Consider the following 57,321-nt stretch of genomic DNA (forward strand, 5'->3'; position numbering starts at 1 on the left):
ATGCGCGCCTGGGCTGCCAGGCGATTGATCGCCCGGTCGAGCTCATCCAGTGCAACGCTGGCTTTCGGGTCCTGTTGCTTGAGCAGGGTTTCGCTGCGTTGGCAGGCCGCTCGCAATTGTGGTACGCCGCAGTAACGCGTCGCGCCATGCAGGCGATGGACCCGTTCGATCAGGGCGTTGTGGTCATGGCTTTGCTGAGCATGGCGGATGGCTTCGCGGTCAGCCTCCAGGGACGCCAGCAGCATCGCCAGCATGTCCGCAGCCAGGTCAGCCTTGCCGGCGGCCAGTCGCAGTCCTTCCTCGTGGTCGAGCACCAACAGGTCCTGGGCGCCGCCATGCCCATCGGCGGAGCGCTCCGGGCTGTGATTGCGCAGCGCCAGGCCGGTCCACTTCAACACCACCTGCGCCAATTGCCGTTCGCTGATCGGTTTGGTCAGGTAGTCGTCCATGCCGCTTTGCAGCAGCGCGCGTTTTTCGTTGGCCATGGCGTGGGCGGTGAGGGCCACGATCGGCAGTGGCGTGCAATGCCGTTGGCTTTCCCAATGACGGATCGCCTCGGTGCTCTGGCGGCCGTCCATGCCAGGCATCTGCACGTCCATCAATACCAGGTCGAATGTCTCGTTCTGCACCGCCTTGACGGCGGCATAACCGCTGTCCACCGCGAGCACCTTGGCGCCCATGTCTTCGAGCAGTGTCTGCACCAGCATCAGGTTGGCCGGGTTGTCGTCGACGCATAGCACCTTCGGGGCACGGCTGGACACCGGTTCACCCGGCTCGCTGCGCATCGGGCGCGGGCTGACCAGGTCTGACAGGGAGCGTCGCAGCTTGCGGGTGCAGGCCGGTTTCGCCTGGAGCTGGCTGTGGGGGTTGGGCACGGAAAGATGGAACAGCGTCTGTTCCGTGGTCGGGCACAGCACCAGCACTTTGCAGCCAAGATGTTCGAGGTCCCAGATGTGCTGGTTGAGACGCTCCGGCGGCATGTCGTTGCTGGTGATGCCGAGCACGGCGAGGTCGATCGCCTGATCGGTCTGGTGGGCGGCGGTGACGCCATTGGTCAGGCTTTCCAGGGTATTGAACGACGTGGTGCTGAGGCCGCAGTCCTCCAGTTGATGTTGCAACGCCTGCCGCGCCAGCTCGTGGTTTTCCAGCACCGCCACCCGGCGCCCGAGCAAGGGCGCGGCGGGCAGGTCTTCGGCATCGTCGCGGGTTTTTGGCAGGCTCAGGCTGATCCAGAATTCCGACCCTTCCCCCGGCGTGCTGTCGACGCCGATCTCGCCGCCCATCTGTTCGATCAGGCGCTTGGAAATTACCAGGCCCAGGCCCGTGCCACCGGGTTGACGCGACAGTGAGTTGTCGGCCTGGCTGAAAGCCTGGAACAGGGCGCGCACGTCCTGGTTCGACAGACCGATGCCGGTATCCTGAATGCTGATGCGCAACTGCACGGTGTCTTCGTGCTCTTCTTCGAGCATGGCTCGGGCGATGATGGTGCCTTCGCGGGTGAACTTGATCGCGTTGCTCACCAGGTTCGTCAGGATCTGCTTGAGCCGCAAAGGGTCGCCCACCAGTGACAGCGGTGTGTCCCGGTACACCAGACTCACCAGTTCCAACTGCTTGGCATGGGCAGCCGGGGCGAGGATGGTCAAGGTGTCCTGCAGCAGGTCGCGCAGGTTGAACGGAATATGGTCAAGCACCAGCTTGCCGGCCTCGATTTTCGAGAAGTCGAGAATCTCGTTGATGATGCCCAGCAGGCTGTCGGCGGATTTTTCGATGGTATCCAGATAGTCGAGCTGGCGTGGGGTGAGTTCGCTTTTTTGCAGCAGATGGGTAAAGCCGAGAATGCCGTTGAGCGGCGTGCGGATTTCATGACTCATGTTGGCCAGGAATTCGGACTTGATCCGGCTTGCTTCCAGGGCTTCCTTGCGCGCCAGGTCCAGCTCGATGTTCTGGATCTCGATGGTTTCCAGGTTCTGGCGCACGTCTTCGGTGGCCTGGTCGATGCTGTGCTGCAATTCTTCCTGGGCGTTTTGCAGGGTGCCGGCCATGCGATTGATGCCGGAAGCCAGCTCGTCCAGCTCCTGACTGCCGAGGGGCGGCAAGCGGGTTTCCAGATGACCGTCCTTGAGTTGAGCCACGGCCTGCTTGATCTGGCTCAGTGGCTGATTGATCGTGCGACCCATGCGCAGGGCCAGCAGTGCCGCACCCACCAGTCCCGCACTGATCAACATCAGGCTGGCGAACAGGCTGCGGTAACCGCGCAACAGCATGCCGTTATGGGACAATTCAAGTTCGACCCAGCCCAGCAGGCGGTCGGCTTCCTCGGGAATCAGTTCGCCGGCCAGGTTGCGGTGTTTGCCGAATACCGGCAGCAAATAGCGGGTCGCATCGTTGCCACTGCGGCGCAGCATCTGCGTACCAGTGCCGGAGGGCAACTGATTGAGCATGGTCGGGCCGGCGTGGGCCAGCAGCGTGCGGTCGGGAGCCAGGAAGGTCACGGCCCGTACGTCGGTTTGTTCAAGGGCCTGGGTGGCGATGCGTTCGAGCAGTTCGTTGTCCTGATGACCCATCGCTGGTGCCGCCAGTGGAGCCAGCTGCTCGGCGATCATTTCGCCACGCTGCATCAGTTGGGTTTGCAGGTCAGCCTGTTGCATCCAGGTAAAATACCCCCCAGCACCAACGCCATCAGGCTGGTTGGCAACAGGGTCAGCAGCAGCACGCGGCCTTTGATTCCCAGTTTCTTGAGCACGCCTCTCTCCTGCATCCCGCTATTTATAGACCGGTACATGCATCCACCATGCACCACTTGCGCAGTGTAGCGATTTGCTCGCGGTCAATCTTCGTAAAAATGGTGCGGTCATTCGTCGGTCCGGCCGGCTCGTGGGTGATACGGGTAAACCGTGGGTTGCCCCTGGCGTGGCAATCTTGAATAATCAGCTCAACTGAGAATTGTTTGCAGATAGTCATGACTCCCATCACTGCCGGCCTCCCCCGAATCCTGTCCATCGAAGACGACCTTGTGCTCGGCGCCTACGTCCATGAGCACCTGGATCGCAGTGGCTTCCAGGTGACTTGGTGCCAGAACGGCCAGGAAGGCCTGGACATTGCCCGGCGGCAACCTTTCGACGTGGTGCTGATGGATATTCTGCTGCCGGGCATGGACGGCCTGGCGGTACTGACCCAATTGCGCCAGAGCCATTCCACCCCGGTGCTGCTGATGTCGGCCCTCGGTGCCGAGGCCGATCGCATCAGTGGCTTTCGCTTGGGCGCCGATGATTACCTGCCAAAGCCCTTCAGCATGGTGGAGTTGCGGGTACGCATCGAAGCCATTCTGCGGCGGGTGGCCCTCGACCGACGGCCTACACCCGCACCCGTAGTGCCGGCCCCTTCGATGGACAGCCTGCGTTTCGACGATGAAAGCTTCGAGGTCTTTTATGGCGAACAGGCCGGCGGCTTGACCCGAAGCGAGTATCGGTTGCTGGAGACGCTGCACCGCAGCGCCGACGAAGTACTGAGCAAAGCCTTCCTTTATCAACAGGTACTGCAGCGCGGTTACGCGGCCCATGACCGCAGCCTGGACATGCACATCAGCCAGATCCGCCGCAAGCTCAAGGCCATTGGCTACACCGAGCGTGAAGTGCGCACGGTATGGGGCAAGGGTTACGTCCTGAGCGCCGCCGATGAAATGTAACTTGCCGGGCAGGCATTCGCTGTTCTGGAAGCTTGCTTGCCTATTGGTTGCGTTCTGCTTGTTGATGATCTGGCTCAGTTGGTCCTGGGGACGCTATATGGAGGAACGCAATCAGTTCCTCTCGGATGAAGCCCGCGGCACCCTGATGGGCTATGCCGCCGAAGCCGAGCAGGCGTGGCAACAGCGCCAGAGCGCCGGTGTCGATGACTGGCTGCAAGGCATGCATCAGCGGGAAAAAGGCTGGGTCGGTGTCGTTGGCGGTGATTTGCAGTCCTTGAGCAACCGATCGCTGACGGACAAGGAAGTCGAACGCCTGACTTTTTTGCGCGGCCTCGATTGGCCGGTCCACAGGAAAGGCCGGCCGTGGATGCGCATACCCTTTCCCGGCGACCCGTCTGCCGGCAGTCTGGTGATCGAACTGCCCAAGCGCTTTGTGCCGGGGCACTACCGGGTGTTCTGGCGCGTGATCACCAATGGCGTGATTCCGGGGTTGTTCACCTTGTTGCTGTGCGTCGGCCTGTACCGCTTGCTGGTGGTGCCGCTCAACAGCCTGCGTGAACAGGCCAATGCCTGGCGTGCCGATCAGCTGAACGTACGGCTGTCGACCCGGACCACCAATCGGTCGGATGAACTGGGCGAGTTGGGCAGGGCGTTCGATCACATGTCTGAACGCCTGCAAAGCACCGTGGCCTTGCAGCAGCAACTGCTGCGCGACTTGTCTCACGAATTGCGTACGCCTTTGAGTCGCCTGCGGGTGGCCAGTGAAAGTGAGCAGGGCCTGGAGCTCTTGCGCGAACGTATCGGCCGTGAGGTCGATGGCATGCAGCGCCTGGTGGAAGACACGCTGCAGCTGGCATGGCTGGACACCGAGCGCACCCGATTGCCCGACGAGGCGATCCAGATCCAGGCCCTGTGGGAAATGCTCACGGAGAATGCCTGCTATGAAAGTGGCTGGCCCGATACTCAGCTGCAATGCACGGTGGATGCATCCTGCTGGGTGCGCGGTCATCTCAACACCCTGGCCCAGGCACTGGAAAATATTCTGCGTAATGCGATTCGGCATTCACCGGCCGGAGGCATTGTTCAATTGGGCGGACGGCGCGATGGCGATTGCTGGCACCTGTGGCTGGAGGATCACGGCGGCGGAGTGGCGGAAGCTGATCTGGAGCGGATCTTTCTGCCATTCACCCGACTTGACGGTTCGCGGCCGGGGGATGGCGGGTTTGGCTTGGGGTTGAGTATCGCCAGGAACGCGGTGCAGCGTCAGGGCGGGAAGCTTTGGGCACAGAACACCGGGAATGGGTTGCGGATGAACATGCGGTTGGTGGCGGATGATGGCGATCCCACATTGACCGTGCTCCAACCGCAAAACGCATGATCACCCCGGTATCCTGTGGGAGCGGGCTTGCCCGCGAAGAGGCCCTCACTCTCACCACAATAACCCCCTGTTTTTCACACTCCGAGTGGCACCGCGACTTGCCGCTTGCAGCTCGAAGCCTGGCGCTTATTCCCATAAACCATAAGCACCACACTTTGCGTGATATGGCCTGCGAACGTTTGCCGGTATGATAGTCGCCCCCGCAGTCTGGATTGCGAATACGCCATGACCTTGCAGTACCCAACCATCGCCGATTGCGTCGGCAACACTCCGCTGGTCCGTTTGCAGCGCCTGCCCGGCGCCACCAGCAATACCCTATTGCTCAAGCTCGAAGGGAACAACCCGGCGGGTTCGGTCAAGGACCGTCCGGCGCTGTCGATGATCACCCGCGCCGAACTGCGCGGGCAGATCCACGCTGGCGATACGCTGATCGAAGCGACCTCGGGCAACACCGGGATCGCCCTGGCCATGGCCGCCGCGATCAAGGGTTACAGGATGATCCTGATCATGCCGGACAACTCCAGTGCCGAACGCAAGGCGGCCATGACCGCTTATGGCGCCGAGCTGATTCTGGTCAGCCAGGAGCAGGGCATGGAAGGCGCCCGTGACCTCGCGCAGAAGATGGAAGCCGAAGGTCGCGGCAAGGTACTGGATCAGTTCGCCAACGGTGACAACCCCGAGGCGCACTACACCGGCACCGGCCCGGAAATCTGGCGCCAGACCCAGGGCACCATCACCCATTTCGTCAGCTCCATGGGCACCACCGGTACCATCATGGGCGTGTCGCGCTACTTGAAAGAGCAGAACGACAACGTACAGATCATCGGCCTGCAACCCATGGAAGGCTCGGCGATCCCGGGTATCCGCCGCTGGCCCCAGGAATACCTGCCGAAGATCTACCAGGCTGACCGCGTGGACCGGATCGTCGACATGGCCCAAAGCGAAGCCGAAGACGTGACCCGTCGTCTGGCCCGCGAAGAAGGCATCTTCTGTGGCGTGTCCTCGGGTGGTGCGGTGGCAGCCATGCTGCGCCTGTCCCGGGAAGTTGAAAACGCGGTGATCGTTGCGATCATCTGCGACCGCGGCGACCGCTACCTGTCGACCGGCATTTTCGACGCGCCCAACTGATGGCCAAACATGAAAGAGGCCTGCGCTTCCAGCCCACCGGCGGCAGCAAGGCCCCGCAAATCCCGACCGGCAAAAAGCAGCGCCTGACCATCGAGCGCCTGGCCAATGACGGTCGCGGTATCGCGTTTTTCGAAGGTCGCACCTGGTTCGTCATCGGCGCATTGGCTGGCGAAGAAGTCGAGGCGCGCGTACTCGGTGCCCACGGCAAAGTGGTCGAGGCGCGGACCGAGCGGGTGTTCAAGGCCAGCGAATTGCGCCGCCCGGCGCCGTGCGCCCATGCCGGTCGTTGCGGCGGTTGCAGCGTGCAGCATTTGCCTCATAACGAACAACTTGCCCTGAAACAGCGCATGCTCGCCGAGCAGTTGGCGAAGGTCGCGGGCGTCGAACCCGAAGAGTGGGCGGCGCCATTGAGCGGTGCCGAGTTCGCTTACCGACGTCGCGCCCGTGTGGCGGTGCGCTGGGACATGAAGGCGAAGAAACTCGAAGTCGGGTTCCGCGCCGCCGGCAGCCAGGACATCGTGGCCATCGATGATTGCCCGGTGCTGGTACAGCCCTTGCAACCGATCATGAGCCGTCTGCCGGAGATGCTGCGACGCTTGAGCAAACCTCAGGCACTCGGGCATGTGGAGTTGTTCAGCGGCTCGACGTTGGCGGTTTTGCTGCGGCACATGGCGCCGTTGTCCGACGCTGACCTGACGATTCTCAAGGAATTCTGTGCGTTCCACGAAGCCCAGTTGTGGCTGCATGGCGACGGTGAACCGCAGCCGGTCGAGGCCGGTCAGTCGTTGGGCTATCGCCTTGAACAGTGGGACCTGGAGCTGGCGTATCGTCCCGGGGATTTCATTCAGGTCAACGCCGGAGTCAATGAAGCCATGGTCGCCCAGGCGCTGGACTGGTTGAAGCCGACAGCGGATGAGCGCGTACTCGACCTGTTCTGCGGCCTGGGCAACTTTGCCTTGCCGCTGGCCAAGGCCGCTCGTGAAGTGGTGGCGGTGGAAGGCGTGCAGGTGATGGTCGATCGGGCAGCAGCGAATGCCGCTAGCAATAATCTGCATAACGCGAAGTTTTTTCAGGCCGATTTATCCCAGCCTTTGACGGACGCCGAATGGGCCGTCGAAGGCTTTTGTGCGGTACTCTTGGACCCACCCCGTGACGGTGCTTTCGAGGTTGTGCGCAAGCTCAAGACCCTGGGCGCCGAACGGTTGGTGTACGTGTCGTGCAACCCGGCAACGCTGGCGCGCGACACGGTTGAATTGATCAGGCAGGGCTACCGGTTAAAACGTGCCGGGATTCTCGATATGTTTCCTCAAACGGCACATGTCGAGGCCATGGCGTTATTTGAAGCGAGCTAGGATGCTCGTCTGGTCCGACTGGCCCGCCCGTGCAGCCGCACCCAGCCCGATGTGGGCGCACGGGCAACGAAGGTCAGCGATTTGACGCATTGAATCTGCGTCGTAGGGAAGGTAAGCAAGATGGTACAGGTGAGAGCACACCAGCCGATCAATACCGACGGCAGTATCAATCTCGAGGCTTGGCTCGATCACGCGGTGAGTGTCGATCTGGCACTGGATCGCGAAGCCTTGAAAGAGGCCTGCGAGTACGCTCGCGAGGCCGAACAACAAGCCAATGCGGCTCAGAATCTGTGGTCGGAAGGTAACTCGACTTTCCGTACCGGCCTTGAGATCGCCGAGATTCTCGCCGATCTCAAACTCGATCAGGACTCACTGGTCGCCGCGATCCTGTATCGAGGCGTGCGCGAAGGCCAGATCAAGTTGCCGGCGGTCAGCCAGCGCTTCGGCCCGGTGGTGGCCAAACTCATCGACGGCGTGCAGCGCATGGCCGCGATCAGTGACAGCCTGAGCCCGCGCAAATCCCTGGTGCTGGGCACCCAGGGCCAGGTGGAAAACCTGCGCAAGATGCTGGTGGCCATGGTCGACGACGTTCGTGTCGCCCTGATCAAGCTGGCCGAACGCACTTGCGCAATCCGTGCGGTGAAAACCGCCGACGACGAAAAGCGCAACCGCGTGGCCCGTGAAGTCTTCGACATCTACGCGCCATTGGCCCATCGCCTGGGTATCGGTCACATCAAGTGGGAGCTGGAGGACTTGTCCTTCCGTTACCTGGAGCCGGACCAGTACAAGCAGATCGCCAAGTTGCTGCATGAGCGGCGACTGGATCGCGAGCGCTTCATCAGCGATGTGATGAGCCAGCTGAAAAACGAATTGCACGCCACCGGCGTCGATGCCGACATCAGCGGCCGGGCCAAACACATCTACTCGATCTGGCGCAAAATGCAGCGCAAGGGTCTGGAGTTCAGCCAGATCTACGACGTGCGTGCCGTTCGCGTGCTGGTGCCGGAAATGCGCGATTGCTACACCGCGCTCGGCATCGTCCACACCCTGTGGCGACACATCCCGAAAGAGTTCGACGACTACATCGCCAACCCCAAGGAAAACGGCTATCGCTCGCTGCACACGGCGGTGATCGGGCCAGAGGGCAAGGTGCTGGAAGTGCAGATCCGCACTCACTCGATGCATGAAGAAGCCGAACTCGGCGTGTGCGCTCACTGGCGCTACAAGGGCACCGACGTCAAGTCCGGTTCCAATCACTACGAAGAGAAAATCTCCTGGCTGCGTCAGGTGCTCGAATGGCATGAAGAGCTGGGGGATATCGGTGGCCTGGCGGAACAACTGCGGGTCGATATCGAGCCGGACCGGGTCTACATCTTCACCCCGGACGGCCACGCCATCGACTTGCCGAAGGGCGCGACGCCGCTGGACTTCGCCTACCGCGTACACACCGAAATCGGTCACAACTGCCGTGGCGCCAAGATCAACGGGCGTATCGTGCCGCTCAACTACAGCCTGCAAACCGGTGAACAGGTCGAGATCATCACCAGCAAGCATGGCACCCCGAGCCGCGACTGGCTGAACCCGAACCTGGGTTACGTCACCACGTCGCGGGCACGGGCGAAGATCGTTCACTGGTTCAAGTTGCAGGCGCGTGACCAGAACGTCGCGGCTGGTAAAACGCTGCTTGAGCGCGAACTCAATCGCCTCGGTCTGCCTGCGGTGGATTTCGACAAGCTGGCCGACAAAGCCAACATGAAAACCGCCGAAGACCTGTTCGCTGCCCTCGGTGCCGGGGATTTGCGCCTGGCGCAACTGGTCAACCTGGCACAGCAACTGGTCGAGCCGGAGCGCGGCAACGAACAGCTGGAGCTGATTCCGCGCAAGGCCACCGGCTACAAGCCGGGCAAGCGCGGCGATATCCAGATCCAGGGCGTTGGCAACCTGATGACGCAGATGGCCGGTTGCTGCCAGCCATTGCCAGGCGATGCAATCGTCGGCTACATCACCCAGGGCCGTGGCGTCAGTATTCACCGCCAGGACTGCGCCTCGGTGCTGCAACTGGCCGGGCGCGAGCCCGAGCGAATCATCCAGGTCAGCTGGGGGCCGGTACCGGTGCTCACCTATCCGGTGGACATCGTCATCCGCGCCTACGACCGTTCCGGTTTGCTGCGTGACGTCTCGCAGGTGCTGCTCAACGAGCGGATCAACGTGCTGGCGGTCAACACCCGCTCGAACAAAGAGGACAACACCGCGTTGATGTCCCTGACCATCGAGATTCCGGGGCTGGATGCATTGGGGCGGTTGCTTGGGCGGATTTCCCAATTGCCGAACATCATTGAAACCCGGCGTAACCGGACACCTTGATGGCCGGCGCCGATCCAATGTGGGAGCGGGCTTGCTCGCGAAGAGGGGGTGTCAGTCGACATCCATGCTGTCTGGCACGACGCCTTCGCGAGCAAGCCCGCTCCCACAAGAGATTTGCAGTGAGAGCGATTGATGTATTCACTTGAAGACCTGCTGCACCTGATGAACCGCCTGCGCGACCCGCAGTACGGTTGCCCGTGGGACATCAAGCAAACCTGGGCCACCATCGTCCCGCACACCCTTGAAGAAGCCTACGAAGTTGCCGACGCCATCGAACGCGGCGACTTCGATCACGTGCAGGGTGAGCTGGGCGATCTGCTGTTCCAGGTGGTGTATTACAGCCAGTTGGCCCGGGAAGAGGGGCGCTTCGAGTTCGCTGGCGTGATCGACAGCATCACCCGCAAGCTGATCCGCCGTCATCCGCATGTATTCCCCACCGGTGACCTGTATGCACCGCTGGATGTCCCTCGTCTGAGCGAGGAACAGGTCAAGCAGCGCTGGGAAGAGATAAAGGCCGAGGAGCGCACGGAGAAATCTTCGGCACCCGAACAGTTGTCGCTGCTCGATGACGTCCCGGCTGCATTACCGGCGCTGTCCCGCTCGGCCAAATTGCAGAAGCGCGCAGGGCAGGTCGGCTTCGACTGGCCGGACGCCTTGCCGGTACTCGATAAAGTGCGAGAGGAGCTCGATGAAGTCCTCGAAGCCATGTCGGAAAACGATCCCGAAGCCGTGGCCGACGAAATCGGCGACCTGCTGTTTTCCGTGGTCAATCTTGCGCGGCACCTCAAGGTCGATCCGGAAACCGCACTGCGTGGCGCCAACGGCAAGTTTGAGCGACGCTTTCGTTTTATCGAACAGGCATTGCGCGAGACCCGTCGTCCCATGGAAGATTGCACCCTCGAAGAGTTGGACGCCTTGTGGGGCGAAGCCAAACGTCAGGAAAAGAATTTGCCCAGCTGCGGTTGAGCAGTGGCCTAAGTGAGTAATAAGCACCATGAGCATTTCCCTTCGCGACCAGTTGCTCAAAGCAGGGCTGGTCAACCAGAAGCAGGCCAAGCAGGTCAGCAAAGACAAGCAGAAGCAACAACGCCTGGCCCACAAAGGCCAGATCGAGCTGGATGACTCCCAGCAGCGCGCGGCACAGGAAGCCATGGCCGAGAAGGTCAAGCGCGATCAGGAACTCAACCGCCAGCAGCAGGAAAAGGCTGAGGCCAAGGCCCGTGTCGCGCAGATCAAGCAATTGATCGAAGCCACGCGCCTGCCGAAGTTGACGACCGAGGACTACTACAACTTTGTCGACGACAAGAAGGTCAAGCGTCTCTCGGTCAACACGCTGATGCGCAACAAGCTCAGCAACGGTTCCCTGGCCATCGTGCATCACGCTGGCGGCTACGAAGTGATCCCGCGCGAAGCGGCGCTGAAGATCCAGGAGCGCGACCCGCAGCGCATCGTGCAGATGAACGTGAAGACCGAAGAGGTCAGCACCGAGGACGATCCGTACGCGGCCTACCAGATTCCTGATGATCTGATGTGGTAGCCCGTTAGCCGCTGCAACAACGACAAACCCCGCTCATGGCGGGGTTTGTCGTTTTCAATGCGGTAGTTATGCAGAACGCGCTTCGCGTTGCTGCTCCAGTGTTTCCAGTTCGGCCTTGTATTTGTGGGCTTCGGTCTCGGAGTGGAACATCCCGACCAGCAGGTCTTGTTGATGCACGTCCCAGATGCGGATACCGGCGGCTACACCTTCATGGGATTTATGTGAATCGTCGCGTTCAGTTACTTTTACAGTCATCTGCTAGCTCCAATCTCTGTTATCTGCAGCAAGGCGTGTGCAGGCCTTTGTTATATATTTTGATAGCTTGCTAAGTAAATGACTGAAATTGGAAAGGGTTTCTTGCAAAAATGGAAACAGTCCTGCAGCCCGCGAAATCCGCGACATTCAATCGCAGGGCCTTAAGTTTCATGACAAAAGCTTCATCTTGATCGCAGTACCTGTGGGAGCGAGCCTGCTCGCGAAAAGTGTGTCAGGCACCATCTATACCGATTGACACGCCGCTTTCGCGAGCAGGCTCGCTCCCACAGGTTTTGCATCTGCCTTGAGCTTTTCTCGAGGCAAAAAAAACGCCCCGAACCAGTCGGGGCGTTTTCATGTGAGGCTCAGCAGCGGGAAATTACTTGCCTTCCCAGCGCTTCAGTACCAGCGTGGCGTTGGTGCCACCGAAACCGAAGCTGTTGCTCATCACGGTGTTGATGGTGGCGTTTTCGCGGGTCTTGGTCAGCACCGGTAGATCGGCCACTTCAGGGTCCAGCTCGTCGATGTTGGCGGAGCCGGCAATGAAGTTGCCTTCCATCATCAGCATGCAGTAGATCGCTTCGTGAACGCCGGCGGCGCCCAGGGAGTGACCCGACAGGCTCTTGGTGGAGCTGATGGCTGGGGCCTTGTCGCCGAACACTTCACGCACACCTTTCATTTCCGCGACGTCGCCGACCGGGGTCGAAGTGCCGTGGGTGTTCAGGTAGTCGATCGGGGTATCGACGGTGGACAGCGCCTGCTGCATGCAGCGAATCGCGCCTTCGCCGCTCGGGGCAACCATGTCGTAGCCGTCGGAGGTCGCACCGTAGCCAACGATTTCCGCGTAGATTTTCGCGCCGCGGGCCAGGGCGTGTTCCAACTCTTCAACCACGACCATGCCGCCACCGCCGGCGATGACGAAACCGTCACGATCGGCGTCGTAGGCACGGGAGGCCTTTTCCGGAGTGTCGTTGCGCTTGCTGGACAAGGCGCCCATGGCGTCGAACAGGAACGACTGGCTCCAGTGCTCTTCTTCACCGCCACCGGCGAAGACGATGTCCTGCTTGCCCATCTGGATCTGTTCCATGGCGGTACCGATGCAGTGAGCACTGGTGGCGCAGGCAGAAGCGATGGAGTAGTTCAGGCCCTTGATCTTGAACGGAGTGGCCAGGCAAGCGGAAACGGTGCTGCTCATGGTCCGCGTTACGCGGTATGGGCCGACGCGCTTGACGCCTTTCTCGCGCAGGATGTCCAGCGCTTCCATCTGGTTCAGGGTCGATGCGCCACCGGAACCGGCGATCAGGCCGGTACGCGGGTTGGACACCTGCTCTTCGGTCAGGCCCGAGTCGGCGATGGCGTCTTTCATGGCCAGGTAGGCATAAGCTGCCGCGTGGCCGACGAAGCGATAGATCTTGCGATCGATCAGCTCTTCAAGGTTGAGGTCAATGGAGCCGGAAACCTGGCTACGCAGACCCATTTCGGCATATTCCGGGTTGAACCGGATGCCAGGGCGGCTTGCACGCAGGTTAGCGGAGACGGTCTCTTTGTCATTGCCCAGGCAAGAAACGATGCCCAGACCAGTGATAACGACGCGGCGCATGCGGATAACCCTTAGAAGTTGTCAGTGGAGGTGAACACGCCGACCCGGAGGCCTTCGGCGGTGTAGATTTCGCGACCGTCGACAGTGACCGAACCGTCGGCGATGGCCAGGTTCAGCTTGCCCTTGAGGACGCGCTTGATATGAATGTTATAGGTGACTTTCTTGGCGGTCGGCAGGACCTGGCCGAAGAATTTCACTTCGCCCGAACCCAGCGCACGGCCACGGCCCGGCAGGCCTTGCCAGCCCAGGAAGAAGCCGACCAGTTGCCACATGGCGTCGAGGCCCAGGCAGCCCGGCATCACCGGATCGCCTTCGAAGTGGCAGGCAAAGAACCACAGGTCCGGAGTGATATCCAGCTCGGCGACCAATTCACCTTTGCCGTACTTGCCACCTTCTTCGCTGATCAGGGTGATGCGGTCAACCATCAGCATGTTCGGGGCGGGCAGTTGCGCGTTACCCGGGCCGAACAGCTCACCGCGACTGCAGCGCAGCAGGTCTTCCCGGGTAAAGGCGTTTTGTTTGGTCATGCGAGCTCCTCAATAGTCCCATGCGGCAGGTGGGGCAAATCTTCCCGGCCGATCGAAGCGTTCATGCCTCGAACCGGCAGCCTACTCATAGACTATTGCGTTGTGGTGAAAGTCACAGCAACAAGGACATGAATGTACACTTGTGCACTGAAATTATTATTCAAGCCCCTTTTCGGGCCTGTCGAGGTGCCTAAGACTGCCGCACTTTCGCCTTTCACGCCAGTCGCAGATGGTCGAAAGGCCTGTACTACTGCACCCAATGTTGCAGAATTTGCTGCAGATCAGCCCGTTTGAAGGGCTTGGCCAGGTAATCGTTCATCCCCGCCGACAGGCAGGCTTCGCGATCGCCCTGCAAGGCGTTGGCGGTCAGGGCAATGATCGGCAGGTCGGTGCAACCGGGCAACTGGCGGATCTGCCGGGTGGCTTCATAGCCATCGATGATCGGCAAGCGGCAATCCATCAGGATCGCTTCGAAAATCAGGCTCTCGGCACTGCGTACCGCCTGCGCGCCGTCGGTCGCGACACTGACCTTGAAGCCCAGGCTGCGCAACATGCCTTCGATGACCGTCTGGTTGACCGGGTTGTCTTCGACCAGCAGCACATTGCGCCCTTCGCCGTCGCTGTTGCGGGTTTGCGCGCGTGGGACCAACGGCGGCTGTGTCTGCTGGTGCAGTGCCAGGGGAATTTCCAGGGTGAACACCGAACCGCGGCCTTCCTCACTCTGCGCGCGCAAGGTGCCGCCCATGCGTTCGGCGAGCGTGCGGGCTATCGGCAGGCCCAGTCCGGTGCCGCCGTAGCGCCTTGAAATGGAGCTGTCGGCCTGCTGGAAAGCGTTGAACATCAACTCCAGGCTTTGCGCCGGGATGCCGATGCCGCTGTCGCGCACGGTGCAGGTGAACCACAGCAACTCGTGGTCCAGCGACTGCCACTGAGCTTCGATGGTAACGCGGCCCTGCTCGGTGAACTTCAGCGCATTGCCGACCAGGTTGACCAGTATCTGCCGGATACGCGTCGGGTCGCCCTTGACCTGCAAGCCGCGCATGTCGTCGGGGATCATCAGTTGCAAGTCGAGACCGCGCTGCGCGGCGCTGTGCTGAAACGACTGGGCGCAACTGCCGATCAGGTCGACGAGGTTGAACGGAATGTGCTCCAGTTCCAGTTCCGAACGTTCGATCCGCGAAAAATCCAGGATGTCGTTGATGACCTTGAGCAAGTGCTCGGTAGATTCCGAGGCCAGCGCCGCGTACTCCACCTGTTCTTCGGTCATGTCGGTGGTTTCCAGCAACTGCAGCATGCCCAGTACGCCATTCATTGGCGTGCGCAGTTCATGGCTCATCATGGCGAGAAAGTCGGATTTGGCGTTGTTGGCCTTTTCCGCCTCTTCGCGGGTCTGGATCAACTGCGCCATGGCCTGGTGTTGTTCGCGGCTGGCCTGCTCGAGACCGCTGGCGAGGTTGTTGATGTGTTGCGACAGCGCCCCCAGTTCGGTGTCGTCGACAATGGGCAGCGGTTTTTTGTAGTCGCCGTCCTGGATTGCCTTGACCGCATTGCCGATGTCGCGGATCGGTCGCGACAGGCTGCCCGCCAGACGCCGGGCCACGAGGAAGGTAAACAGCAGGGCAAACAGCGCCAGGATGGCGGCCTTGAGCACGATTTCCTGCTGGCGCCGGCTGAAGGCATCGTTGGACAGCCCGACGATCACCCGGCCGAGATAGTCTTCGGTGGGGGCCGCGCTGGCGGTTTTGCTGCTCTGGAAAAAGTCATTGTGCAAGGCGATTCGCTGGAGCCGTATCGGTGCCTGGAACACTTCGAGCTGTTGCGCGCGATTGTGGTGTTCGCTCGGTTGTTCGATGTACACCAGAACCCGGTTTGCACTGTCCTGGATTTCCAAAAAGCTCACGTTGGGCGTGGCCAGCGTCGCCTTGAGCAAGGTCTCAAGCACTTCGATGTTGCCCGAAATCACGCCGTACTCGGTGGCCGGGGCCAGTTGATTGGCGATCAACTGACCGGTGTGGGTGATTTCCTGACGCAAATCCTGGATGCGCACGAAGGTGAAGAAACTGATCAGCAACAAGGTCAACAGCAGGGCAGGGCCGAGGCTGATGAGCTGGGTGCGAGTGTTGATGTCCCAGCGGCGGCGCAAGCTCATGGACGGCGTTCTCCTTCAGCCAGCAACGTGGCGACAGACGCTTCGTTTATCTGTTCGATCCCCAGCGAACGCGCCACCTGCGGATTGCTCGCGACCTTGAATTGATGGGGGTAGTGCGTGCGCGGCCAGGTGGCCGGTGGCCGGTCGAGCAATTCGTTGAGGATCGCCAGCCAATCGCTCTGATCGCTATAGGTGCTGGCCAGGCTCCCGGCCTTGACGAATCCGACATTGGGTCCGATCAGCGCCACTTGCTGCGAGTAGCTGCTCAGCAGCAGGTTCTTTGCGGTTTGCGGGTTGTACAGGTCGGCGTCGTCCAGGCCCAGCAACACATCGCTGTTTTTCAGCAAGGCCTGTAACGGGCGACTGTCGTGAATGTCATGCCAGCGCTGGGTGACCACCTCAAGACCCAAGGGGAGGGCGGCCTGACGCAACTCATTCAACAGGAATTCACTGTGGTTGTCGTAGAGCACGCCGATGCGTTTGGCTTGCGGCAACAGGGTGCGGGTCAAGCGCAACTGGCGGTCCAGCGGTGGATCGCTCCAAAGCAGGGAAAGGCGCGCAGGCAGCGTGTTGTTCAAGCGTTGCCGGGCTTGCAGGCGACTGATGCGCAACACCAGTGTCGCCGGGCCTCGGGTGTCCTGCAGGCGCCAGTCGAGGCTGGGCAGGTCGAGTAGTATCAAGCGGATGTTTTCCGGCAGCCTGTCAGGAACCGGCAAACTGGCCAGTGTCTGGAATCGTACGTTATCGCTCGGCCGTAATTCGCTCAGAGCCTGAGTAAACGCCCGCACACCGGGGCTGTCTTCGGCCCCCGTGAGCAAGATGTCGGCCGCGTTACTCGCCAGGCTGCCCAGCAGGCCGCTTGTCAGCAGGCAAAGCATGGCCAGCAGCCGACCCAGGGTCAGCGCTCTCCACGCCGGACGACACGGCATCTTAAAGCTCCAGCTCCGCGCTGAAATACATCACGTGGCGCTGCTCATAATTGTTGTCGATGAAGGTAGTAGGCTGATTGTCCAGCCGTTGCTGGAGCGCTCCGGCCAGCTCCAGGCTGGCTTTGCCCAAGGCGATACGTTTGGCGATGCGCACATCGACCCGTTCAAAGCGGTAGCCGTTGAGGGCGTCATCGCCATAGTAGAAAAGAGCACTGTTCCAACCCCGGCCCCAATCCCGCAGCCATCCGGCTGAACCACTGTTGCTTGCAGTCTGTCTGGCATCCAGCGGGTTGCTGGTGTCGGCATCGACGTAGGCATAGGTCAGTCGCAGGCGATCGAGGCTGCCGACACGCCAGTCGAGCTGGGTTTCGGCGCCGCTAAATCGCGCCTCGTTGGCATTGCTGGCGATGTACTGATTGTTGCGCAGCGGTTCACTGATCATGCCGGTGATTTCGTCGTGGAACAACTTCACGTCGATCGCCAGCCCCGGTTCGGGAAAGTAGCCGTTGTAGCCCAGTTCCCGGGAGCGCATGTGCTCTTGATCGAGGTCGCCGGGGCCACGGGTCTTGACGAAATAGCGGGCGCTGGACTGGCCAAAGGCACCGGGGTTGAGGTTGGTGACCTGATAACTCCAGTTGACGTTGTTCTCGAACATGTCCGGCGAACGGACGGCCTCGGAGTACACTGCACGCAAGCCGTGACGCGGGTTGATCAGGTAGTTGACCGCCATGCGAGGTGTCAGCGAGCTGCCGATCAACCGGGTGTCCTCGAACATGGCACCGCCCTGCAGCAGCCAGTGTTCGCTGGCACGCCACTCGAACTGGCCGAACGCCCGCCAGATCCTGTCATCGAGTGTGCCATTGAAGTAGGTTTCGGAATCCGCCCGGTCGTAACGATAGTTTATTCCGCTGACCAGCCGCAGGTTATCGGCAAGGCTCAGAGTGTCCTGCAGTTCGAGGTCGTAGCGCGACTCCCGGGTGCTCTGGTCGATGTCGCCGCAAACGGTCTGGCTCGCGCCGTTGCGCCATTGATCGAGTACCTGGTTGGCCAGCGCCTGTTCGGCGGGTGTACTGGCTGGTGCACCAGGACCGATGAAGCGCGTGATGTTGCGGGCCAGGCGTTCGGTGTAGTTCGGGTCCAATTGCCAGAGCTCGGTCAGTTGCGGGCTGAACGAAACTTCTGCGTCGCAGGCGCGCCAGGTTTGCTGGCGATCCCAGTGTTGGGCCGAACCTTGGATATAAAGGCTGTGGTCGGGATTGACGTCCAGATTCCAGCGCAATGACCCGGCATAGTCCTTGGCGGTGACGTCGGAGTCGTCGCCCACGCGGGTAATCCCCGGGAACACCGGCCGGTAGGTATAGGGCCGCTGGTTGGTGCCGTCCTTGGCATTCAATTGCCAATCGAGGCTTTGCCGTTCGTCGAGGCTCTGGCTGACGGCGAGGTTGAAGCGATTGAGGCGACGACTGTCACGGTAGTCGGCCCCGGTTCGGTCGGTGTCGAAGCCGTCGTCTTGTTGGCCTGACAGGGACAGGCGCAAGTCACCACCCTCCCAGCCCATGCCCTGGCTGGCGTAAAAGTCGTTGATGCCGCGCTGGCCCTGGGTGACCTTCATGCGCGTACCGTGACTGTCGGCGGGCCGCCGGGTAATGATGTTGACCACCGCCATCAGGGCATTGGCGCCGTAGCTGACGGTATTCGGCCCGCGAAAGACTTCGATGCGCTCGATGTCTTCCATGGCCACCGGAATGTCACTCCAGTCCACGGTGGCCAGGCCGGCGCGATACACCGAGCGCCCGTCGATCAGCACTTGCATGCGCCGCGCTTGCGTCGCGTTGGTGCCGTGGTAATTCACCGCCGCCTGATTGCCATTGATGTTGCCGACCATCATCCCCGGCACCAGACGCAGCAGTTCGCTGATGTCGCGGGCGCCACTGGCATGGATCAGGGCACTGTCGATGACTGTCATGCTTCCCGGAACGGCCGCCGGCGACTGCTTCAGGCGCGTGGCCGTGAGCACTTGCGGCAGCGGTTCGCTGTCCAGGAACAAGTCGTCGGCCAGCAATGGCGAGCTGAAAATCAGCGCCAATACCAGTGGCGAACGCGGTGAAGGAGTACCCGGAGACACAACCTATCCCTGTCAGTGATTGAAGGCGCGCATGTTAACCGAGCCGAATGACTTTTCCATTCACGATGTCTGCATTTTCCTCGGTTTTGTTGGTCTTCTTCCTGCGGGCGCCTGTATTTGATGTCGGGGCTGGCCGCCGATGGGCTGCCCCGTATAATGCCGACATCGCCACTGGTATGGATTAACGGATTGCATATGACTGAACAGCGCCCGATTGCGGTCCTGGGAGGCGGAAGTTTTGGAACCGCCGTGGCTAATCTGTTGGCCGAGAATGGGCATCAGGTCCTTCAGTGGATGCGTGACCCCGAACAGGCCGAGGCCATTCGGGTCAATCGCGAAAACCCGCGTTACCTCAAGGGCATCAAGATTTTGCCGGGTGTGACTGCAGTCACCGACCTGCAAGCCACCCTGGACGCCTGTGACCTGTGTTTTGTCGCACTGCCCTCCAGCGCGCTGCGCTCGGTGCTGGTGCCGTACGCGGAACGATTGACTGGCAAACTGCTGGTGAGTCTGACCAAAGGCATCGAAGCCCACACGTTCAAGTTGATGAGCGAGATCCTTGAAGAGATCGCCCCGCAAGCGCGCATCGGTGTCTTGTCCGGGCCGAACCTGGCCCGTGAAATCGCCGAACATGCACTGACCGCCACGGTGGTCGCCAGTGAAGACGAAGAACTGTGCCAGCAGGTTCAGGCCGCGCTGCACGGGCGCACCTTTCGTGTCTACGCCAGCGCCGACCGTTTCGGCGTGGAACTGGGCGGGGCGTTGAAAAATGTCTACGCGATCATCGCCGGCATGGCGGTGGCAATGGGCATGGGGGAAAATACCAAGAGCATGCTGATCACCCGGGCTCTGGCGGAAATGACCCGTTTCGCGGTGAATCAGGGCGCCAACCCGATGACTTTCCTGGGGCTGGCGGGCGTGGGCGATCTGATCGTGACCTGTTCGTCGCCCAAGAGCCGCAACTATCAGGTCGGCTTCGCCCTCGGCCAGGGCCTGAGCCTGGACGAGGCCGTCACGCGCCTGGGCGAAGTCGCCGAAGGGGTCAACACCCTTAAAGTGCTCAAGGCCAAGGCCCAGGAGGTTGGCGTGTACATGCCGCTGGTCGCCGGGCTGCACGCGATCCTGTTCGAAGGACGCACGCTGGAGCAGGTCATCGGTCTGTTGATGCGTGGCGAGCCGAAAACCGACGTCGACTTTATTTCCACCAGCGGTTTCAACTAATCACGCTTGCCAGAAAAGCAGGGAGTTGCACATGAACGATCCAAAAGTAGAAGCCAGTTACGAATCCATCCTGCTGCGCGTGTTGTGGATGATCGTCTTCGTGTTGGTGTGGCAAGTGGCGCAGTTCATCCTCGGCGCCGTCGTGCTGGTGCAGTTGATCTATCGTTTGTTCTATGGCGCCCCGAGCGCCAGCCTGATGAATTTCGGCGACAGCCTGAGCCAGTTTCTGGCGCAGATCGGTCGTTTCGGCAGCTTTCACAGCGACCAGAAGCCCTGGCCGTTCGCCGATTGGCCGACGCCGCGTACGCCGGAAGGTGAAGCGCCGCATGTCGTGGCACCGGCACCGCATCCGGCTCGAGATGAGGAACCCAAGCTATGAAACTCTGGGTATTGCGTCATGGTGAAGCAGAACCACACGGTTCCAAACCCCATGATTCGGAGCGGGAACTGACTGCCAACGGTCGTGAAGAAGTGCTGCGCGCCGCCGCCAACCTGGTGGGGCAGCCGCTTACAGCGATCTATGCCAGCCCATACATGCGAGCACAGCAGACGGCGCAACTGGTGCGCGAAACACTGGGATTCGAACCTGAAATCCGCATCGTCGAATGGCTGACCCCGGACACCGACCCGGACAAGGTCGCCGAGCAACTGGTTTCCGTCAGTGAAGCCCTGCTGGTCAGTCATAATCCGCTGGTGGGTAACTTGCTGAGCTACCTGCAACATGGCGCAGGATATCCCCCGGAGAGAGTCAGCACCGCCGGGCTGGCCGAACTCAAGGGCGATGAACTGCTGGTCGGTTCGATGACGCTCGACAGCATCAAGCACCCTTGAATCGCATTTCTGCGGGATGTCATCACCTGAGAAAATTTGTATGAAATAGTCAACCAAGCACTTGCTTGGTTGACTACGCTTGCTCCAGACCAAAAAAACAGGAGCGAGTCATGTCTGCTGCGTTTCGTTTGCCACTGGACGTTTTCTACGAGCGTGAGGCCCGTCATCCCCGCCAGCGGTTTCTGGTCCAGCCTGTCGGAGGCGGCCAGGTCGAGACGTTGACCTGGGCGGACGTCGGTCACCAGGCCCGTTGTGCGGCTCATTGGTTGCGAGCGCGAGAACTGCCGCAGGGCAGCCATATCGCCCTGATCTCGAAGAACTGTGCGCACTGGATCATTGCCGACCTGGCGATCTGGATGGCCGGGCATGTGTCGGTGCCGTTGTACCCCAATCTCACCGCCGAATCGGTTTCCCAAGTACTTGATCACTCGGAAGCGGTGCTGGCGTTCATCGGCAAGCTCGACGACTGGCCAGGCATGTCCCGTGGCATCAGTCCCGACCTGCCGACCATCAGCCTGCCCCTGCATCCACCGGGTACGTTCGAATTCAGCTGGGCCGACCTGCAACGCAGTTCGCCGATCCAGGACGATCCCAAACCTGCCGCCGATCAACTGGCAACCATCATCTACACCTCCGGCACCACGGGCATGCCCAAAGGCGTGATGCACAGCTTTGGCACCCTGGGGTTCGCCACCACACGCGGCACTTCGCTGTTCGGCCTCAACGAGTCGGACCGGCTGTTGTCCTACCTGCCGTTGTGCCACGTTGCCGAACGGATGTTCGTCGAACTGGCGTCGATCTATACCGGCCAAACGGTGTTTTTCGCCGAGAGCCTGGACACCTTTCTCACCGACCTGCAACGTGCACGCCCGACCGCGCTGTTTGGCGTGCCGCGCATCTGGACCAAGTTCCAGATGGGCGTGTACAGCAAGATCCCGGCAAAACGCCTCGACTTCCTGCTCGGCCTGCCGATCATCGGCAAGCGGGTCGGGCATAAAGTCCTCGCCGGCTTGGGGCTCGATGCGTTACGCATTGCGCTGTCCGGCGCTGCGCCGGTACCGCAGACCTTGTTGCTGTGGTACCGCAAACTGGGGCTGGATGTGCTGGAGGTCTACGGCATGACTGAAAGTTGCGGTTACTCCCACATTGGCATACCGGGCCAGAACAAACCGGGCTGGATCGGTAAACCGTGCCCGGAAGTCGAAGTACGGATCGCCGAGACAGGGAGGTCATGGTGCGCAGTGGCGCGACCATGCTCGGCTATTTCAAGGAGCCGGAAAAACCGCCGACACTATCACCGAGGACGGTTTCCTGCGCACCGGCGACAAGGGCGAGGAGGACGCCGAAGGTAATCTGCGCCTGACCGGTCGTCTGAAGGAAATTTTCAAGACCAGCAAAGGCAAATACGTGGCGCCGGCACCGATTGAAAATCGTCTGGCCGTGCATTCGCGCATCGAACAGGTTTGCGTGGTGGGCGATGGCTTGAGCGCACCGCTGGGTTTGTGCGTGTTGTCGGCCGTCGGCCAGCAGGATGCCGGCGGGGTCGCGCGCGCCGGCTTGCATTCCAGCCTGGAAAAACTGCTGGAAGAGGTCAACGGCGCCCTCGACAAACATGAGCAGCTGCGGCGCCTGGTGGTGGTCAAGGACAGTTGGGCCGTGGAAAACGGTTTTCTCACCCCGACTCTGAAGATCAAGCGCAATGTGATCGAAGCGGCTTACGGTGAGCGCTTTGAAGAATGGAGCGAGCGCAGCGAAGCGGTGCTGTGGCAGGATTGATTCACGAACAAGACCAACAAGGAAACTCTGCGATGAGCCTGTGGCGCACCACCCCCAACATCGAGCAAATGAACGCAATCCAGAAAAACACCATCGGCGAAGTGCTGGACATCCGTTTCGAGGCCTTCGACGATGAGTCCCTGACCGCCAGCATGGTCATCGATCACCGCACCCATCAGCCTTACGGCTTGCTGCATGGCGGTGCCTCGGTGGTGCTGGCCGAAACGGTCGGCTCCATGGCCAGCTACCTGTGCATCGATGCCAGCAAGTTCTATTGCGTGGGCCTGGAAATCAACGCCAACCATTTGCGCGGCCTGCGCAGCGGGCGGGTGACGGCGGTGGCCAAGCCGATCCACATCGGCCGCACGACCCATGTCTGGGATATTCGGCTGACCAGCGATGAGGGCAAGGCCAGTTGCGTGTCGCGGTTGACCATGGCGGTGGTGCCGTTGGGCGAGAAGCCGCCGACGCCTTAGTTGAAACCCTTACACACTGGACGAACGGCGTCTTGATGTCATGGGAATGTCGTAACCATTGCGCATTTCCGGGTGGTAGCTGTCAGGGGCTGAATCAGTCCATTCACTGTTGAGTTCGGTGAATTGGTCCAGGCGGAAGTTCGCGTCATCATATCTGAACAGCGCGGCAGTGCCGCGCTGCACATGCTGCCCCAAATAAGTCCGGGCTTCAGTGGGCGTTGCCATTGTAGCGACGGTGCCCATGCGCAAATTGACGTTTTCGATCGCACTGGTCATCGGGTCGAACATAAACGTCAGTGAGGCGGTCAAGCCTGAGCCGGCCGTGCGCGTGGACCAGCCATACATCAACTCCCAGAAACGTGGCATGGATAGTTGGTTGGTACCTGATGCGTAGGTTCCTCCACGCAACGCATTGATACTGACGATAGATACCCCATCAAGACCCTCGACGACAGCACTGAAGGCTACCCCGGCTAAAGCAGGAAGCTCTGCTCGAATGGCGCCGCCGCTAAACAGCAACACCCCGTAGGCGCCTGTGCGCAGGCTAGTCGCAACGCCGGACGGGGCGAGAGTGAGCCTGGGACCAAGTTCTGCGGAGACTCGTTGCCCGGTTTCCCTTGCCAGTCCCCCTGGCACACTGCTGATGATGCTGATGGCTACAACATTCAATGCCCCGGGATTATTCAGATATGAATAGAGGGGAGCTGCTGCACCCGCAGCTGCACCCAACAAACCACCAATACCCGCCCCGATCCTTTGCGCGGTACGGCTATTGCTGTAACGGGAGACGATATTGCTGCCTGCACCCATCCCCATCGATCCGCCGGCCAAAGTACCTACCAGTGAGCCTGCCACTGTCAAGGCAAGGTTGGACCCTGGGTCTACGGTTTGACCGTCTGCATCGTCAGGCAGTGTTGCCCATTGCGTCAGTGCTTGTGCCGCAAAATACCTGACAGTTCCACCCGCCAAGGCACTCACTCCATCACGCGCAAACGTTGCGCCAGCCGCGTTAAACACTTCACCCACAGTGATCAGCCCCTGAAAGTCCACATGTCCCATCGGATTGCCATGCACCATGGCATACAGGTTCAATCCATCGGCAACTCCCGCCGGGTCCGCGCTCAGCCAGCGTTGGCACCAGGGTACGTAGTAGCGCAACCCGTAGTAGTACAGTCCGGTGGCATCCCGTTCCTGTCCTGAATAGCGCAGCGTCTTGTAGCTGGATTCAAGTTTGTTGCGCCCGGCCCACCAGCAGGTTCCACCGTAGGGGTAGTAACTTTCCCGGGATATCAGCAAGGCCTTTGCGTCCAGTTCCAGAGCGCTGGAGCCCAAATGATCGGCAAAACCGTAGCGATACTGGTTCTGGGAAATGCCGGCTGGTGGTTCAGTCTGCCAGTGTAGAATTTGCACCGTGCTGCGTCCGGCCTTGATCGTCACGACGTGGAGCGTCTCGTCGTTAGAAATACGGAGCTCCACGCCTGGCAAATAGCGGGTTTCGTGGGTGCGGGTCAATGTGCCGGTGTAGGCCTGACGGATTTTTCGCTGACGCTGACCGCTGCCGTCGTACACATAAAACTCGCAATCGCCGGGTTCATCTTCACGCACCACCTGATCGACCTGCCGCAGCTGGTTGCGCAGGTTCCACCGCAGGGTTTGTCCCGGTTGCAGCTCGGTACGGTTGCCGTTCAGATCATGACCGACGGCAATTTCCTGTTCGTCAGGCAGCTCGCCATCGGGCTTCTCGGGGAGGCTGCGGTTGCTGAGTCGGGCGACAGCCGTGCGTTCGGTACGGCTGGCGCTGTCTGCCTGATGCTGCATGAGCTTCAGGTTGCCGGCCTCATCATAGGTGTAGATACGCGTGTAATTTTCCATTTGTCCGGCATCGGCGGTGCACTGGAAATCCGGTAACTGTGGTCCACCCGGCGCGTTGCGCAATTGCCGGCCACTGGCCTCGATCAGGCGGTAGAGACTGTCGTAGCGATAGCGATTAATTGCCTCGATGCGCTGGTTGCGGTGAAAGTGAGTCGCTTCAGCGGCGTCGGCGATGCAGGTGACATTGCCCACCCCATCGTATTCGTAGGTAAGATCTTGCAATGCCGGCTGCCCTGGCACATAGGCTTTCAGGTGTTCCAGTCGGCCGTCGTCGTGCCGATAGTTTGCAAATGAAACAACGCCGTTTCCTGCACGTTGTTGTTCGATCTGGCCGAAGGCGTTGTACTGAATGCCTTGGACCAGTGCCGTTTCATCGGCCTCTCCGGCGAGTTTCAGACGAACCTCACGCATTTCGCCTGCGCAGGTATGAATGAACGTCTGCCGGTTGCCCAATGCATCTGTCTGGCTGACAGGTTCGCTGGTGGCGTTGCAATGCAGGCGAGTGATGGCTGGCTCGTTCTCCAGCAAGGCGTCGCGTTCAGGCACTGACTCGGGCCAGTCCACCAGCCATCGCGGGTCGGCGATGAAAGCGCGGCCATGCTGCAATAGCGTAGCGTTCAGGCTGAACTCGGTGAAGAGCAGGGTGCCGGCGGTGTCGTCTTGCCGAATCAACTGACCGCGCAGGTTGTGGCCGACATCGGCGTCGTTATCGGCATAAGTGAAACGTGCGACGCAACGCTCCGCTTCCTGCCACGCGCGCTCGAACCTAGCCACCGGACGACACAGAGGATCATGCTCCACGCGGCTGTGGCTGAGTTTCTGATCCCAGCCTTCAACACTTTGTCCATGCGCGCCGAGCAATCCCAGGCGCCAGCCGGCGTCGCTGTTTTGCGAAAGGACGACAGCGCCCGACAAACTGAAAACGTTTTGCTGACTGGCTGCCGTCTGACCGTCTTGATGTAAGCGGAACAGGCGTGGATCACGACTAAGAACAGCGCGACCGGTGCCGTCATATTCCTGCTGAGTGATGCAAGGCTGCGGTGTCGACGCGTTATCACGACGGTGATACGCCACACCACGCACGCTTAACCCGCGCGGGTCAAATACCTGGATAGCCGGAGTGTTGGCGTGGGTCATCGTGAATATGTCCGTGAGTCGACGGTTTAGCCCTTCTTATCCACTTGATGCCGGTTGGCAGTCAACTGTCAGAAATAACAGCTGGCGCCCAAAGTAACGTCATAGCCACGGCAGGTCTGTCACCCTTCCTGGCAGTTACGGTCATTGCCGCAGGACGCGGTCTTGCGGACAATCAACACCTGTTCTCGCTCATGGATTTGCAGGTATGTCGCAACAGATCTTTTTCGCCCACGCCAATGGTTTTCCTTCGGGAACCTACGGCAAGTTGTTTGCGGCGCTGGCACCCGAATATCAGGTGACGCATCTGGAGCAGCACGCCCACGACCCGCGTTTCCCGGCGGACGACAACTGGTACAACCTGGTGGATGAGCTGATCCATCACCTGCAACAACAGGCCGAGCCCGTGTGGGGCGTCGGTCACTCCTTCGGGGGCGTGTTGCATCTGCATGCAGCCTTGCGCTGCCCGGAGTTTTATCGCGGCGTGGTGATGCTCGACTCGCCAGTGCTGACCCGAGCCGATCGATGGGTGATCCGGGCGGCCAAGCGCTTCGGTTTCATCGACCGCTTGACCCCGGCCGGCCGTACCTTGGGCCGCCGTGAAGAATTCGCCGACCTGGAAAGCGCCCGGAAATATTTCGCCGGTAAAACCCTGTTTCGCGGTTTCGACCCGGAATGCTTCGATGCCTACCTGCAACATGGCTTGCACCAGGTCGGCGACAAGCTGCGCCTGCGCTTCGACCCTGCCACGGAAATCAGCATCTATCGCGGCGTGCCGCACACCAGTCCGGGCAGCACCCGGCAGCTGCAAGTGCCGCTGGCGGTGGTTCGCGGGCACAACAGCCGCGTGGTGATGCGCCATCACGCCAGTTCGGTCGACCGCCTGCCGTTGGGCGAGTCGCTGACCATGCCCGGCGGCCACATGTTTCCGCTGGAACGTCCCCTTGATACCGCTGAAATGCTCAAAGGCCTGTTCTACCGCTGGGACGGCCGTCGACAACAGGATTGCGCATGAACCACGTCGTCGAAGAGGTCCGCCTGAGCCTGCCGCACATCGAACTGGCGGCGCACCTGTTCGGTCCTGAAGACGGTTTGCCGGTCATTGCCTTGCATGGCTGGCTGGACAACGCCAACAGCTTTGCCCGCCTGGCGCCGAAGCTTAAAGGCCTGCGCATCATCGCCCTGGACATGGCCGGTCACGGTCATTCCGGGCATCGCCCGCCGGGAGCCGGCTACGCCATGTGGGACTATGCCCACGACGTGCTGCAAGTCGCCGAACAGCTTGGGCTGAAGAAATTTGCGCTGATGGGGCATTCGATGGGCGCCATTGCTTCGCTGATCATCGCCGGATCGCTGCCCGAGCGGGTCACCCACCTGGCGTTGATCGACGGCATCATTCCGCCAACGGACAAAGGTGAAAACGCTGCCGAGCGCATGGGCATGGCCCTGCAAGCGCAACTGGATCTGCGGGAAAAGCGCAAACCGGTCTATGACACCCTCGACCGTGCCATCGAAGCGCGCATGAAGGGCCTGGTGGCGGTCAGCCGCGAGGCCGCTGAACTGCTGGCGCAGCGTGGCCTGATGCCGGTACCGGGCGGTTATACCTGGCGCACCGATAGTCGCCTCACGCTGCCATCGCCACTGCGTCTTACCACCGAGCAGGCCATGGCCTTCGTCCAGCGGGTCCAATGTCCTGCAACACTGGTGGTCGCTGCTGACGGCATGCTCGCCAAACACCCCGAATTGCTGGAGCGTCTACCCTTTAGCCGTGAACAGCTGCCAGGCGGCCATCATTTGCATCTCAATGACGAACCCGGCGCCGATCTTGTCGCAGACTGTTTCAATCGGTTCTTCGCCATTCCTTGACTTGCGTCGGGCAACTGTCGAGGCTGGGCGGGTTGAAATGGGAGACAACCATGATAGATCTCTACACCGCTGCGACCCCGAATGGCCACAAGGTCTCTATCGTGCTCGAGGAACTCGGCCTGCCCTATACGGTGCATGCCTTGAGTTTCGACAAAAAGGAGCAGAAGTCCGCGGACTTCCTCAAGATCAACCCCAATGGGCGGATTCCGGCGATTGTCGACCGTGCCAACGGCGACTTCGCCGTGTTCGAATCCGGCGCCATCCTGATTTACCTCGCTGAACAGACCGGCAAACTGATGCCGAGCGACCCGAAGGGACGTTCGGTGGTATTGCAGTGGCTGATGTTTCAGATGGGGGGCATCGGCCCGATGCAGGGCCAGGCCAACGTGTTCTTCCGCTACTTTCCGGAAAGACTGCAGAGCGCCATCGACCGCTATCAACATGAAACCCGTCGCCTCTACGAAGTGCTCGACACGCGTTTGCAAAGCGTGGAGTTCCTCGCCGGCGAGTACAGCATTGCTGACATCGCCACCTTTCCGTGGGTGCGCGGTTACGAATGGTCGGGCGTCTCGGTGGAGGGCTTGACGGCGTTGCAACGCTGGATGGCAACCATGGAGGCTCGGCCGGCAGTGCAGCGTGGTCTGCAGGTACCACAACGCGCCGATGAAGCCAGTGTCATCAAGGGTGCCCAGGCCATGCTGATCCGATGAGTCTATCCATGCGTTCATTCAGTTTGCTGGTGCTGTGCAGTTTCAGTCCCTTGTTGTTCGCCGCCGATGTCCCGGGCAGCCAGGACCTCCCGATAGTGCCGCGCATGGTCGACGCCCAGATTGTCGACTATCGTCCCGCCGCCGAACTGGAGCGGATCTACCCATTGGGTTCGATCCGCAAAATCAGTGGCCAGTTACGTTTCGACGGTCAGGTCAGTGCCCGTGGCAACGTCACTTCGGTGACCTACGAATTGCCCTCGGAGCATTCATCCATCGAGGCGTTCACCGCTGCCCGCGAGGCTTTGCAACAGCAGGACGCCGGGTTGCTCTTCTGGTGCCAGGCGCGCGATTGCGGTGAAAGCAGCCTCTGGGCCAACCAGGTCTTTGGCAACGCCAAGCTGTACGGTGCCGACGATCAGCAAGCCTATTTGCTGCTGCGACTTGCTGCTCCACGGGACAACACGCTCGTCGCGCTGTACAGCATCACCCGCGGTAATCGCAAAGCCTACCTGCATGTCGAGCAGTTCGACGCTTCGGCACCGCTGGGTGAGTTGTTGCCGACCTCCGCGACCTTGCTGCGTGAGCTCAAGAGTACCGGGGAGCTCGATTTTTCCACATTGAACAGCGCACCTGACGAGACCTGGCTACGTCTGATTTCTCGCGGACTCAATCTGGACACCACCTTGCGGGTCAGTATTTCCGGAGCGAACGCCGAAGCCTGGCGTCAGGCCCTGATGGGCCAGGGCGTGCGTGCCGCGCGGATGGAAACCGGCAGTGTCGAAGGCTCTGGCCTGCATATCGAGCTATTGCGGTAGGCTGTATCGGGCGAACGAGTACGCTGCGTTCGCCTACTCTTTTGCTGACTGACTTTTTCGAGACTTTTGATGATCAATAACGATCGCCTTTTGGTGCAGATCCTGCTCGTGGTGTTGTTCGGCGCGAGCTTCTGGGTGATGGCGCCGTTCTGGTCGGCGATGTTCTGGGGCGCGGTCCTGGCATTCGCCAGTTGGCCACTGATGCGCTTGCTGACCCGTTGGCTCAATGGCCGCGAGTCTCTGGCAGCGGCATTGTTGACGCTGGGCTGGATGGTGCTGGTAGCGGCACCACTGGTGTGGCTGGGTTTCAACCTTGCCGATCATGTGCGCGATGCCACGGCATTCATCAAGGATGCGCAAGTCGAGGGGCTACCCGAAGCACCGGCCTGGCTGGGTTCGATTCCCCTGGTGGGCGAGCGCCTGGTCGGGATCTGGAACAGTATCGATGAACAGGGCGCGGCGATGATGGTGTCGCTCAAGCCTTATCTGGGACAGGTGGGTAACTGGTTGCTGGCGCGCAGCGCGCAGATCGGTGGCGGTATTCTCGAGCTGACCCTGAGCATCGTCTTCGTGTTCTTTTTCTATCGTGACGGGCCGCGCCTGGCAGCGTTTGTACACACATTGCTGGAGCGGCTGATCGGTCAGCGGGCCGGCTACTACATTGAACTGGTGGCAGGCACGGTACAGCGGGTGGTGAACGGTGTGATCGGCACGGCGGCGGCCCAGGCGATCCTGGCGCTGATCGGGTTCCTGATTGCCGGCGTACCGGGTGCGTTGGTACTCGGCATTGTGACGTTCATGCTCAGCCTGATCCCGATGGGCCCTCCGTTGGTGTGGATTCCGGCGACTGCGTGGCTGGCCTGGAAAGGCGAGTATGGGCTGGCCATATTCCTCGGAATTTGGGGCACATTCATCATCAGCGGTGTCGACAACGTGCTCAAACCGTACCTGATCAGCCGTGGCGGTAACCTGCCGCTAGTAATCGTGCTGCTTGGGGTGTTTGGCGGGTTGATTGCCTTTGGCTTTATCGGCCTGTTCATCGGCCCGACATTGCTGGCGGTGGCTTACAGCCTGTTGATCGACTGGAGCAAGACCCAGGCACGGGTTGAAGATCGCCGGCCCTGAGATTTGTATTCAGCTTGTGGCCTCTTCGTCGGATCGCCGCCCGGAGCAGGCTTGCTCCGGGTGGCGATCCGACCAAGCTTTTGACTCAGGTCGCCACGTTCAGGTGCTTGCCCACGCTCGCCAAGTTATCGAGCGAGTACTGCTTGCTCAGATTGGCAATCATTTTTTGCAGCGCTTCATTTACGCTCGGTTGATCGGAAGTACTGTTGGTGCTCTGCTCGCGATCGGCCGGCAGGGCCGCCTTGAGTTCATCACTGCTGATGCCTCCGTTGCTGTCGCTGTCCAGCGCTTTAAGCAGCGCGGCGCTGGTGTCGGTGCTGGTCGATGAATTGCTGGTGCTGGCCTGCAGCGCGCTGCTCAGTTCATCGCTGCTGATGGCGCCATCGCCGTCGGCGTCCAGCGCGCTGATCAATGCGTCAGCGAGGTCGGTGTTGGGGGCCTCATCGCCTGGTGGAGGTGGCGGGGGAGCCATTGTGGCCATTTCTTCGCTGCTCAGGCTGCCACTGCCATCACTGTCGAGGTCGTCGGATTTCTGTGACAAGGCACTCTTGAGTTCATCCTGATCGACCGTACCGTTGCTGTTGCTGTCGAGTTTGGCCAGCAGGTCCTTCTGGAATTGCTGGCTGCGGGCACTATTGGTTGTGGTGCTGCTGGAGCTGGTGTAGTTCGGGTAATTACTGCTGATGCTACCGATCATCGGGCTCACTCCCTGGAAAGACAAACCGGTGGTGTACCGGCTTATGCAGACTCAAGGGGCAAGTTGTCGCGGGTATGTAGAGTTTGTACCGAGGGGTACACATGGCGATCAGACCCACCGAAAGCCCTGTGGGAGCGAGCCTGCTCGCGAACGCGGACTGACAGTCGACGACTATGTTGACTGATACACCGCTTTCGCGAGCAGGCTCGCTCCCACAAGGGCTGGTGTAGCCTTCAAGTACGCGGCAGGCGAATCACAGCCGTCAGGCCGCCACCCGGGGTTTCTTCCAGGGTCAGTTGCCCGCCCATTCGTTGCGCGGCTTCGCGGGCAATGGTCATGCCCAGGCCCACGCCGCCGGAGTTGCGATTGCGCGAGCCTTCAAGGCGAAAGAAGGGTTCGAACACGGCTTCATGTTGTTCCGCGGCGATACCCGGCCCATGGTCGATGACCCGAATCACCAAATGCTGACGATGATCCTCCAGGCTGATCAGCGCCTGCCCGGCGTAGCGCAGGGCATTGTCCATCAGATTGTTGAGGCAAGAGCGCAAGGCCATCGGCTGGACCTGCAGGGGGGCACAGTGGCCGCGGGCCTGGACGTTCGCGCCCTGGTCCTGGGCATTTTCGCTCAGGGACTCCACCAGCGCCTGCACGTCCATCCACTGCGGGGCTTCGCTGGTGCGCTGTTCATGCAGATAGGTGAGGGTGGCGTCGAGCATGCTGATCATGTCGTCGAGGTCCTGGCGCATCTGGCCTTGCAGCTTGTCGTCGTCAATTTTTTCCAGCCGCAGCTTGAGCCGCGACAGCGGCGTACGCAGGTCGTGGGACACTGCGCCGAGCATGCGTGAACGCTGCTTGACCTGTTCAAGGATGCGGCGCTGCATTTTATTGAACGTGTGCGCCGCTTGCCGCGCTTCCCGTGGTCCCGATTCTTCCAGTGGCGGGCTGTCGAGGTTTTCGCTCAAGCGCTCGGCCGCGTCGCTCAGGCGCTGGATCGGCCGGCTCAGCAGTTTGGCGCCGTACCAGGCGGCAATGATCAGCGAGACCAATTGAAACGTCAGGGGCACCAGGGGGCCGCCAAACCACGGCCGTGGTGGCCGTTTCTCTAAGCGTGGGTCCAGCGGTGGGCGCGGCCCGTCCAGGCCTTCGGAAAACTCCGGTGGCGGCGGCGGTGGCGGCGGGCCGTAATGGTGAAACCAGGCAAAGGCCAGCAGGTGCGCGAGGATGATCGCCAGCAGCAACACGCCAAACAGGCGGCCGAACAGCGAATCGAAGCGCCCGCGCATCAGCCGATGTCTCGGGCATCGAACAGGTAACCCTCGCCACGAACGGTCTTGATCAATTGCGGAGCCTTGGGGTCGTCGCCGAGTTTCTGGCGCAGGCGCGACACCAGCAGGTCGATGCTGCGGTCAAAGGCTTCAATCGAACGACCGCGAGCGGCGTCCAGCAGTTGTTCACGGCTGAGCACGCGGCGCGGACGTTCGATAAACACCCAGAGCAGGCGGAATTCGGCGTTGGACAGCGGCACTACCAGGCCATCGTTGGCAATCAGTTGCCGCAACACGCTGTTCAGGCGCCAATTGTCGAAACGAATGTTCGCGCGTTGCTCGCTGCGGTCATCACGCACCCGACGCAGGATGGTCTGGATCCGTGCTACCAGCTCGCGGGGCTCGAATGGCTTGGCCATGTAGTCGTCGGCGCCGAGCTCGAGGCCGATGATCCGGTCGGTCGGTTCGCAGCGGGCGGTGAGCATCAGGATCGGGATGTCCGATTCGGCGCGCAACCAGCGGCACAGCGACAGACCGTCTTCACCGGGCAGCATCAGGTCGAGCACCACCACGTCGAAATGCTCCGCCTGCATCACCTGGCGCATCGCAGCGCCATCGGTGACGCCGCTGGCGTGGATGTTGAACCGGGCCAGGTAGTCGATCATCAGTTCGCGGATCGGGACGTCATCGTCGACGATCAGGGCGCGAATGCTCCAGCGTTTGTCGTCACCGGGCGTTTTCTGGTCGTCGTTCACGGGTGCTTGGGTGTTTCGCATGCGTGCGTTCATCTGCCAGGTAGGCTGCCAACCACAAAGATAGGCTGCGAGGTTGTGGTTCCAGCATAGGCGTCCGGCCCTGAGGCGGGAAGTGCTGTTGCAAGGACCTGTTGCGGTTGCCGAGGGTAGCGGGCCCGGGTGTTATGGGCGTGTCGTGTGTGTATCGAACTCGACACAATGGCCTCGAGGGCTAGTCTTGCCTGAGCCGTCGCGACGATTTACCGATCATCGGGTCCCGCAGCGGCGTTGGTTCCGCTACAATGCGCGCCGATTTCGACTTGCCTGAGAGCCCACTCATGTCCGCCTGCCAGACTCCTATCATCGTCGCCCTGGATTTCCCTACCCGTGACGCCGCACTGAAGCTGGCCGATCAGTTGGACCCGAAGCTGTGCCGGGTCAAAGTCGGTAAGGAACTGTTCACCAGCTGCGCTTCGGAAATCGTCGGGACCCTGCGCGACAAGGGTTTCGAAGTGTTCCTGGACCTCAAGTTCCACGACATCCCGAACACCACCGCGATGGCCGTCAAGGCGGCTGCGGAAATGGGCGTGTGGATGGTCAACGTGCATTGCTCCGGCGGCCTGCGCATGATGGCCGCGTGCCGTGAAGTGCTGGATCAGCGCACCGGCCCGAAACCACTGCTGATCGGTGTGACCGTGCTGACCAGCATGGAGCGTGAAGATCTGGCAGGTATCGGTCTGGACATCGAGCCGCAAGAGCAGGTTCTGCGCTTGGCCGCCCTGGCGGAAAAAGCCGGGATGGACGGCCTGGTGTGCTCGGCCCTGGAAGCCCAGGCCCTGAAAGCGGCACATCCGTCGCTGCAACTTGTGACCCCGGGGATTCGTCCGGCGGGCAGCGCCCAGGACGATCAGCGCCGTATTCTGACTCCGCGTCAGGCGCTGGATGCCGGTTCCGACTATCTGGTGATCGGCCGTCCAATCAGCCAGGCAGCGGATCCGGCCAAGGCGTTGGCTTCGGTCGTGGCTGAACTGGCCTGATCAGACACCCAGGATCCAAATGTGGGAGCGGGCTTGCTCGCGAAGAGGGCGTGTCAGTCGACATCGATATCGACTGACCCACCGCTTTCGCGAGCAAGCCCGCTCCCACTTTGGATTTGTGACCATTTCAAATGTGGGTTAAACCTTTAGCACCAGCTTGCCGAAATTCTCCCCGCTGAACAACTTCATCAGCGTCTCCGGGAAGGTTTCCAGTCCTTCGACGATGTCTTCCTTGCTCTTGAGTTGCCCCTTGGCCATCCAGCCGGCCATTTCCTGCGCGGCATTGGCGTATTGGGCGGCGTAGTCCATCACCACAAAGCCTTCCATGCGTGCACGGTTGACCAGCAGCGACAGGTAATTGGCCGGCCCCTTGACCGCTTCCTTATTGTTGTACTGGCTGATGGCACCGCAAATCACTACCCGCGCTTTCATGTTCAGGCGGCTCAACACCGCGTCGAGGATGTCGCCACCCACGTTATCGAAATACACGTCGACGCCTTTCGGGCACTCGCGCTTGAGACCGGCGAGGACGTCTTCACTCTTGTAGTCGATAGCACCATCGAAACCCAGTTCATCGATCAGGAACTTGCACTTGTCCGCGCCGCCGGCGATGCCGACCACCCGGCACCCTTTGATCTTGGCGATCTGCCCGGCAATGCTGCCCACGGCACCGGCCGCGCCCGACAGCACCACAGTGTCACCGGCCTTCGGCGCGCCGACGTCGAGCAGGGCGAAGTACGCCGTCATCCCGGTCATGCCCAGTGCGGACAAGTAACGTGGCAGGGGTGCCAGTTTCGGATCGACCTTGTAGAAGCCCCGTGGCTCGCCAAGAAAGTAATCCTGCACGCCGATGGCGCCATTAACGTAATCCCCGACTGCAAACCCCGGGTTGTTCGACGCAATGACTTTGCCTACACCCAATGCGCGCATGACTTCGCCGAGCCCGACCGGCGGGATGTAGGACTTGCCCTCATTCATCCAGCCACGCATGGCCGGATCCAGGGACAGGTATTCGTTTTTGACCAGGATCTGACCCGCCGCCGGTTCGCCGACCGACACCTCCTGGTAAGTGAATGTCTCGCGGGTCGCCGCGCCGACCGGACGTTTGGCGAGCAGGAATTGGCGATTGGTCTGGGAGGTCATGGCAGGCACTCAAGATGAATGAAGCTTTGTTGATAGCCGGTCAGCGACGATGCCGCAAGTTCGGCTGATGCGGCGAATGCACATTGATCCAGTGCAGTGATAGTTGGTACGGCAGTTCCATCACTGCAACTCATGGGCGCCCAACCGGAGTCTTGATAGTGCTGCCGTGTTCAAGACCTCCATGGCTAGACTGGTCATGCGCGATTTTCTGCTTTCTTCTCTCGAGGACATAACAATGAGCATGACGTTTTCCGGCCAGGTGGTCGTGGTGACGGGTGGGGCGGCCGGTATTGGCCGCGCGACCGCCCAGGCATTTGCCGCCGAGGGTCTGAAGGTAGTGGTGGCCGACATGGACACGGCGGGCGGCGAGGGCACGGTGGCGCTGATTCGTACGGCCGGTGGCGAAGCGACCTTCGTGCGCTGCAACGTTACCCTGGAAAGCGATGTTAAAAATCTGATGGATGAGGTGATCAATACTTACGGTCGCCTTGACTATGCCTTCAACAATGCCGGCATCGAAATCGAGAAAGGCAAGCTGGCCGAGGGTACGCTCGACGAGTTCGACGCGATCATGGGCGTCAACGTCAAAGGCGTCTGGCTGTGCATGAAATACCAATTGCCGCTGCTGCTGGCGCAAGGGGGCGGCGCGATCGTCAATACGGCATCGGTGGCCGGCCTTGGGGCCGCGCCGAAAATGAGCATCTACGCTGCCTCTAAACATGCGGTGATCGGCCTGACCAAATCGGCGGCCATTGAGTACGCCAAGAAAAAGATCCGGGTCAACGCAGTGTGCCCGGCGGTGATCGACACGGATATGTTCCGTCGAGCTTATGAAGCCGACCCGAAAAAAGGCGAGTTCGCCAATGCCATGCATCCGGTCGGCCGCATCGGCAAGGTCGAAGAAATCGCCAGCGCGGTGCTGTACCTGTGCAGCGATGGCGCGGCTTTCACCACGGGGCACTCATTGGCGGTGGATGGCGGCGTTACCGCGTTCTGAACCCATGCATCGCTACTGAGAAAAAGCAGCAACCTGTGGGAGCGAGCCTGCTCGCGAAGAAGGTATGTCAGTCGACATTAACGTTGGCTGCCACACCGCTTTCGCGAGCAGGCTCGCTCCCACAGTTTTTTTGGCTCTGTAAAGGGCCTGGCAATGTGTTTCAAATGATGAGATCGAATGGTTTTGGCGGCGTTGTCGCACAGGCCCTCGAACACTCCTGTGATTAACTGCTTCTCGCAAAACCAACAGGAGTTTGTTTGCTCATGGAATTGAGAATCGACCGACAGGCGCTGGTGCCCGTCGTACAGCAAATTGTCGATGCGCTGACTTGCTGGCTTCAATCCAGCGGGGTCATGCCCGGTACGCGCCTGCCTTCGGTGCGACAGATTGCGCGTATCAATTTGCTCAGTCAGGAAAGCGTCGCTCAGGCCTGCGAGCGCCTGGTGACGCAGGGGATGCTGGTGTCAGGTCATGGGGCCGGCTATACGGTTGCCGACCCGGCATTGGCCATGGGTGCAAGGCACGAGTCTGCGTGGCTCGAGGGGGCTGACCCCGAACACGGGCCCTGTTCGAGTGAGTTGCCGCTGGGTAGTGGCGGGCTGCCTGAAAGCTGGCGCGAGACCGACGATCTGATTTACGCGATTCGGCAAGTCAGTCGTGCCGATACGGCCAGCCTGTTCAACTACAGCTCGCCGCTGGGTTTGCCAGCCTTGCGACAGCAGATACTCAAGCGCCTCAGGCAACTGGACATCCGGGTGCCGGACGACCGGATCATGACCACGGCGGGTGCCAGTCAGGGGCTCGACCTGATTGTGCGAACACTGTTCAAGGCCGGTGACTGCGTGGTCGTGGAGAGTCCCGGTTATCCGGTGCTGTTCGATCTGCTCAGGCTGCACGGCATCCACATGGTCGATGTGCCGCGAACACCGCGCGGACCGGACGTGGACGTGCTCGAATCGGTGCTGGCCAAACACCGGCCTCAAGGGCTGCTCATCAACAGCTTTTATCACAACCCGACCGGCAGCAGCCTTGCACCGTTGGTGGCGCGCCGCGTGCTGCAGTTGGCCAGGACCTTTGGCGTGCAGGTGATCGAAGACGACGTTTATGCGGATTTGCACAGTGGTTCCGGTATGCGGCTGGCTGCGCTGGACGACAAGGTGATCTACGTGGGCAGCTATTCCAAGACCCTCAGCAGTTCCTTGCGGGTCGGTTTTGTGGTGGCCGGTTCTGAGGTCATTACGCGTCTGGCCGAGGTCAAGATGACCACGGGTATGGGCGCCTCACGATTTTGCGAGTCGGTGCTGGCGTGCCTGTTGGCTAACGGTGCCTACGGCAAACTGCTGCAGCGTCAGCGCCAACGCTTGAGCTGCGACCGGCTGGCGGCGTTGCAGTTGCTTGAAAATGCCGAATGGGAGGTTTTCGGCAAACCGGCGGGAGGCCTGTTCATTTGGGCGCGATCACGAACGTGCGACTACGATCAGGTGCGGACCCAGGCACGACGTCTGGGTGTACTGCTGTCATCGAAGACCGCCTTCAACCCCTCGGATGAGGCCAGTGACTGGCAGCGGATCAATGTGGCATATGCCTGCGACCCACGTGCCCGTGCGTTCCTTCAGGCCACTGCCCGGGATCGACCTCAAGCGTTCTGAAAACGACGTTGGCGTAGCTTTTTGCCATTATTCAGGCGCCAGAGCCTTGTGTTGATACTGGCCCGTTGCGAATCTGCGTCTACAGACTTTGGCAGGGGACTAAGTGCAATGAATTCGGCCGTGCAAGGACGTTTTGCCAACCTCGGTATGGCGAAAAAACTGGGTGTCGGGTTTGTTCTGGTGCTGTTGTTGACTGCGCTGGTGGCGGGCATTGGCGTTTGGTCCCTGCAAACCATCAGTCAGCGCTTCGACGGGCTCAAGCATATGTCATCGCTCAACAGCGGTTTGCTCAAGGTGCGGCTGCTGGAACAGGAGTACGCCTTGCATGGCAATCCGAAAACCGTCGATGCCCTGCACGAGGGCGTCGATGGCCTGATCGCCCTGGCCGGCCAGCTCAAGGCCGCGTCTGCGGCCAACGTGCCGGTGATGAATGATGTCGAACAGTCTTTGGGCGCCTATCGCAAGGCCTTCGACGAGTTTGTCTCGCTCACTCAGGCCAAGGACCTGGCGCTGGAAATGGCCAGTTGGTCGGTGTCCAGCGTGGCCAACAATCTTGATGTTTTACAATCCGGGCTCGCCGATGACGGCGCCTATACGCTGAAAGATTCCGAAGGCAAGGACGGTGCGCAATTCATCGAGCAGGCCAGTCAGGTCAGCCAGGTTTCACGCTTGATGCTGCAAGCCATGAATGAAGCGCGGGTGCGTCTGGATCAAAGCCGCAAAGGCGACGACAGCGCCGGGCAGGGCAAGATCGAACAGGCCAGCCAGGCATTGGCCCAGGCCGAGCAGCTCAAGACCACGGTCAAGGACGAGGGGTACCAGACCGTCCTCAATGAGGTCATGGGTCATATTGCCAGTTTCAGTGACAAGCTTGCCGAGTACACCGGCTTGCTGGAACAGGAAAAAACCGTCTATCAACAATTGCACCAGCGCGCAGCCCAGGTGGTCGAGCGGGTGGATCAGGCTTATGTCGCTGAAGACCTGGCGATGCAGGCTGAACTGAAAAAGAACTCGCTGTTGATCCTCGGCTCTTCCGCATTGGCCTTGCTGGTTGGGCTGGTCGCCGCGTGGCTCATCACCCGGTTGATCGTGGCACCGCTGCGCAGCGTAATTCATGTGGCGCAGCAGATTGCCTCAGGGGATTTGAGTGCGACCATTGACGTGACCCGCCGTGACGAAATCGGTCAGTTGATGCAGGCAATGCAGCAAATGGGCGCGGGTCTCAGTCATATCGTCAGCGGCTTGCAGTCGGGTATCGAGCAGTTGGCGACTTCTGCCCAATCGCTGTCGGCGGTGACTGAACAGACCAACCTCGAAGTCAGCTCGCAGAAGGAGGAAACCGAACAGGTCGCCACCGCGATGAATCAGATGACGGCCACGGTGCATGATGTCGCACGCAATGCCGAAGAAGCGGCGTTAGCCGCGCAAACGGCTGACGGCAAGGTTGAAAGCGGTCAGCAGGTAGTGCGTCAGAGCATGGTGCGGATCGAACAGTTGGCGGATTCGGCCTCATCGGCCAGTTCGAGCATCGAAAGCCTGAGTGCGGAAATCCAGAACATCGGCACGGTTTTGAGTGTGATCAAAAGCGTGGCCGAACAGACCAACCTGTTGGCATTGAACGCGGCGATCGAGGCGGCCCGGGCTGGCGAGCAGGGCAGGGGCTTTGCCGTGGTGGCCGATGAAGTACGTGCACTGGCCAGGCGAACCCAGCAATCGACCGAGGAAATCGAACGCCTGGTCAGCGCTTTGCGCTCGGCGGCGCAGTCGTCGGTGCAGCAGATCCAGAGCAGTGGCGAGTTGGTGAAGCTGGCGGTCAGCGATGCCTTGCAGACCGAGAGTGCCCTGGGAAGTATTGCGGCGGCGGTGTCGTTGATCCAGCAGATGAACCAGCAGATCGCCGCGGCAGCCGAGGAGCAGAGCTCGGTGGCCGAAGAGATCAACCGCAGTGTCACCAGTATTCGCGCCAGTGCCGATCAGTCATCGCTGGCGATGCAGGGCAATGCCGCATCCAGTATCGAGCTGGCGCAGCTGGGGGTTGAGCTGAAGGGGATGGTGGGGCATTTCAGGCTTTGAAATGATCTTCGGCCAGGCCAAAAAAAGCCACCTCGCGGTGGCTTTTCTGTTTTCGCTGATCAGTCGTAGATCACTTTCTTTTTCCAGTCCGCGTCAGCCTCGACGTCTTTGAGGCCTTCGGTCAACTGGTTGACCTCGCCTTCGACCGGCGCAATGCGATCCATGACCTGGTCATTGGCGCGGGCCAGGAGTTTTTCCAGGTATTCCAGTTGCTCGGCGTAGACCTGTGGTTCCTGTTGTTTGCGCAGGTACTGCACGCCGCGCTCGAATGCCAGGCGAGCCTGCCCGGGCTGGTTCTGTTGCAGGGAGTGCTGGCCGAGGTTGTTGAAGAACTCGATGTGCAGCAGCACGAGGATGTGGCGCACTTCACGGATCCAGCGTTTGGCCTCGTTGGGGGCCAGGAAGCCGTCCTGTGCCGCGCGGGTGATTTGGCCGTGCAGGGCTTCAAGCAGGAAGCGTACATCCTTGGCCTTGGCTTCGGTCTGGATCGGTGCCGGTGGATTGTTGACCGGGATGGATTCACCCTGGCCGACAAGGGTTTCCAGTTCGGCGATCCGTGCCTTGAGGTTGGCGCTGGATTTTTCCAGGTTGAGCAGGCGCTGGCAGACGTTCAGTTCCAGGCGGGCCAACAACAGCTTGAGTGCCGGGGTCATCAGTTGGCCGGGGAACGTCTCGGTGATCTCGCCGCAGCGTCGCAGCCGATCGTTGAGTTCAATCTTGGTACGGGCCTTTTCCAGCTTGTTGTTTTCCACCACATGGTTGATGTAACCAATGGCGATCAACAGTGCGATCCCGGCTACAACGAGCAGGGTGATCATGAGTGGCGTCACCGGTAAGACCTCTTATTAGGTACGCATGCGAGTTTAGTGGCTTGGCATTTGAGCGCCCAGGCCCGCATGACGGGATTGGATCGGACATGCCTGCGCTTATATCGGCCGCAGCCCCGCTTCTATGAATGGTGGCACGTGATATACAAATTGCCATCACTGGTGGACTATAACGTCTTGGCGGGTGCCAGAATATAGGCGTCAAACGCCGGGCAGCGGAAAAACCCCAATGGCCCCCAAAAGCAGGGCGAAGTCATTGATTTAAATAAATTTATATCAGGGGGTTGACGACCTCTCAATCCATCCATAGAATGCGCGCCACTTGCAGCGTAAAGCACACAGCGAAACGCGGCAGGGAGTGAATGTTGTAGTGTGTCCCCTTCGTCTAGTGGCCTAGGACACCGCCCTTTCACGGCGGTAACAGGGGTTCGAGTCCCCTAGGGGACGCCAATGCGGGAATAGCTCAGTTGGTAGAGCACGACCTTGCCAAGGTCGGGGTCGCGAGTTCGAGTCTCGTTTCCCGCTCCAGTTTTAAACAGCGTTGCTTTCGGGCAGGGCTGAGTGAAACCAGAACCAAGTCTTCGGATGCGGATCTGGGCACCGAAACACACACCATGTGTTCCGGGCAGCGTGTCCCCTTCGTCTAGTGGCCTAGGACACCGCCCTTTCACGGCGGTAACAGGGGTTCGAGTCCCCTAGGGGACGCCATTTGCGGGAATAGCTCAGTTGGTAGAGCACGACCTTGCCAAGGTCGGGGTCGCGAGTTCGAGTCTCGTTTCCCGCTCCATATCTAACAAAAACGCCGCTCATTGAGCGGCGTTTTTGTTTGCGCGTAAAAAACCGGATCAACCGCCGAGGCTTTGTACCAAGCTTTCGAGCGCTTCAGTGGTTTCTTCATCCTGCTCCAGTTGCACAGCTGTAGCCGCTCTGAGTTGTTGTGCCAGGCGGTATTCGCTGGGCGTGCAGTTGGCGAACTGCTTGAAGGCACGAGCGAAGTAGGAAGGATCCTTGAAGCCGGCCTCATAGCCGATGCTGGTAATTGGCATCTGGCTGTTGTCGAGCAGGTCTTTGGCGAAGTTCATGCGCTTGTCCAGGATGTAATCCGTGAAGCCAAGCCCATTGGCTTCCTTGAACAGGCGGCTGAAGCGAAATGTCGTCATGCCGCAGCGCTGTGCCAGTTCCCTCTGATCGATGCTGTCTCGAAAGTGCTGTTCGATGTACAGCATGATATTGCTCAGCGCCTGGTGTTTTTGGTGTCCCGAGGTCAGCCGGATGCTATCCGGCAGGGTCGGGGAGTGGTCGATCTGCGATGACTTGCCCCGGGCGTTGGCATTTCGGCGCAACTCGCAGAGCTGCACCAGCGCCGTCAGGTAGCGCTTCCTCTCGCTGGTCGAGAGCGGGAGCACCATGTATTCCCAGACGCTGGAGCGCATGGCCCAGACAGCCAGTTCCTCCGAGTGCTGCACGGTGAACATGGTGATCGGGATGCTGGGTGTGGTGCGTTTGATCTCCAGCAATAGCCTCAAGCCTTGCGTGTCGGGGCGATCAAAGTGGATGCAGATCATGTCTGCCTGTTCCCTGATGGGCAGCACGGAGTTTTTCGCCAGATTGCAGTCGCAGGTGTCTTCGAACTGCGCGACGAGTTCTTTCGTGGACCGATCATGAGTCAGATCGAACCACAGGAGCGATGGCCTTTTGGTCAAGTTGGACGTCATGTCTCTACTCTGGGGTTCTTGGTGACTCTCTTCGCTAAGGAGTATTGCCAAGGTGCCATCACTTTGCAGATTTAATCCTGATAGGAAAGACGATTTTTAGTTCTTTTCGCTCTATGGGTCGTCAGGAAGGCAGCCCGGGGTGACTGTTTGTTGGTGTGTCTTCGACAAGCCCGGGTTGAACCGCTTGTCGCTGGTGAATCAATGACAATCGCCTTGGCCTTGCCATGCCTTGTTTATCCCTCCCGCTACTTCTGCAAAGGCCAATACCACGTATTTGGCCGCCCCGCAAAAAAGTCCTAGCGATGTGCAAAATCTTCCTAACGCCCATGCCTTGCCCCTGACTAGTGTTGCACTCAGGCAGCGCAGAACGTACTGCCTCAGAAAAAAACAACATTCGAGTGAGGTGGGCAAAATGATCATGCAAACAATCAAGGCTTCGGTAGTGAAATTCGTCAAAGACGAAGATGGTCTGACCGTTGTGGAATACGCGATAGCCGGCGGGCTGGTTACGGCGCTTGTCGTCGGAACATTCACCTCCCTTGGAACAGCGGTTCATACCAAAATTAAGGCACTGTGCGACGCGGTCAGTGCTACCGCCTGCCCATAATTGCCGCTGGGGGACGCGTCGATGTCCATGGGACAGCCGGTTGCCGTTATTTCTGATAGGGCGCCGGCAACTTTCTTCATGGACTTCGCGTTGTCCCTGTCAATTTGCGTAGAGAGCGCAAATCACTGCGTTGTTCAAGGCCGCCAACAGCAACGTTGCGTGCTAACGATTAATACTCGCAGGGAGACATGCCATGTCCACGGAACTGGTATCGATGGTTTTACTGATAGGACTTTTGGGCGTGGCGGTGGTGAGCGATCTGCTTCGCCACCGTATTCCCAACATGCTCGTCCTGGTGGGCCTTGTCCTGGGATTGATCGGTCAAATGTATTCAGGTGGTGTCAGCGGATTGGGTGACAGCCTGTTGGGCATCCTGATCTGTTTTGCGCTGTTTCTGCCGATGTACGCCTTCGGTGGCATGGCTGCCGGTGACGTCAAGTTGATGGCCATGGTCGGCAGTTTTCTACCGTTCCATTACGCATTGTGGGCTGCAATGTTCAGCCTGATAGCCGGCGGCATGTGCGGTTTATTGATAGTGCTGTTTCGCGGTCAATTACGTCAGACCCTGGGACGCTATTGGTTGATTCTAAGGGCGCAGGCTTATCTGGCGCCAACTTCAGATGAAGTAGCCGGCAAGCCTTTTCCTTATTCGATTGCAATATTGATTGGCACTTTTAACAGTGTTTACTGGCAACTCGTTGCCGGTGGATTTGGAGGTTAGACATGCACGTCATCCTCGATAGTGATGCCTACCCCAGCGATCGGGACGCGATACAACGACTGGCTCCTCAGCCGTGCACTATCCGCGAAACCGGTTTGACAGACAGTTTTCTGGGCGAGTTGGTGTGCAAGCATTTGTTCGATGCCGGTGTGCTGGACATGTCGCGGCTGGTGGAGCGCCTGGCGCTGACCGGCGCGGTGCTTGAAGAAGTCCTGGCATTTCTGCGCAAGGATGGCCGTGTCGAAGTGCTTGGCCAGGTGAGTCAAACGGGCGGGCAGATGCTGCGTTATGGCCTGACCGAACGGGGTCGCAGTGCCGCCCGCGATGCCCTGTCGCGCAGTGGCTATATCGGAGCGGCCCCTTTCCCGGTGAGTACCTACCGGTCCCTGATCAAGTTACAGACCATTCACCATGGTCGCATCACCGCCAAGGATATGCACAACGCCCTGGCTGGCGTAGTGCTCACGGAGGGGATGCTCGATCAGTTGGGTGTGGCGCTGAACTCCGGGCGCGCGATCATGATTTATGGCCCCGCGGGTACTGGCAAGACTTATGTCAGCAGTCGACTGATCCGTCTGTTCGCCGAGGCCATCTGGGTCCCTCATGCCATCGTCATCAACGAGTCGGTGATCGAGATCTATGACCCGCAGGTGCATCAGCGGCTCGATGAAAACGTTCAACAGAACAATCTGATGCTCAACGAAGGGATCGACCGTCGACTGCTGCGCTGCAAACGCCCGATCGTCATCACGGGCGGTGAGTTGAGCATGGAGCAGCTGGACGTTCGTTATGACCCCTTCACCCGCCAATACCAGGCCGCCTTGCAGCTCAAGGCCAGCAATGGCCTGTTCATCATCGACGACATGGGACGCCAGCGCATGGCCCCCGCCGAGCTGTTCAATCGCTGGATCGTGCCGATGGAAGAGAAACGCGATTTCCTCAACCTGGGCGGCGGTCGGCATTGCGAGCTACCGTTCGATCTGATTCTGGTGTTTTCCACCAACCTCAATCCCCTGGAACTGGCCGATGAGGCCTTTCTTCGCCGGATTGGCTACAAGCTGCAGTTCGGTTACCTGAAGCCCGAGGAGTACGAAAAGATCTGGCGTATGGAAAGCGAGCGTCTGGGTATTTCTTATGACCCGCTGTTGGTGCGTTATGTGCTGCACAGGCTTTATGCAAGTGAAGGCATGCCCCTGGTGCCTTGCCATCCCCGCGATCTCCTGAACATGGCGCTCGATCACCAGCGTTACATGGGCGGTTCCGGACCACTGTCACCGAAAGAGTTGGAATGGGCCTGGCACAACTACTTCGTCCAGCTCGACTTTCTTTGATACGGAGATACTGACATGAGCTCTCGTACGCTTACCCTGATAGGCGTTTCTCTGGCCATGGGCCTTGGGGCAGCATGGCTGGCCGATTCCTGGCTGAGCGCGCGGCTCAATGCCAGCCCGGATGACCACCTTCGAAACGTGGTGGTCGCCACGGTAGAGATTCCATTCGGGCAGATGGTCGAGGCCCAGCAGGTCACGACCGTACGCATGCCCATGGATACGATCCCGGACGATGCCTTCGATACCAGCGAAAAAGCCGTGGGCAAGATCGCAACGTTCGACATTTTGCGGGGCGACATCGTGCGCGGTGCGCGTCTGAGCGAACACCTGGGTGGCAGCACCCTGGCCTCTTTGATAGCACCTGACAAACGCGCCATATCGGTACGCGTGGACGATGTGGTCGGCGTGGGCGGATTCCTGTTGCCGGGTAACCGGGTCGATGTACTGGCGACCAAATCCACCAATACCGGCAGTAACAGCGCCACGTCCAGGACCATCCTCGAGAACTTGCGGGTGTTGGCGGTGGATCAGACCGCGGGTACCGACAAGACCCAACCGGTCGTGGTGCGCGCCGTGACTTTGGAGATGTCGGCCGCTGAAGCGGAAGCCCTGGTCACGGCGCAAACGGAAGGCAAGTTGCAACTGGCGCTGCGTAACCCACTGAACCTCGAGAAAAAAACCGCGGCCGTTGCGCCTGTTGCGCCGGCCATGGCTGTGGCCTCCGTTGCGGAGCCAAAACGCGTGGTACCGCGCAGCAGGGTCGAGGGTGGTGGGGCTATCACCATCATCCGTGGGATCGAAACCAAAGTAGTCAATATTCGCTGACAGGGCACCACGGCATTGGCAAAGCCGATCCGGATCGGTATCGGCAATCGAGGGCTTGATGATGAATCTTCGTATTCAGCGGCCGTTCACTTCGACGCCAAGGCGCCAGGTAGGATCGGTGAGTGTCTTGATGGTGATCGCGTTGGCGGTAATGGCCATGATGGCGGCGTTGGCTTTGGACGGCGGGTATATGCGGCTGAACAAAACGCGCCTGCAGAATGCGCTGGATGAGGCCGTGCGGCGTGTTACACGCCTGGCGGCGGTATGCAATTTCAGCGATCCGGTGGTGTTGCGGCGGGCGAGCTTCAACGCGGCGGGGGATGCAGGTAATAGCCAGCTGATCGGCAATCTGGCCACCCCCCACCTGACGCTGACCTATCTGGACGTAAACGGTGATCTGGTGGCCAACCCCGGCACCAGCGGTTTTCGTGCCGTCCGTTATGTCCGGTTGAGTCTGCAAAACTTCGTTCTCAACCTGTTCATTCCCGGGTTCGGCGTGCCCATTACCCTGCCTGCATTCAGGGCCACCTTGCCACGCGAAAGCCTTGGGCGTTATTCCGATTCCGGGGAGATCACGCCATGCTGAATACCAGGGACACTCCACTCTCCAGTGCGACCGGCAAAGCCGGGCTACGGTTGCTGATCAGCAGCCGTGATGCCACGTCATTGCGCGACCTGCAGAGCATCTGCCAACGCATGCCCAGCCTGGAGGTGAGCACTCGGCTGGTGAGCAATGGGCATGTCGACCCGCTCTACGGCCTGGACCGGATGCCCGATCTGTTGCTGTTGCGCGTCAGCCACCTGTGGCGTGAAGAGTTGACGGCACTGTTGCAGCGCCCGGCCCATGAGCGTCCGCCGCTGTTGGTGTGCGGTCTGCTGAGCGAACAGGAAGGCATGCGCCTGGCGATGCAGGCCGGCGCCCGTGACGTGCTGCCGGAGCCCGTCGCCGAGACGGAACTGGTCGCCGCTTTGAATCGCCTGGTCATGGAGGTTCGGACCGGCAGCGGGACAGAAGGGAAATTGATCGCCGTGATGAGCGCCAAGGGCGGTTCCGGCGGCACCTTGCTGGCCTGCAACCTGGCTCAGCAGCTCAGCATCAAGGGTGGCAGTACCCTGTTGCTGGACATGGACCTGCAATTTGGCAGCGTGACGCATTACCTGGATGTGGCGCAAACCCACAGCCACCTGGAGGTGTTGCATCAGATCGACGGCATGGACAGTGTCGCGCTACGGGGTTTTTGCAGCCACTTCAGCCCGACCTTGCATGTGCTGGGGGGCCGGGCCGGTGAGCTGTGTCTGCCGCAGGATGCCCAACCCGAGCAGCTTGATACCCTGATGCAGTTGGCCCGCGCCAGCTTTGACTGGGTAGTGATCGATCTGCCGCGGCAAATCGACCACCTCACCGGCTCCGTGCTGGAACAGGTGGATCGGGTGTACGTGGTGGTGCAGCAGAGCGTCAGCCATCTGCGCGATGCCAGCTCCCTGGTGCGGATTCTTCGCGAAGACCTGGGCGTGCGTGGGGATCAGTTGCAGATAGTGGTCAACCGCTATGACAAGACGGCAGCGGTCAGCCTCAAGGATATCGGCGAGGCGCTGCGCTGCACGAACCTGGCGAAATTACCCAACGACTTCAACCTGGTCAGCCAGAGTCAGAATACAGGTGTGCCGTTGGGTCTGCATGCGCCGAAGGCGGCGATCACCGTTGCCCTGCGCAACGTGGCCGATGACCTGCTCGGCAAGCAGATGGCTGGAAAAAAAGGCGTGCTCAAACGTGCCTTCAACCGTTTTTTCGGGGGGTGACCCATGATCAGCGACTTTCGTAACCGCTTGCGCAAACAGGCCGGTAAACCCGCCTCATCACCGGCTGGCCAGCCAGGTGACGAGCTGCTGGATCCGGCCGAGGAAATAATGGCGTGGGAACGTGCAACGCCGGACGTTCTTTACGAAACCAGAAGTCAGGTCACCCCGGTGGAAGCCGAGTGGCGAGAAAAGATCTACCAGCAATTGCTGAAGGTCATGGACCTGTCCTTGCTGGACTCCCTTGAACAGGCTGAGGCCGCGCGGCAGATTCGCGATATTTGCCAGCGCCTGCTTGATGAACACTCGGCACCGGTGAGTACTTCCAGCCGCCAATTGATCATCAAGCAGATCACCGACGAGGTGCTCGGTCTGGGACCTCTGGAACCGCTGCTGGCCGATCACAGTGTGTCCGACATTTTGGTCAACCGGCATGACTCAGTGTATGTCGAGCGCTTCGGCAAGCTGCAACGCACCGATGTGCGTTTTCGCGATGATCGGCATTTGCTGAACATCATTGACCGCATCGTTTCCAGCCTGGGTCGGCGTATCGACGAGTCTTCGCCGTTGGTGGATGCGCGGCTCAAGGACGGTTCGCGGGTCAACGCGATTATTCCGCCGCTGGCCATCGACGGCCCGAGCATGTCGATCCGGCGCTTTGCGGTGGACCTGCTCAATACCGACAGCCTGATCCAGGTGGGGGCGTTGACCCCGGCCATTGCCCTGCTGCTCAAGGCGATTGTCCGTGGGCGCTTGAACGTGCTGATTTCCGGCGGTACCGGCAGCGGCAAGACCACCATGCTCAATGTGCTGTCCAGTTTCATTCCGCACAACGAGCGGATCGTCACCATCGAAGATTCGGCCGAGCTGCAACTGCAGCAACCCCATGTGGTGCGTCTGGAAACCCGACCTTCGAATATCGAGGGGCGTGGCGAGGTGAACCAGCGGGAGTTGGTGCGCAACAGCCTGCGGATGCGTCCGGACCGTATTGTGATCGGTGAAGTGCGCGGCGCCGAGGCGCTGGACATGTTGACAGCGATGAACACCGGCCACGACGGCTCGTTGACCACGATCCACGCCAACACCGCACGCGATGCATTGGGGCGAATCGAGAACATGGTGTCGATGACCGGGGCGACCTTTCCGATCAAGGCCATGCGCCAACAGATCGCTTCGGCCATCGGAGTGGTCATCCAGCTGGAACGCCAGGAGGACGGCAAGCGCCGCCTGGTCAGCGTGCAGGAGATCAACGGCATGGAGGGCGAGATCATCACCATGACCGAAATATTCTCCTTCGTGCGCCACAGCGTGGGCGAAAACGGCGAAGTACTCGGTGATTTTCGGCCCAGCGGCATGATCCCCGCCTTCCGCGATGTGCTGGCCAAGCGCGGCATCGAGTTGCCGCTTGCGATGTTCAGGCCGGAGTGGATGGAGGCGCGGCAGTCATGAACCAGGTTCCCGGTGAATTCATTCTGATGTTCCTCGGCATGGTGTTTATCGCCGTCTTCCTCCTGTCCCAGGGCGTGGTGGTGCCGGTGTTCGGCGAGGCCGGCAAGATGCGCAAGCGCATCCGTGGCCGCCTGCACGTAATGGAGAAAGCCAATAATTTGCCCAACATGCAGACGGTGTTGCGGCAGAAATACCTGACACGCTTGTCACCTCTGGAGGCCAGGCTTGAACAACTGCCCTTTATGGAGGCGTTGACGCAAATGATTGAGCAGTCCGGGCACGAATACCGGGCCTATCGGGTATTGCTGCTCGGGCTGGTGCTGGGTGTCTGGGCGGGTATCTTGATCTGGATGGTATCGTCAGTCTGGTGGATGGCGCTGCTGGCGGGTTTCGCGGTCTTCTGGTTACCCATACTGAAAATCTCTCGCGATCGTGGCAAGCGTTTCGCTGCGTTCGAGGAAGGCCTGCCGGATGCGCTGGACGCGATGTGCCGCGCTTTGCGCGCCGGACACCCCTTCAACGAAACCCTGCGCCTGGTGGCCGAGGAACACAAGGGGCCGGTGGCTCATGAGTTCGGCCTGACCTTCTCCGATATCAACTATGGCAACGATGTACGCCGGGCCATGCTCGGTCTACTGGAGAGGATGCCAAGCATGACGGTGATGATGCTGGTGACCTCGCTCCTTATCCATCGCGAGACCGGCGGTAATCTGACCGAGGTGCTGGAGCGTCTGAGTCAGCTGATCCGCGGGCGCTTCCGCTTTCAGCGCAAAGTCAAAACCCTGTCGGCCGAAGGGCGGATGTCGGCCTGGATACTGGTGGCCATTCCCTTCGTACTGGCGGCTGTGATTTTGTTCACTACCCCTAAATACATGCCGTTGCTGCTCAATGAACCGTTGGGCCATAAGCTGATACTTGGGGCTTTTGGTTCTATGTTGGTCGGGATTTTCTGGATTCGCAAAATCATCCGGATTCAGGTTTAAGCGGTATTCGCTACCGGGAGGTACAGGTCATGGACTTTTTGCTCGGGTTGTTCAGTCGGTTCACGGGGAATGAGGAGGTGGTGCGCCTGTTGTTCCTTGGCGCGATCGGTTTGAGTGCTGTGCTTGTGGCCGTCGCCGTGATCTTGCTGATGATGGGACTTCAGGACCCGGTGCAGCGTCGTCTGGCGCTGATCAAGCGTGGTCATTTAGGCAACACGACCGGGCAGGAAGCTCCGGGTAACCTGCAACTGTTGCTGGAGCGGGTCGGCCAGCGCTTTACCTCGGCCGAATCGGCTCAGACTTCCGTCACCCAGACCCTGTTGATGCATGCGGGGTACCGCTCCTCGTCGGCGGTGCGGATGTACTGGGCGGTACGCTTGATGTTGCCGTTGTTATTGATTGGTATTGCGTTGCTGCTGTTGCCGATGATTCCCAAGGTGTCCCTGACCATGGGACTGCTGTTGGTGTTCTTGGTGGCCGCTATCGGATGGTTGGTGCCAGCACTGTATGTCACCAAGCGCAAGCAGTTGCGACAAGGTCGGCTGCGTGCTGCGTTTCCGGATGCGCTGGATCTGATGGTGGTGTGCGTGGAGTCGGGCCTGGCCTTGCCCACGACCATCGAACGGGTAGCTGAGGAGATGTCGGTCAGTCAGGTCGAACTGGCTGAAGAACTGGCCCTGGTCAATGCGCAAATCCGCGCGGGCATTTCCAGTACCGAGGCGCTCAAGCAACTGGCCCTGCGCACTGGCCTGGATGACGTACAAGGACTGGTCAGTCTGTTGGCGCAGAGTATCCGCTTTGGTACCAGCGTGGCGGACACCCTGCGCATCTATGCTGATGAGTTCCGTGACCGGCGTACGCAGGCCGCCGAAGAGATGGGGGCGAAAATTGGCACCAAGATGATATTCCCGCTGATTTTCTGCCTGTGGCCGAGCTTCTTCCTGATAGCCATTGGTCCCGCCATGATCGGGGTATTCAAGGCATTCGGTTAAGTGAGCAGGAGTGGTTTGCTGTCGAACCGGATGGCTGTACTGCATAAGAACGGGGTGGAGCAGGCGAACGGAGTGCATTCACTCCAATCGCTTGCTCCACCTTGTAGTACCTGGACTGTATTTTCCTGCACTCGTGATTGAGCCTGGCTTTTTAGCCAGGCCACTCTGGATTACACCAGAGGCTGATCACCCCTCGACATGCCTCAGTTGCCGATGGTCATTTTTCCCGCTGCATCCTGGTCATAAAATTCCGGAATCGGGTAGTTGAAGCTATTCAGCCAGCGCTGCATGGCCAGGTCACGTTCGGTGGCCGAAGCGGTTTGCAGTTTAGTGGAGGCAACCACACCGCGAATCTGCAGTTGCAACCACTGTTCGGTGCCTTGTTGATACGGCGAAGAGGGACCCGGCTCAATAGCCCAGGCAGTGGTGGACAGGCAAGCCATGCACAGGATCAACAGCCTTTTGGTATTCATCTCGACTCCTCGTACGTTCTACTTGTTCGCACTGGAAGAGGCATCGGCTACCTCAGCCTTGCGATTCGCCTCGGAAGCCACCACTTTTTTGGCGGAGGCCTTGAGTTTTTCCGCGCGGGTTTGAGCCTCTGCGACTTGCTTGGGACTCAAGTCGGCGCGGGTTACCAGTTCGGCAGCCGCCTTCCAGTTATCCTGGTAGATCAGCAGCGTCACCATGTTGAGTGCCGCCAGTGTGTTGGCCTGCTTGAGCTCCATGGCGGTCATGAACTCAAAGCGTGCTTCAGGGATCCGTCGCTGATTGAGGTAGACGACCCCCAGGTCATTGCGCATCCTGTCATCGGTGGGGGCCATCTTCACCGCACGCTCAAGGTGAGTGGCAGCGCTGACGTTATCATTCTTGGCGGCGGCCAACTGGCCCAGGCCATGTTCCCCTTCAGCCGTCAGACAGGTGCCGAGCAAGCTTTCGTACAACGGCTGCGCGTCGCCGCTACGCCCCATCATGCGCAGCACCCGAGCCTTGCGCAGGCGAACCTGGACCAGGTTATCGGGCAAACCTTCCAGATTCGCCAGGCTGGCATACAAACGGCCTTCTTCGGCCATGTTGTCAGCCAGGTTCAGGGACAGTTCTTGCTCCGAACCGGGCTTGGCACAGCTGGCCGGTCGCGAAGACAGGCCATTGCTGGCACAACCTGCGAGCATTAAGGTCGCCGCTATTGCAATGACTGCTTTCATCGAAGGGCCTCTGGCGACAACAGGTTGAACGCCTGGCCAATGGCAATACAGCTGGCCCGGCAAGCGTTCAAGGTCACCGTTACGAGTGAGGGCGAGGCAAGTCCGGTTCAGGCTTCGGTTCATTGCGAGAGCCCGCTGCGACTGTCGAAGTCGCCATTTTCGAGGAAAAACATGCGGTAGAAGTTCGGGTCGTAATTGCGCAGCTGCTCGCCAGGCAATGACGGCAGTTGTGCATTGGCCGCCAGTGGCTGGACCAGATGCGGGGTGACGATCATCAGCAGTTCGCGTTCTTCACGGTTGATGGTGTTGTCGCGGAAAAACGCGCCCAGTACCGGGATATCGCCCAGCCCCGGAAACTTGTTCACCTGGGAATCGTTGTGGGTGCTGATCAGGCCGCTGATGACGAAGCTTTCGCCGTCGGCCAGGGAGATGCTGGTATCGGTACGGCGCACGGTCAGGGCCGGGACTATCGTGCCGGCGATGCTCACGGCGTTGGTGAAGTCCAGTTCACTGACTTCCGGCGCCACCTTCAGCGCGATACGGTTTTTCCCGACAATGGTCGGCGTCAGAGTCAGGCGGATACCGAACTCCTTGTACTCGATGGACACGTTGTCGCTGCCTGAACTGGGCACCGGAATCGGTATTTCACCGCCGGCCAGGAAGGTCGCACTCTGTCCGCTGAGCGCTACCAGGCTTGGCCGCGCCAGGGTGTAGGCGAAACCACTGCCTTCCAGCGCATTGAGCGCCACCAGGGTATTGCCGGTAGCAAACGTGAGGTTGAAGTTGTTGTTGTTCACCGGTACCACCGGCGTGACAATGCCGCCGATGGTGGGCAAGGTTCTCGGCGAGCCGAACAGGAAGTTGCCGCGGATGCCGAAAATCGAGGCGGAGGCTTCCTTGAGCTTGGTCCGGCTGACTTCAACGAAGCGGATATCGGTCTGCACCTGGCTCGGCAGCAGCGGGTCGTCGGAAGGCACCGATGGCACGCTGGTCAGCGCCGACGTGGCTTTACCCTTGACGAACACCATGCTTTGGCGCGGCGTTTTCGAACAGGCGGTCCAGACCATCAGGCTGGTGGTCCCCGGCGCAATGCCCGTGAGTATGAACGCGTTGCTGCCGCTGGGTTGCACGTCGGCAATTTTCGGGTCACCCACCGCCAGTTGCGTTACCGGAACGGGGCTGCGCAGTTCACTCTGCAGCCCCTGGCCGACCTCGTACGTTGTCGGCCAACTGTCCAGTTGCGGACAATTGGCCGGCGCGGCCTGAGCCGCATCCACGCTGAGGCCCACCCAGAACAGGCCATGGAAAATTCGCTTGAAAGCGGGCACGGGACGAAGGCTCATTTGGTACATCCTCACTGGATAGGCCGTCTTTAGGCAGTCTTGATTGTCTCGGATCACTTCACGGGGGCCGGACTATCCCCACCGATGCGCCAGACCACTTATCCATGGCCTTGGCGTTATTCCTTGCGTGCTACACGCGAGCGGGCGCCATTCGCTGATCTGGCTGGACAGCGAGCGACCTTTGCTGAAACGGTTTTTAGTGATCCGGTTACCTGGACTGCCTGTCGGAGCGATGCTCGCGCCAATGGGTGGTACTCTCCGCTGACCTGCTTCCCCCGGAAAGTAATCGGCCATGAAAGTACAGAGCCGGAAAACGCCTGCCAGGATCATGGTGAGGTAACTCCTTTTGCCAATCCGCTATCTGATCACTGAAGCTGACGTGGAAATTCGGGCCGTCATGACTTCTTATTGTTTGAAGGTAGTTCAATCAAACCAAAGTGCCATGATTTAAGAGAAAACCGTTGGTGAAAAGGCTGGAGAAAGGCGGGCGGGCAAGGGTACAGCGCAGTGCGGATGTCTGATGTTGGCGGGTGGTGCAGAAGGCAAAAAAGGCCCGCCAGTCTGACTGAGCGGGCCTTTTGCATTCCAGGCAATGCTTGCCTCGATAAAATCGGGCGTCTCACGAACGCCCTGTGTTCAGTTCACGTGGTAGTGGACCGACAGCGTGCCTTTCTTTTGCGCAAGGGTGTTGATCGTGACCGCGCCCAATTCTTTCAGACTGCGTACGTGGGTGCCGCCGCAACCGTAGGCGGGCAGTTCACCGAAGCCGATTTCCCGGGCGCCTTCGCGCAGTGAGGTCAGGCGCGGCAGGTCGTGGTCGATCCACTGCCCGATGCCATGCTCAATTGTCCGGGCCTCAACGTCCTGCGCCGAGTTACCCGGTTTGAATTGCACACGGCCTTCACCAGGCCAGTGATGCGCCTTGATCGGCATCCAGCCCATGGCCTGTACAAAGTGCCCGATCAAATGCCCGGCCGAATGCATGCGCGTGTTGAACAACCGGCGTTGTTCGTCGACGCGGATTTGCGTCATGCCGGTTTTTACCGGTCGGTCGACAAAGTGAATGACCCGCTCGGGATCCTGGACCACGCGCAGCACCTGGCTTTCGCCGAGCCAGCCAGTGTCGCAAGGCTGTCCGCCGCCTTGAGGGTGGAACAGGGTTGCTCGCAAGACCACGGCAAACTCGTTTTCGTGGGGGATGCATTCCAGGACTTCCACGTTGGCCTTGAGCTCATCACTATGGAAAAAAAGGCGCAGCGTCATATTCCAGGCTCGTATTGAATATCTGTTTTTATTATAGAAAGCCGGTAAATGCGTGATAATCCGGGCAAACATCAAAGGACTGTTGCGCTGTGAGCATAAATCTTCCGCTGCCGCTGCTGGGTGAAATGGCGATTTTCGTCAAGGTTGTCGAGACGGGCAGTTTCTCCGAGGCGGCTCGTCAGTTGGGTACTTCGCCTTCGGCGGTCAGCCGTAGCATTTCGCGTCTGGAGAAGGCGCTCGCGACCCGCTTGCTGCAACGAACCACGCGCAAGCTGCGCCTGAGTGACGGTGGCGAGGAGGTGTTCAAGCGCTGCCAGGAAATGGTCAATGCCGCCCGGTCAGTGATGGAAATCAGTGGTCAGTTCACTGACGAACCCGAGGGGCTGGTGCGTATCAGCGTGCCGAAAGCGGTGGGCCGGATCGTGATTCACCCGCATATGCCGGAGTTTTTGCGCCGTTATCCCAAGGTGGATGTGGAGATGTTGCTTGAGGACCGTCAGGTCGATCTGATTGACGATCACGTCGACCTGGCGATTCGCATCACCGACCGGCCGCCTGCGGGGCTGGTGGGGCGGCAGTTGCTGACGATCGATCATTTGCTCTGCGCCACACCGCAGTATCTGGCCGAGCACGGTACGCCGACTCATCCCCATGACTTGCTCAACCACAGTTGCATTTACCTGGGCGAAACCCCGAGCGATGCGCGCTGGAAATTCAAGAAGGGCAACAAATCGGTCACCGTCGGTGTGCGTGGGCGGTACGCCGCCAATCACACCGGTGTACGTTATGGCGCGGTGTTACAGCACATCGGGATTGGCAGCCTGCCGTATTTCACGGCACGGCATGCCCTGGAGAAGGGGTTGATGGTGCAAGTGCTGCCGGACTGGACCTTTCTGGCGTCCTATCACGGTGGCGCCTGGTTGCTGCATTCGCCAACCCGGTACCTGCCTCCCAAGCTTCGGGTGTTGATTGATTACCGGGTGGAGTGGCTGGAGAAGGAGCCGACGCTGGGCAAGCCAGGCAGGTCGAATGGTCCGGGTTGGTCGCCATCGGAGTATGAACTGCCGGAGAGCGATGGCTTGTTCTGAACGCAAAAAAAAGGCCCGCATGGTCAACCATGCGGGCCTTTTGCATGAATCATTCGGGGATCAGTGCTTGCTGTCCTGGTTCGACAACGCCAGCAGCTGCTTTTCCTGATTCCAGTCGAACGGTTCGTCGTTCTGTTCGGCTTCGAAGCGACGCTCTTCCAGTGCCTGATACAGGTCGATTTCTTCATCGGACAAGTAGTGCAGGCAGTCACCGGCGAAATACCACAGCAGATCCCGTGGAATCAGGTGGGCGATTTGCGGATAACGGGAAATGACTTGAGTCAGGATGTCCTGGCCCAAGTATTGGCTTTCGATCGGATCGATCGGCAGTGACGCCAGCAGTTCGTCGAAGCGCTCAAGGAACAAGGCATGGCTTTCTTCGGGAACCTGCTCGGCCTCACCTACGGCGACCAGGATGCTGCGCAGGTGGTCGAGTAAAACGAGATGATCGGCAACGATGTTGGACACGAGATAAGTCCTCAAGAGCAAAACGGGCGCGGGAGTATAAAGCGCCCGCGCCCGTTTTTACATGTTTGAAGGGATCAGCGGACTTTTCCCTCGGCCAGTGCCAAAGCCTCCTGGTCAAAGTCATCGACATCGATCACCTTGCGCCGGGCCGCCTCGGCTTCACGCAGGGTTTGGGCCTCCACTGGCTGCAACACGCCAGCCTCGAGCGCGGCATCGATCAGCGACTCGCCGGCCACCGGTTTGACCTGGCCACTCTT

49 protein-coding genes, 4 tRNA genes and 3 pseudogenes (2 of these 56 cut by a window edge) are annotated in these 57,321 nt (G+C 60.1%); 36 read left to right on the forward strand and 20 right to left on the reverse strand.

What is annotated here, in order from left to right:
• A pseudogene (locus tag RS887_RS16205) lies at positions 1–2,743 on the reverse strand (response regulator); it reaches 10 nt to the left of the window's first position.
• 216 nt (positions 2,744–2,959) lie between these two features.
• Here RS887_RS16205 and RS887_RS16210 point away from each other — a divergent pair.
• From RS887_RS16210 to RS887_RS16240, 7 genes are all read left to right on the forward strand, one after another.
• Positions 2,960–3,685, forward strand: a complete 726-nt coding sequence (locus RS887_RS16210) for a response regulator transcription factor (RefSeq protein ID WP_322616126.1) — start codon at positions 2,960–2,962, stop codon at positions 3,683–3,685.
• Complete coding sequence (locus RS887_RS16215; RefSeq protein WP_322616127.1) at positions 3,675–5,063, forward strand: sensor histidine kinase; 1,389 nt, start codon at positions 3,675–3,677, stop codon at positions 5,061–5,063. The genes RS887_RS16210 and RS887_RS16215 overlap by 11 nt, the downstream gene beginning before the upstream one ends.
• Positions 5,064–5,288: 225 nt before the next feature.
• Positions 5,289–6,191 carry a cysteine synthase CysM gene (gene cysM / locus RS887_RS16220; RefSeq protein ID WP_322616128.1) on the forward strand — a complete coding sequence of 301 codons (903 nt, stop codon included), beginning with the start codon at positions 5,289–5,291 and terminating at the stop codon, positions 6,189–6,191.
• Positions 6,191–7,543, forward strand: coding sequence for a 23S rRNA (uracil(1939)-C(5))-methyltransferase RlmD (gene rlmD, locus RS887_RS16225; RefSeq protein WP_322616129.1), 1,353 nt, complete (start codon positions 6,191–6,193; stop codon positions 7,541–7,543). The genes cysM and rlmD overlap by 1 nt, the downstream gene beginning before the upstream one ends.
• A 120-nt stretch (positions 7,544–7,663) precedes the next feature.
• On the forward strand, positions 7,664–9,907 hold the full coding sequence (relA, locus tag RS887_RS16230) for a GTP diphosphokinase (protein WP_322616130.1): 2,244 nt from the start codon (positions 7,664–7,666) through the stop codon (positions 9,905–9,907).
• Positions 9,908–10,039: 132 nt separating this feature from the next.
• Positions 10,040–10,873: a nucleoside triphosphate pyrophosphohydrolase gene (mazG, locus tag RS887_RS16235; protein WP_322616131.1), complete on the forward strand. Its 834-nt coding sequence runs from the start codon at positions 10,040–10,042 to the stop codon at positions 10,871–10,873.
• A 28-nt stretch (positions 10,874–10,901) separates the two neighbouring features.
• Positions 10,902–11,444, forward strand: a complete 543-nt coding sequence (locus RS887_RS16240; RefSeq protein WP_008016527.1) for a DUF2058 domain-containing protein — start codon at positions 10,902–10,904, stop codon at positions 11,442–11,444.
• Between the two features lie 66 nt (positions 11,445–11,510).
• Here RS887_RS16240 and RS887_RS16245 read toward each other — a convergent pair whose 3' ends face one another.
• The 6 genes from RS887_RS16245 to RS887_RS16270 form a co-directional block, all read right to left on the reverse strand.
• Positions 11,511–11,699, reverse strand: coding sequence for a hypothetical protein (locus RS887_RS16245; RefSeq protein ID WP_111281587.1), 189 nt, complete (start codon positions 11,697–11,699; stop codon positions 11,511–11,513).
• A gap of 379 nt (positions 11,700–12,078) precedes the next feature.
• A complete protein-coding gene (gene fabB, locus RS887_RS16250; RefSeq protein WP_008016529.1) occupies positions 12,079–13,299 on the reverse strand; it encodes a beta-ketoacyl-ACP synthase I in 1,221 nt (406 codons plus the stop codon).
• A gap of 11 nt (positions 13,300–13,310) precedes the next feature.
• Positions 13,311–13,826, reverse strand: coding sequence for a 3-hydroxyacyl-[acyl-carrier-protein] dehydratase FabA (fabA, locus tag RS887_RS16255; protein WP_003179264.1), 516 nt, complete (start codon positions 13,824–13,826; stop codon positions 13,311–13,313).
• Positions 13,827–14,073: 247 nt separating this feature from the next.
• Entirely contained in the window at positions 14,074–15,975 is a 1,902-nt protein-coding gene (locus RS887_RS16260) for an ATP-binding protein (RefSeq protein ID WP_322616132.1), read from the reverse strand.
• Complete coding sequence (locus RS887_RS16265) at positions 15,972–16,904, reverse strand: ABC transporter substrate-binding protein (protein WP_322616133.1); 933 nt, start codon at positions 16,902–16,904, stop codon at positions 15,972–15,974. The genes RS887_RS16260 and RS887_RS16265 overlap by 4 nt, the downstream gene beginning before the upstream one ends.
• Position 16,905: 1 nt before the next feature.
• Positions 16,906–19,029, reverse strand: coding sequence for a TonB-dependent receptor plug domain-containing protein (locus RS887_RS16270; protein WP_322616134.1), 2,124 nt, complete (start codon positions 19,027–19,029; stop codon positions 16,906–16,908).
• A gap of 195 nt (positions 19,030–19,224) precedes the next feature.
• Here RS887_RS16270 and RS887_RS16275 point away from each other — a divergent pair, with 195 nt between their 5' ends.
• From RS887_RS16275 to RS887_RS16295, 5 genes and pseudogenes are all read left to right on the forward strand, one after another.
• Positions 19,225–20,250: an NAD(P)H-dependent glycerol-3-phosphate dehydrogenase gene (locus RS887_RS16275; protein WP_043302208.1), complete on the forward strand. Its 1,026-nt coding sequence runs from the start codon at positions 19,225–19,227 to the stop codon at positions 20,248–20,250.
• A 31-nt stretch (positions 20,251–20,281) separates the two neighbouring features.
• Complete coding sequence (locus tag RS887_RS16280) at positions 20,282–20,629, forward strand: DUF4389 domain-containing protein (protein WP_008016536.1); 348 nt, start codon at positions 20,282–20,284, stop codon at positions 20,627–20,629.
• A complete protein-coding gene (gene sixA, locus RS887_RS16285; RefSeq protein WP_111281595.1) occupies positions 20,626–21,081 on the forward strand; it encodes a phosphohistidine phosphatase SixA in 456 nt (151 codons plus the stop codon). Before RS887_RS16280 ends, sixA begins: the two co-directional genes overlap by 4 nt.
• Before the next feature lie 110 nt (positions 21,082–21,191).
• Positions 21,192–22,857: pseudogene (locus RS887_RS16290) on the forward strand (AMP-binding protein).
• A 32-nt stretch (positions 22,858–22,889) separates the two neighbouring features.
• A complete protein-coding gene (locus RS887_RS16295; protein WP_322616135.1) occupies positions 22,890–23,333 on the forward strand; it encodes a hotdog fold thioesterase in 444 nt (147 codons plus the stop codon).
• Between the two features lie 9 nt (positions 23,334–23,342).
• On the opposite strand, the gene RS887_RS16300 is transcribed toward RS887_RS16295, so the two are convergent.
• The gene (locus RS887_RS16300; RefSeq protein WP_322616136.1) at positions 23,343–26,342 is read right to left on the reverse strand and encodes an RHS repeat-associated core domain-containing protein; all 3,000 of its coding nucleotides are present in this window, start codon (positions 26,340–26,342) and stop codon (positions 23,343–23,345) included.
• A gap of 205 nt (positions 26,343–26,547) precedes the next feature.
• Between RS887_RS16300 and RS887_RS16305 the strand changes: the two genes are divergently transcribed.
• The 5 genes from RS887_RS16305 (at position 26,548) to RS887_RS16325 (ending at position 30,855) form a co-directional block, all read left to right on the forward strand.
• Positions 26,548–27,354 (forward strand): alpha/beta hydrolase, encoded by an 807-nt coding sequence (locus RS887_RS16305; RefSeq protein ID WP_322616137.1) that lies wholly within the window; start codon positions 26,548–26,550, stop codon positions 27,352–27,354.
• Positions 27,351–28,205: an alpha/beta hydrolase gene (locus RS887_RS16310; protein WP_322616138.1), complete on the forward strand. Its 855-nt coding sequence runs from the start codon at positions 27,351–27,353 to the stop codon at positions 28,203–28,205. The genes RS887_RS16305 and RS887_RS16310 overlap by 4 nt, the downstream gene beginning before the upstream one ends.
• Before the next feature lie 50 nt (positions 28,206–28,255).
• Positions 28,256–28,915 (forward strand): glutathione S-transferase family protein, encoded by a 660-nt coding sequence (locus RS887_RS16315; protein WP_322616139.1) that lies wholly within the window; start codon positions 28,256–28,258, stop codon positions 28,913–28,915.
• 8 nt (positions 28,916–28,923) lie between these two features.
• Positions 28,924–29,730, forward strand: a complete 807-nt coding sequence (locus tag RS887_RS16320) for a DUF4892 domain-containing protein (protein WP_111281607.1) — start codon at positions 28,924–28,926, stop codon at positions 29,728–29,730.
• Between the two features lie 69 nt (positions 29,731–29,799).
• Positions 29,800–30,855 (forward strand): AI-2E family transporter, encoded by a 1,056-nt coding sequence (locus RS887_RS16325; RefSeq protein ID WP_322616140.1) that lies wholly within the window; start codon positions 29,800–29,802, stop codon positions 30,853–30,855.
• Positions 30,856–30,940: 85 nt separating this feature from the next.
• Here RS887_RS16325 and xopAW read toward each other — a convergent pair whose 3' ends face one another.
• From xopAW to RS887_RS16340, 3 genes are all read right to left on the reverse strand, one after another.
• The gene (gene xopAW, locus RS887_RS16330) at positions 30,941–31,552 is read right to left on the reverse strand and encodes an EF-hand domain-containing protein (RefSeq protein WP_322616141.1); all 612 of its coding nucleotides are present in this window, start codon (positions 31,550–31,552) and stop codon (positions 30,941–30,943) included.
• 233 nt (positions 31,553–31,785) lie between these two features.
• Positions 31,786–32,835, reverse strand: coding sequence for a HAMP domain-containing sensor histidine kinase (locus tag RS887_RS16335; RefSeq protein ID WP_322616142.1), 1,050 nt, complete (start codon positions 32,833–32,835; stop codon positions 31,786–31,788).
• Positions 32,835–33,593, reverse strand: coding sequence for a response regulator (locus RS887_RS16340; protein ID WP_322616143.1), 759 nt, complete (start codon positions 33,591–33,593; stop codon positions 32,835–32,837). The genes RS887_RS16335 and RS887_RS16340 overlap by 1 nt, the downstream gene beginning before the upstream one ends.
• 296 nt (positions 33,594–33,889) lie before the next feature.
• Between RS887_RS16340 and pyrF the strand changes: the two genes are divergently transcribed.
• The gene (gene pyrF, locus RS887_RS16345; protein ID WP_008016546.1) at positions 33,890–34,588 is read left to right on the forward strand and encodes an orotidine-5'-phosphate decarboxylase; all 699 of its coding nucleotides are present in this window, start codon (positions 33,890–33,892) and stop codon (positions 34,586–34,588) included.
• A 138-nt stretch (positions 34,589–34,726) separates the two neighbouring features.
• Here the strand turns inward: pyrF and RS887_RS16350 are convergent, their stop codons facing one another.
• On the reverse strand, positions 34,727–35,731 hold the full coding sequence (locus RS887_RS16350; protein WP_322616144.1) for an NADP-dependent oxidoreductase: 1,005 nt from the start codon (positions 35,729–35,731) through the stop codon (positions 34,727–34,729).
• A 235-nt stretch (positions 35,732–35,966) separates the two neighbouring features.
• Here RS887_RS16350 and RS887_RS16355 point away from each other — a divergent pair, with 235 nt between their 5' ends.
• The 4 genes and pseudogenes from RS887_RS16355 (at position 35,967) to RS887_RS30615 (ending at position 40,450) form a co-directional block, all read left to right on the forward strand.
• Positions 35,967–36,728, forward strand: a complete 762-nt coding sequence (locus RS887_RS16355) for an SDR family oxidoreductase (protein ID WP_008003267.1) — start codon at positions 35,967–35,969, stop codon at positions 36,726–36,728.
• A 263-nt stretch (positions 36,729–36,991) separates the two neighbouring features.
• Entirely contained in the window at positions 36,992–38,377 is a 1,386-nt protein-coding gene (locus RS887_RS16360) for a PLP-dependent aminotransferase family protein (protein ID WP_322616145.1), read from the forward strand.
• Between the two features lie 987 nt (positions 38,378–39,364).
• Positions 39,365–39,589, forward strand: a pseudogene (locus RS887_RS30610) (HAMP domain-containing protein); the annotation flags it as partial.
• Complete coding sequence (locus RS887_RS30615; RefSeq protein ID WP_416339979.1) at positions 39,587–40,450, forward strand: methyl-accepting chemotaxis protein; 864 nt, start codon at positions 39,587–39,589, stop codon at positions 40,448–40,450. The pseudogene RS887_RS30610 and the gene RS887_RS30615, both read left to right, overlap by 3 nt.
• Before the next feature lie 59 nt (positions 40,451–40,509).
• On the opposite strand, the gene RS887_RS16370 is transcribed toward RS887_RS30615, so the two are convergent.
• Positions 40,510–41,268 carry a hypothetical protein gene (locus RS887_RS16370; protein WP_322616147.1) on the reverse strand — a complete coding sequence of 253 codons (759 nt, stop codon included), beginning with the start codon at positions 41,266–41,268 and terminating at the stop codon, positions 40,510–40,512.
• 383 nt (positions 41,269–41,651) lie between these two features.
• On the opposite strand from RS887_RS16370, the gene RS887_RS16375 reads away from it, so the two are divergent.
• From RS887_RS16375 to RS887_RS16390, 4 genes are all read left to right on the forward strand, one after another.
• Positions 41,652–41,727 (forward strand) — tRNA-Glu (locus RS887_RS16375).
• A 2-nt stretch (positions 41,728–41,729) separates the two neighbouring features.
• A tRNA-Gly gene (locus tag RS887_RS16380) sits at positions 41,730–41,805 on the forward strand.
• 104 nt (positions 41,806–41,909) lie between these two features.
• A tRNA-Glu gene (locus RS887_RS16385) sits at positions 41,910–41,985 on the forward strand.
• A 3-nt stretch (positions 41,986–41,988) separates the two neighbouring features.
• Positions 41,989–42,064 (forward strand) — tRNA-Gly (locus tag RS887_RS16390).
• A 58-nt stretch (positions 42,065–42,122) separates the two neighbouring features.
• Here RS887_RS16390 and RS887_RS16395 read toward each other — a convergent pair.
• Positions 42,123–42,992 carry a DNA-binding response regulator gene (locus RS887_RS16395; RefSeq protein WP_322616148.1) on the reverse strand — a complete coding sequence of 290 codons (870 nt, stop codon included), beginning with the start codon at positions 42,990–42,992 and terminating at the stop codon, positions 42,123–42,125.
• A 412-nt stretch (positions 42,993–43,404) separates the two neighbouring features.
• On the opposite strand from RS887_RS16395, the gene RS887_RS16400 reads away from it, so the two are divergent.
• The 9 genes from RS887_RS16400 to RS887_RS16440 all read left to right on the forward strand — a co-directional run bounded on the left by RS887_RS16400 (position 43,405) and on the right by RS887_RS16440 (position 51,697).
• A complete protein-coding gene (locus RS887_RS16400; RefSeq protein WP_322616149.1) occupies positions 43,405–43,599 on the forward strand; it encodes a Flp family type IVb pilin in 195 nt (64 codons plus the stop codon).
• Positions 43,600–43,792: 193 nt separating this feature from the next.
• Entirely contained in the window at positions 43,793–44,320 is a 528-nt protein-coding gene (locus RS887_RS16405; RefSeq protein WP_322616150.1) for an A24 family peptidase, read from the forward strand.
• Between the two features lie 2 nt (positions 44,321–44,322).
• Positions 44,323–45,651: an AAA family ATPase gene (locus RS887_RS16410; protein WP_322616151.1), complete on the forward strand. Its 1,329-nt coding sequence runs from the start codon at positions 44,323–44,325 to the stop codon at positions 45,649–45,651.
• A 15-nt stretch (positions 45,652–45,666) separates the two neighbouring features.
• Positions 45,667–46,476: a Flp pilus assembly protein CpaB gene (gene cpaB / locus RS887_RS16415; protein ID WP_322616152.1), complete on the forward strand. Its 810-nt coding sequence runs from the start codon at positions 45,667–45,669 to the stop codon at positions 46,474–46,476.
• A gap of 157 nt (positions 46,477–46,633) precedes the next feature.
• Entirely contained in the window at positions 46,634–47,062 is a 429-nt protein-coding gene (locus RS887_RS16420; RefSeq protein ID WP_416339980.1) for a Tad domain-containing protein, read from the forward strand.
• Entirely contained in the window at positions 47,056–48,276 is a 1,221-nt protein-coding gene (locus RS887_RS16425; protein WP_322616154.1) for an AAA family ATPase, read from the forward strand. The genes RS887_RS16420 and RS887_RS16425 overlap by 7 nt, the downstream gene beginning before the upstream one ends.
• 3 nt (positions 48,277–48,279) lie before the next feature.
• The gene (locus tag RS887_RS16430; protein WP_322616155.1) at positions 48,280–49,722 is read left to right on the forward strand and encodes a CpaF family protein; all 1,443 of its coding nucleotides are present in this window, start codon (positions 48,280–48,282) and stop codon (positions 49,720–49,722) included.
• Positions 49,719–50,705 (forward strand): type II secretion system F family protein, encoded by a 987-nt coding sequence (locus RS887_RS16435; RefSeq protein WP_322616156.1) that lies wholly within the window; start codon positions 49,719–49,721, stop codon positions 50,703–50,705. Before RS887_RS16430 ends, RS887_RS16435 begins: the two co-directional genes overlap by 4 nt.
• A gap of 29 nt (positions 50,706–50,734) precedes the next feature.
• Positions 50,735–51,697: a type II secretion system F family protein gene (locus RS887_RS16440; protein ID WP_322616157.1), complete on the forward strand. Its 963-nt coding sequence runs from the start codon at positions 50,735–50,737 to the stop codon at positions 51,695–51,697.
• A 203-nt stretch (positions 51,698–51,900) separates the two neighbouring features.
• On the opposite strand, the gene RS887_RS16445 is transcribed toward RS887_RS16440, so the two are convergent.
• The 4 genes from RS887_RS16445 to RS887_RS16460 form a co-directional block, all read right to left on the reverse strand.
• Positions 51,901–52,170 carry a DUF3613 domain-containing protein gene (locus RS887_RS16445; protein WP_322616158.1) on the reverse strand — a complete coding sequence of 90 codons (270 nt, stop codon included), beginning with the start codon at positions 52,168–52,170 and terminating at the stop codon, positions 51,901–51,903.
• Between the two features lie 18 nt (positions 52,171–52,188).
• Positions 52,189–52,902, reverse strand: coding sequence for a tetratricopeptide repeat protein (locus RS887_RS16450; RefSeq protein ID WP_322616159.1), 714 nt, complete (start codon positions 52,900–52,902; stop codon positions 52,189–52,191).
• A 119-nt stretch (positions 52,903–53,021) separates the two neighbouring features.
• Positions 53,022–54,245, reverse strand: a complete 1,224-nt coding sequence (locus RS887_RS16455) for a type II and III secretion system protein family protein (protein WP_322616160.1) — start codon at positions 54,243–54,245, stop codon at positions 53,022–53,024.
• 636 nt (positions 54,246–54,881) lie between these two features.
• On the reverse strand, positions 54,882–55,508 hold the full coding sequence (locus tag RS887_RS16460; protein WP_322616161.1) for an alanyl-tRNA editing protein: 627 nt from the start codon (positions 55,506–55,508) through the stop codon (positions 54,882–54,884).
• An 89-nt stretch (positions 55,509–55,597) separates the two neighbouring features.
• Between RS887_RS16460 and RS887_RS16465 the strand changes: the two genes are divergently transcribed.
• Entirely contained in the window at positions 55,598–56,596 is a 999-nt protein-coding gene (locus RS887_RS16465; RefSeq protein ID WP_322616162.1) for a LysR family transcriptional regulator, read from the forward strand.
• 60 nt (positions 56,597–56,656) lie between these two features.
• Here the strand turns inward: RS887_RS16465 and RS887_RS16470 are convergent, their stop codons facing one another.
• Positions 56,657–57,064: a PA2817 family protein gene (locus RS887_RS16470; protein ID WP_007991629.1), complete on the reverse strand. Its 408-nt coding sequence runs from the start codon at positions 57,062–57,064 to the stop codon at positions 56,657–56,659.
• Positions 57,065–57,138: 74 nt separating this feature from the next.
• Positions 57,139–57,321, reverse strand: the 3' portion of a protein-coding gene (locus RS887_RS16475) for an acyl-CoA dehydrogenase (protein WP_322616163.1). 2,265 nt of this gene lie beyond the right edge of the window; the window shows 183 of its 2,448 coding nt (coding positions 2,266–2,448); its start codon lies off the right edge, out of view; its stop codon occupies positions 57,139–57,141.

It is taken from the genome of Pseudomonas sp. BIC9C (assembly GCF_034541995.1).
Taxonomy (GTDB): Bacteria; Pseudomonadota; Gammaproteobacteria; order Pseudomonadales; family Pseudomonadaceae; genus Aquipseudomonas; species Aquipseudomonas fluorescens_CC.

Coding starts and splice junctions, on each gene's coding strand:
- RS887_RS16295 (WP_322616135.1), top strand. CDS start 22,890: ATGAGCCTGTGGCGCACCACCCCCAACATCGAGCAAATGAACGCAATC.
- RS887_RS16315 (WP_322616139.1), top strand. CDS start 28,256: ATGATAGATCTCTACACCGCTGCGACCCCGAATGGCCACAAGGTCTCT.
- RS887_RS16245 (WP_111281587.1), bottom strand. CDS start 11,699: ATGACTGTAAAAGTAACTGAACGCGACGATTCACATAAATCCCATGAA.
- RS887_RS16265 (WP_322616133.1), bottom strand. CDS start 16,904: ATGCCGTGTCGTCCGGCGTGGAGAGCGCTGACCCTGGGTCGGCTGCTG.
- RS887_RS16455 (WP_322616160.1), bottom strand. CDS start 54,245: ATGAGCCTTCGTCCCGTGCCCGCTTTCAAGCGAATTTTCCATGGCCTG.
- RS887_RS16395 (WP_322616148.1), bottom strand. CDS start 42,992: ATGACGTCCAACTTGACCAAAAGGCCATCGCTCCTGTGGTTCGATCTG.
- RS887_RS16260 (WP_322616132.1), bottom strand. CDS start 15,975: ATGAGCTTGCGCCGCCGCTGGGACATCAACACTCGCACCCAGCTCATC.
- RS887_RS16275 (WP_043302208.1), top strand. CDS start 19,225: ATGACTGAACAGCGCCCGATTGCGGTCCTGGGAGGCGGAAGTTTTGGA.
- RS887_RS16420 (WP_416339980.1), top strand. CDS start 46,634: ATGATGGCGGCGTTGGCTTTGGACGGCGGGTATATGCGGCTGAACAAA.
- RS887_RS16410 (WP_322616151.1), top strand. CDS start 44,323: ATGCACGTCATCCTCGATAGTGATGCCTACCCCAGCGATCGGGACGCG.
- RS887_RS16210 (WP_322616126.1), top strand. CDS start 2,960: ATGACTCCCATCACTGCCGGCCTCCCCCGAATCCTGTCCATCGAAGAC.
- sixA (WP_111281595.1), top strand. CDS start 20,626: ATGAAACTCTGGGTATTGCGTCATGGTGAAGCAGAACCACACGGTTCC.
- RS887_RS16360 (WP_322616145.1), top strand. CDS start 36,992: ATGGAATTGAGAATCGACCGACAGGCGCTGGTGCCCGTCGTACAGCAA.
- RS887_RS16305 (WP_322616137.1), top strand. CDS start 26,548: ATGTCGCAACAGATCTTTTTCGCCCACGCCAATGGTTTTCCTTCGGGA.
- RS887_RS16400 (WP_322616149.1), top strand. CDS start 43,405: ATGATCATGCAAACAATCAAGGCTTCGGTAGTGAAATTCGTCAAAGAC.
- RS887_RS16325 (WP_322616140.1), top strand. CDS start 29,800: ATGATCAATAACGATCGCCTTTTGGTGCAGATCCTGCTCGTGGTGTTG.
- RS887_RS16335 (WP_322616142.1), bottom strand. CDS start 32,835: ATGCGCGGGCGCTTCGATTCGCTGTTCGGCCGCCTGTTTGGCGTGTTG.
- RS887_RS16300 (WP_322616136.1), bottom strand. CDS start 26,342: ATGACCCACGCCAACACTCCGGCTATCCAGGTATTTGACCCGCGCGGG.
- RS887_RS16310 (WP_322616138.1), top strand. CDS start 27,351: ATGAACCACGTCGTCGAAGAGGTCCGCCTGAGCCTGCCGCACATCGAA.
- RS887_RS16435 (WP_322616156.1), top strand. CDS start 49,719: ATGAACCAGGTTCCCGGTGAATTCATTCTGATGTTCCTCGGCATGGTG.
- RS887_RS16450 (WP_322616159.1), bottom strand. CDS start 52,902: ATGAAAGCAGTCATTGCAATAGCGGCGACCTTAATGCTCGCAGGTTGT.
- RS887_RS16240 (WP_008016527.1), top strand. CDS start 10,902: ATGAGCATTTCCCTTCGCGACCAGTTGCTCAAAGCAGGGCTGGTCAAC.
- RS887_RS16430 (WP_322616155.1), top strand. CDS start 48,280: ATGATCAGCGACTTTCGTAACCGCTTGCGCAAACAGGCCGGTAAACCC.
- rlmD (WP_322616129.1), top strand. CDS start 6,191: ATGGCCAAACATGAAAGAGGCCTGCGCTTCCAGCCCACCGGCGGCAGC.
- xopAW (WP_322616141.1), bottom strand. CDS start 31,552: ATGATCGGTAGCATCAGCAGTAATTACCCGAACTACACCAGCTCCAGC.
- fabB (WP_008016529.1), bottom strand. CDS start 13,299: ATGCGCCGCGTCGTTATCACTGGTCTGGGCATCGTTTCTTGCCTGGGC.
- RS887_RS16340 (WP_322616143.1), bottom strand. CDS start 33,593: ATGCGAAACACCCAAGCACCCGTGAACGACGACCAGAAAACGCCCGGT.
- RS887_RS16405 (WP_322616150.1), top strand. CDS start 43,793: ATGTCCACGGAACTGGTATCGATGGTTTTACTGATAGGACTTTTGGGC.
- RS887_RS16440 (WP_322616157.1), top strand. CDS start 50,735: ATGGACTTTTTGCTCGGGTTGTTCAGTCGGTTCACGGGGAATGAGGAG.
- RS887_RS16280 (WP_008016536.1), top strand. CDS start 20,282: ATGAACGATCCAAAAGTAGAAGCCAGTTACGAATCCATCCTGCTGCGC.
- RS887_RS16320 (WP_111281607.1), top strand. CDS start 28,924: ATGCGTTCATTCAGTTTGCTGGTGCTGTGCAGTTTCAGTCCCTTGTTG.
- fabA (WP_003179264.1), bottom strand. CDS start 13,826: ATGACCAAACAAAACGCCTTTACCCGGGAAGACCTGCTGCGCTGCAGT.
- RS887_RS16215 (WP_322616127.1), top strand. CDS start 3,675: ATGAAATGTAACTTGCCGGGCAGGCATTCGCTGTTCTGGAAGCTTGCT.
- cpaB (WP_322616152.1), top strand. CDS start 45,667: ATGAGCTCTCGTACGCTTACCCTGATAGGCGTTTCTCTGGCCATGGGC.
- RS887_RS16355 (WP_008003267.1), top strand. CDS start 35,967: ATGAGCATGACGTTTTCCGGCCAGGTGGTCGTGGTGACGGGTGGGGCG.
- RS887_RS16425 (WP_322616154.1), top strand. CDS start 47,056: ATGCTGAATACCAGGGACACTCCACTCTCCAGTGCGACCGGCAAAGCC.
- RS887_RS16460 (WP_322616161.1), bottom strand. CDS start 55,508: ATGACGCTGCGCCTTTTTTTCCATAGTGATGAGCTCAAGGCCAACGTG.
- relA (WP_322616130.1), top strand. CDS start 7,664: ATGGTACAGGTGAGAGCACACCAGCCGATCAATACCGACGGCAGTATC.
- RS887_RS30615 (WP_416339979.1), top strand. CDS start 39,587: ATGGGCGCGGGTCTCAGTCATATCGTCAGCGGCTTGCAGTCGGGTATC.
- mazG (WP_322616131.1), top strand. CDS start 10,040: ATGTATTCACTTGAAGACCTGCTGCACCTGATGAACCGCCTGCGCGAC.
- pyrF (WP_008016546.1), top strand. CDS start 33,890: ATGTCCGCCTGCCAGACTCCTATCATCGTCGCCCTGGATTTCCCTACC.
- RS887_RS16370 (WP_322616147.1), bottom strand. CDS start 41,268: ATGATCACCCTGCTCGTTGTAGCCGGGATCGCACTGTTGATCGCCATT.
- RS887_RS16350 (WP_322616144.1), bottom strand. CDS start 35,731: ATGACCTCCCAGACCAATCGCCAATTCCTGCTCGCCAAACGTCCGGTC.
- cysM (WP_322616128.1), top strand. CDS start 5,289: ATGACCTTGCAGTACCCAACCATCGCCGATTGCGTCGGCAACACTCCG.
- RS887_RS16445 (WP_322616158.1), bottom strand. CDS start 52,170: ATGAATACCAAAAGGCTGTTGATCCTGTGCATGGCTTGCCTGTCCACC.